The organism is Pseudooceanicola batsensis HTCC2597 (genome assembly GCF_000152725.1).
Lineage (GTDB): Bacteria > Pseudomonadota > Alphaproteobacteria > Rhodobacterales > Rhodobacteraceae > Pseudooceanicola > Pseudooceanicola batsensis.
In genome coordinates this window covers 613,333-668,651 of the sequence record NZ_CH724131.1, presented here as the reverse complement: position 1 = coordinate 668,651, position 55,319 = coordinate 613,333, and the positions used below count along the sequence as shown (strand labels likewise).

The 55,319-nt window shown below is 67.6% G+C and carries 54 protein-coding genes and 2 tRNA genes (2 of these 56 only partly in view); 21 read left to right on the top strand and 35 right to left on the bottom strand.

The features are described from left to right. The 8 genes from pstB to OB2597_RS07320 form a co-directional block, all read right to left on the bottom strand. Window positions 1-685, bottom strand: the 5' portion of a protein-coding gene (gene pstB, locus OB2597_RS07355; protein ID WP_009804909.1) for a phosphate ABC transporter ATP-binding protein PstB. It extends 113 nt beyond the left edge of the window; the window shows 685 of its 798 coding nt (coding positions 1-685); its start codon is at window positions 683-685; the stop codon falls past the left edge of the window. Between the two features lie 16 nt (window positions 686-701). Next, window positions 702-2,042 (bottom strand): phosphate ABC transporter permease PstA, encoded by a 1,341-nt coding sequence (gene pstA, locus OB2597_RS07350; protein ID WP_009804908.1) that lies wholly within the window; start codon window positions 2,040-2,042, stop codon window positions 702-704. After that, a complete protein-coding gene (gene pstC / locus OB2597_RS07345) occupies window positions 2,039-3,511 on the bottom strand; it encodes a phosphate ABC transporter permease subunit PstC (protein ID WP_009804907.1) in 1,473 nt (490 codons plus the stop codon). The genes pstA and pstC overlap by 4 nt, the downstream gene beginning before the upstream one ends. 83 nt (window positions 3,512-3,594) lie before the next feature. Continuing rightward, a complete protein-coding gene (locus OB2597_RS07340; RefSeq protein ID WP_009804906.1) occupies window positions 3,595-4,635 on the bottom strand; it encodes a substrate-binding domain-containing protein in 1,041 nt (346 codons plus the stop codon). Window positions 4,636-4,870: 235 nt separating this feature from the next. Then, window positions 4,871-5,911 carry a sensor histidine kinase gene (locus tag OB2597_RS07335; RefSeq protein ID WP_009804905.1) on the bottom strand — a complete coding sequence of 347 codons (1,041 nt, stop codon included), beginning with the start codon at window positions 5,909-5,911 and terminating at the stop codon, window positions 4,871-4,873. A 303-nt stretch (window positions 5,912-6,214) separates the two neighbouring features. Beyond that, window positions 6,215-6,745 (bottom strand): gamma carbonic anhydrase family protein, encoded by a 531-nt coding sequence (locus OB2597_RS07330; RefSeq protein ID WP_009804904.1) that lies wholly within the window; start codon window positions 6,743-6,745, stop codon window positions 6,215-6,217. Beyond that, window positions 6,742-7,395 carry a guanylate kinase gene (gene gmk, locus OB2597_RS07325; protein WP_040609588.1) on the bottom strand — a complete coding sequence of 218 codons (654 nt, stop codon included), beginning with the start codon at window positions 7,393-7,395 and terminating at the stop codon, window positions 6,742-6,744. Before gmk ends, OB2597_RS07330 begins: the two co-directional genes overlap by 4 nt. 85 nt (window positions 7,396-7,480) lie before the next feature. Then, window positions 7,481-8,371, bottom strand: coding sequence for a YicC/YloC family endoribonuclease (locus tag OB2597_RS07320; protein ID WP_009804902.1), 891 nt, complete (start codon window positions 8,369-8,371; stop codon window positions 7,481-7,483). A gap of 244 nt (window positions 8,372-8,615) precedes the next feature. Between OB2597_RS07320 and OB2597_RS07315 the strand changes: the two genes are divergently transcribed. Next, the gene (locus OB2597_RS07315; protein ID WP_009804901.1) at window positions 8,616-9,311 is read left to right on the top strand and encodes a PAS domain-containing protein; all 696 of its coding nucleotides are present in this window, start codon (window positions 8,616-8,618) and stop codon (window positions 9,309-9,311) included. A 47-nt stretch (window positions 9,312-9,358) separates the two neighbouring features. Here the strand turns inward: OB2597_RS07315 and OB2597_RS07310 are convergent, their stop codons facing one another. Beyond that, entirely contained in the window at window positions 9,359-10,726 is a 1,368-nt protein-coding gene (locus OB2597_RS07310) for a class II 3-deoxy-7-phosphoheptulonate synthase (protein ID WP_009804900.1), read from the bottom strand. Window positions 10,727-10,894: 168 nt separating this feature from the next. Here OB2597_RS07310 and OB2597_RS07305 point away from each other — a divergent pair, with 168 nt between their 5' ends. Further along, on the top strand, window positions 10,895-11,869 hold the full coding sequence (locus tag OB2597_RS07305; protein WP_009804899.1) for a GlxA family transcriptional regulator: 975 nt from the start codon (window positions 10,895-10,897) through the stop codon (window positions 11,867-11,869). Between the two features lie 34 nt (window positions 11,870-11,903). Here the strand turns inward: OB2597_RS07305 and OB2597_RS07300 are convergent, their stop codons facing one another. Then, the gene (locus tag OB2597_RS07300; RefSeq protein ID WP_009804898.1) at window positions 11,904-13,007 is read right to left on the bottom strand and encodes a PA0069 family radical SAM protein; all 1,104 of its coding nucleotides are present in this window, start codon (window positions 13,005-13,007) and stop codon (window positions 11,904-11,906) included. A gap of 213 nt (window positions 13,008-13,220) precedes the next feature. Between OB2597_RS07300 and OB2597_RS07295 the strand changes: the two genes are divergently transcribed. The 3 genes from OB2597_RS07295 to OB2597_RS07285 are packed head-to-tail and all read left to right on the top strand — an operon-like array spanning window position 13,221 to window position 15,082. Further along, entirely contained in the window at window positions 13,221-13,925 is a 705-nt protein-coding gene (locus tag OB2597_RS07295; protein ID WP_009804897.1) for a corrinoid protein, read from the top strand. Between the two features lie 24 nt (window positions 13,926-13,949). Next, complete coding sequence (locus OB2597_RS07290) at window positions 13,950-14,582, top strand: DUF1638 domain-containing protein (protein WP_009804896.1); 633 nt, start codon at window positions 13,950-13,952, stop codon at window positions 14,580-14,582. Then, on the top strand, window positions 14,579-15,082 hold the full coding sequence (locus OB2597_RS07285) for a hypothetical protein (protein WP_009804895.1): 504 nt from the start codon (window positions 14,579-14,581) through the stop codon (window positions 15,080-15,082). Before OB2597_RS07290 ends, OB2597_RS07285 begins: the two co-directional genes overlap by 4 nt. A gap of 43 nt (window positions 15,083-15,125) precedes the next feature. Here the strand turns inward: OB2597_RS07285 and OB2597_RS07280 are convergent, their stop codons facing one another. After that, window positions 15,126-15,533 (bottom strand): SufE family protein, encoded by a 408-nt coding sequence (locus tag OB2597_RS07280; RefSeq protein ID WP_009804894.1) that lies wholly within the window; start codon window positions 15,531-15,533, stop codon window positions 15,126-15,128. Window positions 15,534-15,655: 122 nt separating this feature from the next. On the opposite strand from OB2597_RS07280, the gene OB2597_RS07275 reads away from it, so the two are divergent. Beyond that, window positions 15,656-16,150 (top strand): lipoprotein, encoded by a 495-nt coding sequence (locus OB2597_RS07275; RefSeq protein ID WP_009804893.1) that lies wholly within the window; start codon window positions 15,656-15,658, stop codon window positions 16,148-16,150. On the opposite strand, the gene rnd is transcribed toward OB2597_RS07275, so the two are convergent. The 4 genes from rnd to OB2597_RS07255 form a co-directional block, all read right to left on the bottom strand. Further along, window positions 16,147-17,304 carry a ribonuclease D gene (gene rnd, locus OB2597_RS07270; protein WP_009804892.1) on the bottom strand — a complete coding sequence of 386 codons (1,158 nt, stop codon included), beginning with the start codon at window positions 17,302-17,304 and terminating at the stop codon, window positions 16,147-16,149. The genes OB2597_RS07275 and rnd overlap by 4 nt on opposite strands. Before the next feature lie 85 nt (window positions 17,305-17,389). Then, entirely contained in the window at window positions 17,390-17,986 is a 597-nt protein-coding gene (gene purN / locus OB2597_RS07265; protein WP_009804891.1) for a phosphoribosylglycinamide formyltransferase, read from the bottom strand. After that, on the bottom strand, window positions 17,983-19,050 hold the full coding sequence (gene purM / locus OB2597_RS07260) for a phosphoribosylformylglycinamidine cyclo-ligase (RefSeq protein ID WP_009804890.1): 1,068 nt from the start codon (window positions 19,048-19,050) through the stop codon (window positions 17,983-17,985). The genes purN and purM overlap by 4 nt, the downstream gene beginning before the upstream one ends. A gap of 62 nt (window positions 19,051-19,112) precedes the next feature. After that, complete coding sequence (locus OB2597_RS07255) at window positions 19,113-19,955, bottom strand: MBL fold metallo-hydrolase (RefSeq protein WP_009804889.1); 843 nt, start codon at window positions 19,953-19,955, stop codon at window positions 19,113-19,115. A 171-nt stretch (window positions 19,956-20,126) separates the two neighbouring features. Here OB2597_RS07255 and OB2597_RS07250 point away from each other — a divergent pair. The 3 genes from OB2597_RS07250 (at window position 20,127) to OB2597_RS07240 (ending at window position 22,804) form a co-directional block, all read left to right on the top strand. Next, window positions 20,127-20,202 (top strand) — tRNA-Ile (locus tag OB2597_RS07250). 29 nt (window positions 20,203-20,231) lie between these two features. After that, window positions 20,232-21,242, top strand: coding sequence for a ligase-associated DNA damage response exonuclease (locus tag OB2597_RS07245; protein WP_009804888.1), 1,011 nt, complete (start codon window positions 20,232-20,234; stop codon window positions 21,240-21,242). Further along, the gene (locus OB2597_RS07240) at window positions 21,239-22,804 is read left to right on the top strand and encodes a cisplatin damage response ATP-dependent DNA ligase (protein WP_009804887.1); all 1,566 of its coding nucleotides are present in this window, start codon (window positions 21,239-21,241) and stop codon (window positions 22,802-22,804) included. Before OB2597_RS07245 ends, OB2597_RS07240 begins: the two co-directional genes overlap by 4 nt. On the opposite strand, the gene OB2597_RS07235 is transcribed toward OB2597_RS07240, so the two are convergent. Next, on the bottom strand, window positions 22,801-24,093 hold the full coding sequence (locus OB2597_RS07235) for an ATP-binding protein (RefSeq protein WP_009804886.1): 1,293 nt from the start codon (window positions 24,091-24,093) through the stop codon (window positions 22,801-22,803). The genes OB2597_RS07240 and OB2597_RS07235 overlap by 4 nt on opposite strands. 51 nt (window positions 24,094-24,144) lie before the next feature. On the opposite strand from OB2597_RS07235, the gene OB2597_RS07230 reads away from it, so the two are divergent. Then, window positions 24,145-25,095 (top strand): MBL fold metallo-hydrolase, encoded by a 951-nt coding sequence (locus OB2597_RS07230; RefSeq protein WP_009804885.1) that lies wholly within the window; start codon window positions 24,145-24,147, stop codon window positions 25,093-25,095. 62 nt (window positions 25,096-25,157) lie between these two features. After that, window positions 25,158-25,232: transfer RNA gene (locus tag OB2597_RS07225), tRNA-Asn, on the top strand. 236 nt (window positions 25,233-25,468) lie between these two features. Here OB2597_RS07225 and OB2597_RS07220 read toward each other — a convergent pair. Next, a complete protein-coding gene (locus OB2597_RS07220) occupies window positions 25,469-26,341 on the bottom strand; it encodes an NAD(P)-dependent oxidoreductase (RefSeq protein ID WP_009804884.1) in 873 nt (290 codons plus the stop codon). 74 nt (window positions 26,342-26,415) lie between these two features. Between OB2597_RS07220 and OB2597_RS07215 the strand changes: the two genes are divergently transcribed. Then, window positions 26,416-28,881 carry a penicillin acylase family protein gene (locus OB2597_RS07215; protein WP_086000843.1) on the top strand — a complete coding sequence of 822 codons (2,466 nt, stop codon included), beginning with the start codon at window positions 26,416-26,418 and terminating at the stop codon, window positions 28,879-28,881. A gap of 21 nt (window positions 28,882-28,902) precedes the next feature. Then, on the top strand, window positions 28,903-29,838 hold the full coding sequence (locus OB2597_RS07210) for an aldo/keto reductase (protein WP_009804882.1): 936 nt from the start codon (window positions 28,903-28,905) through the stop codon (window positions 29,836-29,838). Here the strand turns inward: OB2597_RS07210 and hflX are convergent. The 4 genes from hflX to trkA form a co-directional block, all read right to left on the bottom strand. Next, the gene (hflX, locus tag OB2597_RS07205; RefSeq protein WP_009804881.1) at window positions 29,835-31,109 is read right to left on the bottom strand and encodes a GTPase HflX; all 1,275 of its coding nucleotides are present in this window, start codon (window positions 31,107-31,109) and stop codon (window positions 29,835-29,837) included. The two genes, OB2597_RS07210 and hflX, sit on opposite strands and share 4 nt — an antisense overlap. Further along, window positions 31,106-31,345: an RNA chaperone Hfq gene (hfq, locus tag OB2597_RS07200; RefSeq protein ID WP_005611588.1), complete on the bottom strand. Its 240-nt coding sequence runs from the start codon at window positions 31,343-31,345 to the stop codon at window positions 31,106-31,108. Before hfq ends, hflX begins: the two co-directional genes overlap by 4 nt. Before the next feature lie 139 nt (window positions 31,346-31,484). Further along, window positions 31,485-33,002 (bottom strand): potassium transporter TrkG, encoded by a 1,518-nt coding sequence (locus tag OB2597_RS07195; RefSeq protein WP_009804880.1) that lies wholly within the window; start codon window positions 33,000-33,002, stop codon window positions 31,485-31,487. A gap of 4 nt (window positions 33,003-33,006) precedes the next feature. After that, a complete protein-coding gene (gene trkA / locus OB2597_RS07190) occupies window positions 33,007-34,383 on the bottom strand; it encodes a Trk system potassium transporter TrkA (protein WP_009804879.1) in 1,377 nt (458 codons plus the stop codon). Window positions 34,384-34,420: 37 nt separating this feature from the next. On the opposite strand from trkA, the gene OB2597_RS07185 reads away from it, so the two are divergent. Then, a complete protein-coding gene (locus OB2597_RS07185; protein ID WP_148234691.1) occupies window positions 34,421-34,966 on the top strand; it encodes a hypothetical protein in 546 nt (181 codons plus the stop codon). Window positions 34,967-34,993: 27 nt separating this feature from the next. Here the strand turns inward: OB2597_RS07185 and ntrX are convergent, their stop codons facing one another. The 5 genes from ntrX to dusB form a co-directional block, all read right to left on the bottom strand. Then, window positions 34,994-36,391: a nitrogen assimilation response regulator NtrX gene (ntrX, locus tag OB2597_RS07180; RefSeq protein WP_009804877.1), complete on the bottom strand. Its 1,398-nt coding sequence runs from the start codon at window positions 36,389-36,391 to the stop codon at window positions 34,994-34,996. Beyond that, a complete protein-coding gene (locus OB2597_RS07175) occupies window positions 36,388-38,643 on the bottom strand; it encodes a sensor histidine kinase NtrY-like (RefSeq protein ID WP_040609182.1) in 2,256 nt (751 codons plus the stop codon). The genes ntrX and OB2597_RS07175 overlap by 4 nt, the downstream gene beginning before the upstream one ends. Before the next feature lie 133 nt (window positions 38,644-38,776). Next, entirely contained in the window at window positions 38,777-40,147 is a 1,371-nt protein-coding gene (locus OB2597_RS07170) for a response regulator (RefSeq protein WP_009804875.1), read from the bottom strand. A gap of 3 nt (window positions 40,148-40,150) precedes the next feature. Then, the gene (locus OB2597_RS07165) at window positions 40,151-41,242 is read right to left on the bottom strand and encodes a two-component system sensor histidine kinase NtrB (protein WP_009804874.1); all 1,092 of its coding nucleotides are present in this window, start codon (window positions 41,240-41,242) and stop codon (window positions 40,151-40,153) included. Then, window positions 41,239-42,219: a tRNA dihydrouridine synthase DusB gene (gene dusB, locus OB2597_RS07160; protein WP_009804873.1), complete on the bottom strand. Its 981-nt coding sequence runs from the start codon at window positions 42,217-42,219 to the stop codon at window positions 41,239-41,241. The genes OB2597_RS07165 and dusB overlap by 4 nt, the downstream gene beginning before the upstream one ends. Before the next feature lie 166 nt (window positions 42,220-42,385). On the opposite strand from dusB, the gene ispF reads away from it, so the two are divergent. The 3 genes from ispF to OB2597_RS07145 are packed head-to-tail and all read left to right on the top strand — an operon-like array spanning window position 42,386 to window position 44,518. Beyond that, window positions 42,386-43,534, top strand: a complete 1,149-nt coding sequence (ispF, locus tag OB2597_RS07155) for a 2-C-methyl-D-erythritol 2,4-cyclodiphosphate synthase (protein ID WP_009804872.1) — start codon at window positions 42,386-42,388, stop codon at window positions 43,532-43,534. Further along, window positions 43,531-44,025, top strand: coding sequence for a phosphatidylglycerophosphatase A family protein (locus OB2597_RS07150; RefSeq protein ID WP_009804871.1), 495 nt, complete (start codon window positions 43,531-43,533; stop codon window positions 44,023-44,025). The genes ispF and OB2597_RS07150 overlap by 4 nt, the downstream gene beginning before the upstream one ends. Before the next feature lie 19 nt (window positions 44,026-44,044). Continuing rightward, window positions 44,045-44,518 (top strand): CinA family protein, encoded by a 474-nt coding sequence (locus OB2597_RS07145; RefSeq protein WP_009804870.1) that lies wholly within the window; start codon window positions 44,045-44,047, stop codon window positions 44,516-44,518. A gap of 43 nt (window positions 44,519-44,561) precedes the next feature. Here the strand turns inward: OB2597_RS07145 and OB2597_RS07140 are convergent, their stop codons facing one another. From OB2597_RS07140 to OB2597_RS07130, 3 genes are all read right to left on the bottom strand, one after another. Further along, complete coding sequence (locus tag OB2597_RS07140) at window positions 44,562-45,851, bottom strand: MmgE/PrpD family protein (RefSeq protein WP_009804869.1); 1,290 nt, start codon at window positions 45,849-45,851, stop codon at window positions 44,562-44,564. A 66-nt stretch (window positions 45,852-45,917) separates the two neighbouring features. Next, complete coding sequence (locus OB2597_RS07135; protein WP_009804868.1) at window positions 45,918-46,457, bottom strand: hypothetical protein; 540 nt, start codon at window positions 46,455-46,457, stop codon at window positions 45,918-45,920. A gap of 123 nt (window positions 46,458-46,580) precedes the next feature. Next, window positions 46,581-47,036 (bottom strand): type II toxin-antitoxin system RatA family toxin, encoded by a 456-nt coding sequence (locus OB2597_RS07130; protein WP_009804867.1) that lies wholly within the window; start codon window positions 47,034-47,036, stop codon window positions 46,581-46,583. A gap of 71 nt (window positions 47,037-47,107) precedes the next feature. Here OB2597_RS07130 and hpt point away from each other — a divergent pair, with 71 nt between their 5' ends. The 3 genes from hpt (at window position 47,108) to OB2597_RS07115 (ending at window position 49,129) form a co-directional block, all read left to right on the top strand. Further along, entirely contained in the window at window positions 47,108-47,650 is a 543-nt protein-coding gene (hpt, locus tag OB2597_RS07125; RefSeq protein WP_009804866.1) for a hypoxanthine phosphoribosyltransferase, read from the top strand. Between the two features lie 96 nt (window positions 47,651-47,746). Further along, window positions 47,747-48,220, top strand: a complete 474-nt coding sequence (locus tag OB2597_RS07120) for a c-type cytochrome (RefSeq protein ID WP_009804865.1) — start codon at window positions 47,747-47,749, stop codon at window positions 48,218-48,220. A 15-nt stretch (window positions 48,221-48,235) separates the two neighbouring features. Next, window positions 48,236-49,129: a c-type cytochrome gene (locus OB2597_RS07115; protein ID WP_009804864.1), complete on the top strand. Its 894-nt coding sequence runs from the start codon at window positions 48,236-48,238 to the stop codon at window positions 49,127-49,129. 54 nt (window positions 49,130-49,183) lie between these two features. Here OB2597_RS07115 and lipA read toward each other — a convergent pair whose 3' ends face one another. From lipA to OB2597_RS07090, 5 genes are all read right to left on the bottom strand, one after another. Beyond that, complete coding sequence (gene lipA, locus OB2597_RS07110) at window positions 49,184-50,140, bottom strand: lipoyl synthase (RefSeq protein ID WP_009804863.1); 957 nt, start codon at window positions 50,138-50,140, stop codon at window positions 49,184-49,186. A 206-nt stretch (window positions 50,141-50,346) separates the two neighbouring features. After that, the gene (locus tag OB2597_RS07105) at window positions 50,347-50,439 is read right to left on the bottom strand and encodes a hypothetical protein (RefSeq protein ID WP_009804862.1); all 93 of its coding nucleotides are present in this window, start codon (window positions 50,437-50,439) and stop codon (window positions 50,347-50,349) included. Next, window positions 50,439-51,446, bottom strand: coding sequence for a cytochrome d ubiquinol oxidase subunit II (gene cydB / locus OB2597_RS07100; protein ID WP_009804861.1), 1,008 nt, complete (start codon window positions 51,444-51,446; stop codon window positions 50,439-50,441). Before cydB ends, OB2597_RS07105 begins: the two co-directional genes overlap by 1 nt. Continuing rightward, complete coding sequence (locus tag OB2597_RS07095) at window positions 51,443-52,858, bottom strand: cytochrome ubiquinol oxidase subunit I (RefSeq protein ID WP_009804860.1); 1,416 nt, start codon at window positions 52,856-52,858, stop codon at window positions 51,443-51,445. The genes cydB and OB2597_RS07095 overlap by 4 nt, the downstream gene beginning before the upstream one ends. 51 nt (window positions 52,859-52,909) lie before the next feature. Beyond that, window positions 52,910-53,857 (bottom strand): hydrogen peroxide-inducible genes activator, encoded by a 948-nt coding sequence (locus OB2597_RS07090; protein WP_009804859.1) that lies wholly within the window; start codon window positions 53,855-53,857, stop codon window positions 52,910-52,912. Window positions 53,858-53,945: 88 nt separating this feature from the next. Between OB2597_RS07090 and OB2597_RS07085 the strand changes: the two genes are divergently transcribed. Continuing rightward, window positions 53,946-54,677, top strand: a complete 732-nt coding sequence (locus OB2597_RS07085; protein WP_040609583.1) for a VIT1/CCC1 transporter family protein — start codon at window positions 53,946-53,948, stop codon at window positions 54,675-54,677. Here OB2597_RS07085 and OB2597_RS07080 read toward each other — a convergent pair. Then, window positions 54,674-55,319 carry the 3' portion of a DUF6456 domain-containing protein gene (locus OB2597_RS07080; protein ID WP_009804857.1) on the bottom strand. Its footprint extends 443 nt past the window's final position, so only the last 646 of its 1,089 coding nucleotides appear in the window; its start codon lies beyond the right edge, outside the window; it ends in the stop codon at window positions 54,674-54,676. The two genes, OB2597_RS07085 and OB2597_RS07080, sit on opposite strands and share 4 nt — an antisense overlap.

Below are 55,319 nucleotides of genomic sequence, written 5' to 3'. Positions count from 1 at the left end.
TCTGGCTGACCCGTGCGGCCTGCTGCATGGAGTGCGTGACGATGACGACCGAATAGCTTTCGCGCAGCTCGTCGATCAGTTCCTCCACCTGCCCCGTGGCGATCGGGTCGAGCGCGGAGCAGGGTTCGTCCATCAGCAGCACCTCGGGCTCCGTCGCGATGGCGCGGGCGATGCAGAGCCGCTGCTGCTGCCCGCCGGAGAGGCCGGTGCCGGGCGCGTGGAGCCGGTCCTTGACCTCGTTCCAGATCGCGCCGCGGCGGAGCGATTTCTCGACGATCTCGTCCAGATCCGCCTTGTTCTTGGCAAGCCCGTGGATGCGCGGCCCGTAGGCGATGTTGTCGTAGATCGACTTGGGAAAGGGGTTGGGCTTCTGGAACACCATGCCCACCTTGGCGCGCAGCTGCACGGGATCGACCTTCTTGTCGTAGATATCCTCGCCGTCCAGAAGGATGTCGCCCTCGATGCGCGCGACGTCGATGGTGTCGTTCATCCGGTTCAGACAGCGCAGGAAGGTCGACTTGCCGCAACCCGAGGGGCCGATGAAGGCGGTGACCGTGCGATCCTCGATATCGACATCCACGTCCTTGATGGCATGGGTGTCGCCGTAATAGACCTGCACCTTGCGCGCCGAGATCTTGGTGGTCTGCTGGTTCACTTTCTGCTCCGAAGCGGGGGCGTCATACATTGTCGTGTCTCCCATATTACCAGCGGCGTTCAAAGCGGCGACGCAGCACGATGGCGATGAAGTTCATGGTCATGAGGAAGAGCAGCAGGATGATGATACCGCCCCAGGCCTTCTCGTAAAAGGCGGCGTCCGCGCGCGCTGCCCAGGTGTAGATCTGCGCCGGCATGGCGGAATTCGGATCGACGAAGCCGCTGACGATCCCGTCCGGATAGCCGCGGGCGACGAAGCCGACCATCCCGATCAGCAGCAGAGGCGCGGTTTCGCCAAGCGCCTGCGCGAGGCCGATGATCGTGCCGGTCAGAATCCCCGGCATGGCCAGCGGCAGGACGTGGTGGAAGACCGCCTGCATCTTCGAGGCCCCCACCCCGAGCGCCGCGTCGCGGATCGACGGCGGCACGGCCTTCAGCGAGGCCCGGGTCGAGATGATGATCGTCGGCAGGGTCATCAGCGTCAGCACCAGCCCGCCGACCAGCGGGGCCGATTGCGGCAGGTGCATGAACTGGATGAAGACGGCGAGGCCGAGGATGCCGAAGACGATCGACGGCACGGCCGCGAGGTTCGAGATGTTCACCTCGATCATGTCGGTCCAGCGGTTCTGCGGCGCGAATTCCTCGAGGTAGATCGAGGCCGCGACACCGATCGGCAGCGACAGGAAGAGCACCACCAGCATCATGAAGAACGACCCCACGACCGAGGCCCCGATCCCTGCCCCGCCCGGGTTGTCCACGCCGGAATCCGCGCCCTGGATGAAGGTCCAGTTGAAGGACTGGCGAATGATCCCCGCCTCTTCCAGCGCATCGACCAGGTCGAGATCGCTCAGCTGGAGGAAGCGGCTGTCCTGGAGGGCCTCGCGGGTCACGCGCCCCTTGAAATATCCATCGACACGCGACGAGGCGGACAGCTGGAAGCTGACCGGTTCGCCCAGTTGCGCGGGATTGGCGCGGTAGAATTCGCGAATGTCGCCACCGACCTTGCCCATGATCCGCTCGATCGCGGCGGCGTCGAACTCGACCTGCATCCCGTTTTCGCTCAGCTGCCGCTGAAGCTTGCCGATGAAGAGCTGTTCATAGGCCTTGGTCTTGAAGAGCTCGCCCTCGGCCGCGTCGAACTCCTCCTGGGTGATGGTGATCTCGACGTCGGCGACGGTGGCCGTGAAGGCCGGCAGGCCCGAACGCAGGATCGCCACGACGAGCACCACGAGGAAGAACAGCGCGATGGCGATGGCAACGATGCCGTAGGTCTTGAACCGGCCTTCCGAGGCGTTGCGCCGCCGGGTGCGCTCGTCCACGGTCAGCAGCGAGGTCGCCTTGTGGGCGCGCGGCGTCGCACTTCCGGGGGTGGAGGTTGCGTCGGTCATTCGTACTGCTCCCGGTATTTGCGCACGATGTAGAGCGCGAAGATGTTGAGCCCGAGCGTGATGACGAACAGCGTCATGCCCAGGGCGAAGGCGACGAGCGCCTCGGGCGAGGCGAAGTCGGCGTCGCCTGTCAGCTGCGAGACGATCTTGGCGGTCACGGTGGTCATCGCCTCGAACGGGTTGAGCGAGAGCCGGGCCGCGGCCCCTGCCCCGAGCACCACGATCATCGTCTCGCCGATGGCGCGGGATGCGGCCAGCAGGATGGCGCCCACGATGCCGGGCAGCGCGGCCGGCAGGACGACCTGCTTGATCGTCTCGGACTTGGTCGCGCCCAGCCCGTAAGAGCCGTCCCGCATCGCCTGCGGCACGGCGTTGATGATGTCGTCCGACAGCGAGCTGACGAAGGGGATCAGCATGATCCCCAAAACGAGGCCCGCGGTCATCACCGCCGTGCCCGCCTGCATGATGCCCAGGCCCTCGTCCCCGAAGACCCCGAGCAGCAGCGGCCCGACCGTCAGCAGCGCGAAGAGCCCGTAGACGATGGTGGGAATGCCGGCCAGCACCTCAAGCAACGGCTTGGCGAAAGACCGGATCCGGGGGCTGGCGTATTCCGAGAGGTAGATCGCGGCGAAAAGCCCGATCGGCACCGCCACGACTAGCGCGACGAGCGAGATGTAGAAGGTGCCCCAGAGCAGCGGGAGAATGCCGAGATCGGAACTGCCGCCGCGGCCGGAAAAGCTGGGCGCCCAGTTGAGGCCGAAGAAGAAGTCGGTGGCGGGATAGAGGCGGAAGAACTCGACCGTGTTGAAGACCAGCGACAGCACGATGCCGAGCGTCGTCAGCACCGCGATCGAGGCCGCGCCGACGAGCAGCGCCCGGATGCTCCGCTCCACGATGTTGCGCGCGCGGTACTCGGCCTGGGACTCCCGCAGCCCCCAGAGGGAGCCCAGCACCGAAAGGACCAGCACGGCGATGGTCATCATCTGCCCGCCGGTGGAATTCATCACCCGGTAGCGCTGCGCCGCCCGCAGGATCGGCTGCGTCACCTGCGAGGTCACGATCTGGCCGGCATCCTTCAGGCGCTGCGTGACATCTGCCACATCTGCCCGGGCGTTGCCGGCGAATTCCTCGGACATGAGGCCCTGTGCCACGGCGTTGTTCATGCCCTCCGCGGCACGACGCACCTCGGCCATGACCAGCCCGCGCGAGGAATTGTCGGGAATGGCGGACTGCGGCAGCATCCCCGAGACGGTGTTGGATACATAGAGCGGCTGCACCAGCAGCCAGACGATCATCAGCAGGAACGCCGGCACGACCGCCTTGATGGCCACGTTCGAGCCGTAATAGGACGGCAGGGAATGCAGATGGCGGCTGTCTCCGCCGGCGCTGGCCAGCGCGCGTCGCCGGCCTGCGACGTATCCGGCCGCGCCGATGGCGAGCACGATCAGAACGAGCCAGAAAATCGGCATGTGTCCGCGTCCTTCTTAGCAGGGGTGTTCTCAAAGGGTCGGGGGCGGCACGTCCGGCCGCCCCCGGTGTCGATCGGGCCGGATTACATGCCCGAGGTCATGGTGTCTTCGTTCGCGACCATGTTCTGGGTCTCGGCCAGCTCGGGGTCGGCGACGAGGCCGTAGTTGGAGAGCGGGCCGCCCGGGCCTGCGATCTCGTCGGCCACGAAGAACTGGGCGTATTCCTTGAGGCCCGGGATCACGCCGATATGCGCCTTCTTGACGTAGAAGAACAGCGGGCGCGAGACCGGATACTCGCCCGAGGCGATGGTTTCCGTCGAGGGCGAGACACCGGACATGGTCGCCACTTTCAGCTTGTCGGTGTTGTTCTCGTAGAACGCCAGGCCGAAGACGCCGATGCCGTTGGTGTTGGCGTCGATACGGGCCAGGGTCTCGGTATAGTCGCCGTCGATGTCGACCGACTTGCCGTCCTGGCGCACGTCGAGGCAGGCATCCTCGGCGTCGTCTTCCGACATGCCGCCGTCGATCATGGCCTGCATCGCGCCGGTCTCTTCGCAACCGATCAGCAGGACCTTTTCCTCGAACACTTCGCGGGTGCCGTGCTTGGTGCCGGGGATGAACATCGCGATCTCGGTGTCCGGCAGCTCCGAGTTGAACTCGGCCCAGGTGTTGTAGGGGTTGTCGACAATCTCGCCGTCGACGAGGACCTGTGCGCCGATGGCGTTGAAGATGTCGGTCGGCTCGAAGGCGGTGAAGGCCGGGCCGGACTGCTGCGAGGCGAAGACGATGCCGTCATAGCCGATGCGGACCTCGATGATGTCGGTCACGCCGTTGTCGGCACAGGCCGCGACCTCTTTCTCGCGGATGGCGCGCGAGGCGTTGGCGACGTCGATCGTGTTCTCGCCCACGCCCTCGCAGAAGCGCTTGAGACCGGCGGAGGAGCCGCCCGATTCGACCACCGGGGTGGGATAATCGGTGTTCTCGCCGAAAAGCTCCGCCACGATCGAGGCGTAGGGCAGAACGGTCGAGGATCCGGCAACCTGCACCTGGTCGCGGGCGGCGGCGGCAGTTGCGGAAACGGCAGCGATCGCCACGGCAGAGGCGGTCAGTTTCATGATGGACATGGATTGCTCCTGATTGTGTCTGTGATCACCATCCCCGGTGACCTCAGGGAGCCTCCTATTGATGGGGCATTATCCTTTTGCGACAGATTTGTAACGGTTTTACGACAGAGCGCATGACGTTTGGTCAGCTGGACAACACGGCCAAGTTGTATAGCGACGGGGTCGGGCAAGACGCCATATCACCGGGCCGGGCCGCGGCCCCTTGCTGACAGGGCTTGCCGCGCCCCGCAGCGGTTCATTCGTGGGGAAGCGTCACGATGAACCTGCACCCCTGCCCCGGTTCGCTCTCGATCCGCAGCCTGCCGCGGTGGCGGTTCACGATATGCTTCACGATGGCCAGTCCGAGGCCGGTGCCGCCCATTTCCCGCGATCTGTGCGAATCGACTCGGTAGAAGCGTTCGGTGAGTCGCGGGATGTGGATCTCCTCGATTCCCGGCCCGAAATCCCGGACGGTCACCTCAACCCCCGGCCCCCTGAGCGACGGCACCGCCTCGGAGAGGTGGACCGTCACCTCGACCCTCTCGCCCCTGGCACCGTACTTGACCGCGTTCTCGATCAGGTTGGTGAAGACCTGGCGCAACTGGTCCTCGTCGCCCGGCACGTGGATCGGGGTTCCGTCGTCGATCCGCGAAAAGGCGACGCCGGCCTCGGCGGCGAGGGGTTCCAGTGACTTCTGCACCGATTCGAGGATGGCGACGATGTCGACCCGTGTGACCGGCCGCACCCGCTCCTCGGCCTCGACCCGGCTGAGCGAGAGCAGATCGCGCACCAGCCGCTCCATCCGGTGCGCCTCGCGGTCCATGATCCCGAGGAAGCGCTGCTGGGCTGCGGGGTCCTTGCTGGCCGGGCCGCGCAGCGTCTCGATGAAGCCCAGTAGCGCGGTCAGCGGCGTTCGCAGTTCATGGCTGACATTGGCCACGAAATCGCGCCGCATCTGCCCGGCCTGCTCGACCGGCGTGATGTCGTCGAAACAGACCAGCACCCCTTCGCCCGCGCTGAAATCGATGTAGGAGGCGGTGACGCTGTAGGTCAGGTCACGCCCGCTCTGACTGGTGAGGTGCCGGGCGCGGTGCGTCTTGCGGTCGCCGAGGCAGTGCTCGACCGCGTCGAGCACCGCGGGATGCCGGATCGCGGTGATGAAGTGGCGTCCGACGATTCCCGACCCCAGCAGGGTCTTGGCCTCGGAATTCGCCGCGAGGATCCGCTCCCCCCGGCCGATCAGGACCGAAGCGAGAGGAATGGCCTGAAGGAGCTGGGTCAGAAAGGCTTCGGTCATCTTCGTCCCGTGAAATGCCGCCAAGCCTTAGCCGCACAGCGCGGGCCGTGTAAAGCGACGGCCCCGCCTGCCGACGCGCGACGGCGGGCCGGACCCGGGCGACCCCCTGCAAACCTGCGCCGCGAAAACCGACAAGGGACGTGCGTCGCAATCCGCCGGTGCCGTGACGCGCCCAACCACCGCCCTCCTCGGGCTCGACCCCGGGGATCTCCGACCTGCTGTCGAACGGAGAGGCACAGGACCCTCGGGTCGCGCCCGAGGATGGACGCACGGCGGCTGACGGCCGCCGGCCCCGCCGCTGCCTCAGCCCATCGGCGTCAGGCCGTCGCGAAAGCGGCGCATGTTCTCCTGGTAGTGCAGGGCCGAAGTCTCCAGCCGCTGCGCCCATTCCGGACCGAGTTCCCGCACCACCTTGCCCGGGCTGCCCAACACCATCGAGTTGTCGGGGATTTCCTTGCCTTCGGTGATCAGGGCTCCGGCGCCGATCAGGCAGTTCCTGCCGATGACGGCATTGTTGAGGATCGTCGCCCCCATTCCGATCAGCGTGTTGTCACCGATGGTACAGCCGTGCAGCATCGCCTTGTGCCCGATGGTGCAGTTGCGTCCGACGGTCAGCGGACACCCGATGTCGGTATGCATCACGGTGTTTTCCTGCACGTTGGAGCCCTGCCCGATGCGGATAGGTTCGTTGTCGCCGCGCAGGGTCGATCCGAACCAGACGGATGTGGCGCTTTCCAGGATCACCCGGCCGATCACGTTGGCATCCGGAGCGACCCAGAAGTCGCCGTCCTCGGGCAGTTCGGGGCTCAGACCGTCGAGCGAATAGAGCGTCATTGCGTCTCCTCGAATTCCATCTGCAGCTTGCGGACGTGGTCCGTCAGCCGCGGTTGCTGCGTCCGGCGCAGGCGCGACGCGGTCAGGATGGCGCGGAGCCTGGCCTCGGTGTCGTCCAGGTTGTCGTTCACAAGGACGAAATCGTAGGCATCCCAGTGGCTGATCTCGTCCCAGCTCTTGCGCATCCGGCCGGCGATGACCTCGGGGCTGTCCTGCCCGCGCTCTTTCAGGCGCCTGTGCAACTCGGTGATCGAGGGCGGCAGCAGGAAGATCGACAGCGTATGCTGCCCGAGCGACGAGTTGCGGATCTGCTGTGCCCCCTGCCAGTCGATATCGAAGAGCACGTCCTGCCCGGCCTGCGTCGCTTCCTCGACCGCCGCCTTGGGCGAGCCGTAGAAATTGCCGAAGACATGGGCGTGTTCCAGCATTCCGCCGTCGGCCACCAGGGCCTTGAACGCGGATTCCGACAGGAAGTGGTAATCCTGCCCGTCGACCTCTCCGGGGCGCGGCGGACGCGTGGTGGCCGAGACCGAAAAGCAGATCGTTTCGTCCCAGTCGCGCAATCGCCGGGCCAGGGTCGATTTGCCCGCGCCCGAGGGCGAGGAGAGGATGATCAGCAGCCCGCGCCGCTCGTTCGATGGTCCTGCCATGTCCTCTCCCTGGTCGCAGCGGAGCCCCTTGCCCATGCCGGTCAAGCAACTGGCAAATTTCACGCCCGCTTGCAAGCCGGGCGGGTCATTCGAGGTTCTGAACCTGCTCGCGCATCTGCTCGATCACCGCCTTGAGATCGAGGCCGACGGCGGTCAGATCCGCGTTCTGCGACTTGGAACACAGGGTATTGGCTTCGCGGTTGAATTCCTGCGCGAGGAAGTCGAGCTTGCGGCCCGCGGGTCCGCCGCTCTCCAGGATGCCGCGCGCGGCGGCGACATGGGCCGTCAGCCGGTCGAGTTCCTCGGTCACGTCCGCCTTGACGGCGATCAGCGCCAGCTCCTGTTCCAGCCGCTGCTGGTCCACCGCGACATCCGCCTCCAGCACGCGACGCAGCTGCGCCTGCAGCGCCTCCTGCATGGCTTCGCGGCGCGTCCCGAGGACGGCGCCGGCCTGCGCCACCAGGTCCTCGATCCGGGCGAGCTGATCGGTGAGAAGCCGCGCCAGCGCCGCCCCCTCGCCCTCGCGCATCGCGACGAAGGCGCGGGCGAGCGTGTCGAAATCGGCCAGAAGGGCCTCGGTCAGCGCTTCGGCGTCCTCCTCGACGGCCGCGGTCTCGAGCACGCCGCGCTGCGACAGGATATCCGCCGCGCGGGAGGGGGCGAGGCTCAGCCCCTGCTGCATCGCCCGGTCCTCGACCTGCGCCATGGCGATCAGCACCTGATCGAGGGCGGCGGGGTTCACGGCCAGCGCCGCCGTCTCCTCGCTCCGCGTGACGCGCAGGCCGAGGGTCACGTTCCCGCGCGCGATCCTCTTTCCGAGACGCGCCTTGAGCGCGGCATCCAGCCCCGGCAGCCAATCGGGCAGCCGGACGCGGACATCCAGCCCCCGTGCGTTCACCGACCTCAGGTCCCAGACCCAGGAATAGGCGCCGTGATGCCCCTGCGCCGAGGCGAATCCCGTCATGGATTGATGCATCTGCCCTGCCCTTGCCCTGTCTCTGCCCTGCCTGCGCCAGACCTAGCGGCGGCGCCCCGCGAAATCCAGTCCGTTACGCTCCGTCACTCGGCTCCTGCGCGGTGCGTTAACTAATCGTTCAGAAATTTGACCGATTACGGCGGGAGTATCGCATCTTCACAGATGAGTAAGCACGATCACGCCTTCTGATACGTCCGCGGGGGCAGGACGAGAGGGCAATCCGCAGATTCACGGGACTGCCTCTATGCCGATTGAAAGAAACAAGGACCGCAAGGTCGTCGATTTGACCGGATTCGCCTGCGCCGCGCGGCTTCAGCCGCTGCGCGAGGTCGAAGCCTACTGGCAGGCGGCCCGGGCCGGCCGTCTGGTGCCCCGCCGGTCCGACATGGACCCGCACGGGCTCCGCGCCGCGCTGGAGCACACCTTCGTCCTGGAACGCATCGCGACGGGGTTGGGACGGGTGCGCATCGCCGGGTCGCAGCTGACCGCCCTGATGGGAATGGAGATCCGCGGGATGCCGCTGAGCGCCATCATCACCGCCGAGACGCGCGCCCAGATGGCCGCGACACTGGAAGAGGTGTTTTCGGCCCCCGCCACGGCCGAGCTCGACCTGCGCGCCCAGAGCGGGATCGGCAAGCCGCACCTGAGCGCCCGGATGATCCTTCTGCCGCTGAAGAGCGATCTGGGCGACATCTCGCGCGTGCTCGGCTGCCTTGTCACGCATGGCGCGGTCGGACGGGCGCCGCGGCGGTTCGAGATCGCCGGCCGGCATGTCGTGCCGCTTCTCGGGGGCACGCGTCCGCCTGCGGAACGATCGGTCCGCGAACGACCCGTGGCCGCGCCGGCCCCGGCGGCCGGGGGCATGGCGGAAGAGACCGCCGCCTTCGATCCCGGACCGCGCCCCTACCTCAGGATCGTCCGGACCCGAGTGCCAGACTGATCGTTTCGGACGCGGCCGCCCGCCGGCGCGCGGCTGCGTTGCGCGACCTATCCGGCCTTGGCCAGACGCTCGCGGTGCAGGTTGGTCAGCTGTTCGGCCACGAGAAACGCCAGTTCCAGCGACTGCGACGCGTTCAGGCGCGGGTCACAGGCGGTGTGATAGCGGTCCTTGAGATCCTCGTAGGAAACCTCTTTCAGACCGCCGACGCATTCCGTCACGTCCAGACCGGTCATCTCGAAGTGCACGCCGCCGGGGATCGTGCCCTCGTCGCGATGGGTGGCGAAGAATTCCTGCACCTCGCTGAGCACGGCGTCGAAGGGCCGGGTCTTGTAGCCGGTGTTCGACTTGATCGTGTTGCCGTGCATCGGGTCGCAGACCCAGACGACATTGGCGCCCTCCTTGCGGACGGTGTCGATCAGGCGCGGCAGGTGCTCGCCGACCTTGCCCGCTCCGAACCGCGAAATCAGCGTCAGGCGGCCCATCTCGTTCCCGGGGTTGAGCTTGGCCATGAGCGTCCTGAGATCGTCGGGCGTCATCGAGGGGCCGCATTTCAGGCCGATCGGGTTCTGCACGCCCCGTGCGAATTCGACATGCGCGCCGTCGGGCTGGCGGGTCCTGTCGCCGATCCAGATCATGTGACCCGAGCCGGCAAGCCATTGGCCGGTGGTCGAATCCACGCGGGTCAGCGCCTCTTCGTATTCCAGCAGCAGCGCCTCGTGCGAGGTGTAGAAATCCACCTGCCGCAGCGCGTGCTGCCGTTCCGAGTTCACACCGGCGGCGCGGATGAAGTCGAGCGTGTCCGAGATCCGGTTCGCCATGTCGCGGAAGCGTTCGGCCTCGTCCGACTCGGTGAAGCCCAGGGTCCAGCGGTGCACCTCGTTCACGTCGGCATAGCCGCCGGTCGAGAAGGCGCGCAGCAGGTTCAGCGTCGCGGCGGCCTGGGTATAGGCCTGCAGCATCTTGGCCGGATCGGGGATCCGCGCCTCGGGCGTGAAGTCGAGCTCGTTGATGATGTCGCCGCGGTAGGACGGCAGTTCCACGCCCTCAACGGTTTCCGTCGGGGCCGAGCGCGGCTTGGCGAACTGGCCCGCCATGCGGCCGATCTTGACCACCGGGACCTTGGCCCCGAAGGTCAGCACCATCGCCATCTGCAACATGACCTTGAAGGTGTCGCGGATCGCATCTGCCGAGAACTGGTCGAAGGCCTCGGCGCAGTCGCCGCCCTGCAGCACGAAAGCCTCGCCCCGCCCGGCCTGTCCGAGCGCCTCTTTCAGGCGCCGCGCCTCGCCGGCAAAGACGAGCGGAGGATAGTTGGACAGCTTGCCCTCGACCGTTTCCAGCGCCGTCGCATCGGGATAGTCGGGCATCTGGATCCGGGGTTTGTTGCGCCAGTCGCGTTTGGTCCAGCCGGTCATCTGTCGGTCCTCCACCGGTAATCAGGTTCGCTGGGTTATAAACAGACAGGGCCGGTTCCGCCACCGCCAATCGGGCCGGCGCGGCAGGGAATGCGGCATTGGGCACTTGTGCGGCGCAAAGGCCCGTGACAGGGTTTTCGCCAAGCCCACGGGCCGGCCCTGTCAGGAATGCGCATGACCGAAAAACCGAGCCACTTCGTCTTTGTTCTGCTTCACAATTTCTCCCTGCTGTCGTTCTCGTCGGCGCTGGAATGCCTGCGCATCGCCAACCGCATGGCGGGACGGCAGATCTTCACCTGGGAAGTGCAGTCGGAAACCGGCGATACCGTCACGTGTTCCGCCGGAACGATCTTCGCCTCGGAGACCCGCCTGGGCGAGCTGAGCCGCGATGACACGGTCGTCATCTGCGCCGGTCTCAACGTACAGGAGGCCACGACCAAGCCGGTGCTCAACTGGCTGCGGCGCGAGGCGCGCAAGGGGCTGCGGATCGGCGGGCTCTGCACCGGGGCCTATACCCTCGCCTGTGCCGGCCTTCTCGACGGCAAGCGGGCCACCATCCACTGGGAGAACCACGACAGTTTCGCCGAGGAGTTCGAGGATGTGAAGCTGACCAAGTCGGTCTTCACCGTCGACGGGCTGCGGATGACCACTGCGGGCGGAACCTCGTCAATCGACCTGATGCTGAAACTGATCGCGGACCAGCACGGCGAGGAACTGGCCAATTCCGTTGCCGATCAGCTGATCTATTCCTCGATCCGGACCGATCAGGACACGCAGCGCCTTTCGGTGCCGACCCGGATCGGGGTGCGGCATCCCAAGCTGAGCCAGGTGATCCAGATGATGGAGCGGCATATCGAAGAGCCGATTTCGCCGGCGGTCCTGGCGCGGGACGTGGGCATGTCGACCCGGCAGCTGGAACGGCTGTTCCGCCGCTACCTCAACCGGTCGCCCAAGCGGTATTACATGGAGTTGCGGCTGCAAAAGGCACGCAACCTGCTGATGCAGACCGACATGAGCGTGATCAACGTGGCGCTGGCCTGCGGCTTCTCTTCGCCGTCGCATTTCTCGAAATGCTACCGGGCGCAGTACGAAACCACGCCGTATCGCGAACGCGGCTCGCACGCGGCGCGGCTGTCCGTGTAGCGCAACTCCGCCCGCCCGGGACGGTGCGGCGGGGTCAGTCGAACAGGCCGAGTTGATCGCCGACGCGCGGCGGGTGGCGGAAGAGATCGGTGCGCAGAGGCGGCATCCTCTCGTCCAGGCCGACCCGCCGGCGCGCCGCCTCGAACCGGGCGGCGATCATTCGGGCATAGACGCCTTCGCCGCGCATCCGCCTGCCCCACTGGGCCTCGTACAGCTTGCCGCCATGCATCTCGCGCAGGCGGTTCAGGATCTTGTCGGCGCGGTCGGGCCAGGCCTCGCGCAGCCAGGTCTCGACCAGCGGCGCGACCTCTTGCGGCAGGCGCAGCATGATCCAGCTCGCGCCGCGCGCGCCCGCGTCGCGCCCCGCCTCGAGGATCGCCTCGACCTCGGTGTCGGTCAGGCCGGGCACGATCGGCGAGGCCATCAGCCGGACCGGCACCCCTGCCTCGGCCAGCGCGCGGATCACGGCAAGCCGCTTGGCGGGCGGCGGCACCCGCGGCTCCATCCGGCGGGCGATATCGGGCGACAGGGTGGTGACGGACACGCCGACCGAGGCCAGCCCCTGCGCCGCCATGTCCGAGAGGATGTCCAGATCCCTCAGGATGCCCGTGCCCTTGGTGACGATGGCCACTGGATGGCGATAGTCGCGCAGCACCTCGAGGCAGGCGCGCGTCAGTTCGAGCTTGTGTTCGGCCGGCTGGTAGGGATCGGTGTTGGTGCCGATGGCGATGGTGGCGGGCGCGTATCTGCGGGACCGCAATTCGCGTTCGAGAACCTCGGCCGCGTTCACCCGCGCGGTCAGGCGGGTCTCGAAGTCCAGCCCCGGCGAAAGGCCGAGGTAGGCGTGGGTCGGGCGGGCGAAGCAGTAGACGCAGCCGTGTTCGCAGCCCCTGTAGACGTTGATCGAACGATCGAAGGGCAAATCCGGCGACCGGTTGTAGGTGATCAGGCTGCGGGCTGTCTCGGGGCGGACTTCGGTCCGGATCTGCGCGACCTCGTCGGGGAGATCCCAGCCGTCGTCGACAGCCACCCGGTCCGCCGTCTCGTACCGGCCGGGCTGGTTGGTGGACGCCCCGCGCCCGCGCCGCGCATCGGCGTCGATCGCATGTCCATCTGTCAGGGGGCGCAGCTCTGCCATGCCTCCTACATGGAACATTAAGAGAACATTGGCAAGATACGGGGGGCGAAGATCAGCCTAACCAATGATCAAGATGAAGATTTTTCGCATTCGCCTTGGGGCCAAAACGCCCTAAGGTCGGAACATCGCGATCTGGTGTCGCAATCGGACCCGCCGAGCCGCGGCAAAACGGCCATGGGTTCGGTAGATCACCGCCCGTACCGAGGTAGGCACATGTCGGAAGAAGAAGACGAAATCATCCTGTCGGAGCTGAACGACGACGAACTGGTCGAACAGATGTTCGACGACCTCTACGACGGTCTGAAGGACGAGATCGAGGAAGGCGTGAACATCCTGCTCGAACGCGGATGGCAGCCCTATGACATCCTGACCAAGGCGCTGGTGGGTGGGATGACCATCGTCGGCAACGACTTCCGCGACGGGATCCTCTTCGTCCCCGAGGTGCTGCTGGCCGCCAACGCGATGAAGGGTGGCATGGGCATTCTCAAGCCGCTGCTGATCGAGACCGACGCCCCCCGCATGGGCAAGATGGTCATCGGCACCGTCAAGGGCGACATCCACGACATCGGCAAGAACCTGGTGGCGATGATGATGGAAGGCGCCGGATTCGAGGTGGTGGATCTGGGCATCAACAACGCGGTCGAGGCCTACATGGAGGCGATCGAGACCGAGGGGCCGGACATCCTGGGCATGTCGGCGCTGCTGACGACGACGATGCCCTACATGAAGGTTGTCATCGACACGCTGAAGGAACAGGGGATCCGCGACGACTATATCGTCCTGGTGGGCGGCGCGCCCCTGAACGAGGAATTCGGCCGCGCGATCGGCGCCGACGCCTACTGCCGCGATGCCGCCGTCGCGGTCGAGACGGCCAAGCTGATGGTGGCCCGCAAGCACAACCAGGGCGTAGCAAGCTGACGCCCCTGGCCCGTCGGAGGCCGGATGGAGACGCCAAGCGACCAGCAACTCACCGATGACGGCCTCGTCGCGACCGGACGGGGCCGTATCCTCGTGCTCGCCTGCGGCGCGCTGGCGCGCGAGATCCTGGCGCTGATCGAGGCGAACGGCTGGTCGCACGTCGATCTGCACTGCCTGCCGGCCATCCTGCACAACTACCCCGCGAAGATCACCGGCGCCGTGCAAGAGGCCGTCGCCCGGCGCAGGACAGCGTACGAAAAGGTCTTCGTCGCCTATGCCGACTGCGGCACCGGGGGCGATCTGGCGCAAGCCTGCGCCGACATGGGGGTCGAGATGATCCAGGGCCCGCATTGCTACGCCTTCTTCGACGGGCTGGCGCGCTTCGCGGCACGGGACGAGATCTTTGCCTTCTATCTCACCGACTTCCTGACCCGACAGTTCGATACCTTCGTCTGGCGCGGGCTCGGGATCGACCGGCATCCCGAACTGCTGCCGATGTATTTCGGCCACTACCGCAAGCTCGTCTATCTGGCCCAGACCGACGATCCCGATCTGACCGCCAAGGCACAGGCCGCGGCGGACCGGCTGGGGCTGGCGTTCGAACGGCGCTACACGGGCTACGGGGATCTGGCCACGGCGCTCGAGGCGGCGATTTGATCCCCTCGCTGGAAGAGGACTGCAGCAGATGCGCGGCGCTCTGTTGCCTGTCGCTGGCCTTCGACAGGGGCGAGGATTTCGCCTTCGACAAACCGGCGGGCACCCCCTGCCCCAACCTGCGCGGTCACGCCTGCGGCATCCATGACCGGTTGCGGCCGGAGGGGTTCGCGGGCTGCGTCCGCTATTCCTGCGGCGGAGCCGGCCAGCGTGTCGTGCAGGAGATCTTCGCCGGTCAGAGCTGGCGCGACGATCCGGCGCTGGTGGCGCCGATGATGGAGGCCTTTCGCGGCATGCGGGCGGTTCAGGACTGTCTCGCCCTGCTGAGCGCGGCCGCCGGGCTGCCGCTGGAGCACCGCGACCGCGAGACGCTGGACCAGCTCACCGCAACCCTGATGCCCGAGGCGCTGGATTTCGACGCGGTGCGGTTCTTTCCGGGCTCGGACCGGGAGGCCGAGATCGGGTCCTTCGTCAAGAGCCTGCGGCGTTACGTGCGGAGATAGCGGGCCCGGGCGGTCAGAGGGGCCGCGCGGGCGGTCCGACCGGTCATTCTGCCGCCGAAACCTCGCGGATACGCCCGATCATCGCGCGCAGTCCATTCGATCGCTGGGCCGACAGGTGATCCTGAAGCCCGAGCCGTCCAAGCTCGGCCTGCGCATCGACCGACCGCACCTGACCGGCGGGAAGATCGTTGTAGAGCGATTTCAGCACCGCGATCAGGCCGCGCACGATCATCGCGTCGCTGTCACCGTCGAACCGGAACCTGCCGTCCTGCGTGGTCGGATAGAGCCAGACCTGGCTCGCGCATCCCTCGACCTTGTTGGCCGGGACCTTGAGCGCGTCGTCCAGCGGCGCCATCGCCTTGCCCAGGTCGATGACATGCCGGTACCGGTCTTCCCAGTCCTCGAGAAACTCGAAATCCTCGACGATTTCTTCGAATGCGGGTTGTGCCATGGGCGCTCTCCTCGGCTTTGAAGGGGAGGTAAGGGGTCATCCCGGTCATGTCCAGACGCGGGAACGGCTTTTCAACCGCGCGCCAATGCGTTACCCAAACCCAAGTCGAACGAGGTCAGGACATGCGCAAGACACTTCCCCTATTGCTGATTGCGGCTTTGGTTCTGACCAGCTGCGGACGCATCCGCGACAGCCGCATCAACCCCTTCAACTGGTTCGGCCGGGCCGAAGCGACCGAGATCGAAGGCACGGCCCGCAATCCGCTGATTCCGCGGCGGAGGGGTTTCAGCATCCGCGACACGGAAGACAACCGGACACCGATCGCACAGATCACCGGCCTCACGGTCGAACGCCTGCCGGGCGGGGCCATCGTGCAGGTCACGGGCGTTTCGGCGCGTCAGGGCGCCTACAACGTGGCGCTCGAGCCGGTCGAAGGGGTCGAGGTTCCCCCCGACACGCGGCGCTATGTGCTGGTGGCGGATCAGCGGGTCAATCCGGTCGGAACGACCCTGTCCCGGACGGTCACCGCCGCCACGAAGCTTACCGATCAGGAGCTGGAGGAGCTGCGGCAGATCGAGGTCGTCGGCGGCCAGAACGTTCTGACCACCCGGCGCTAAAGCTCCACGATCTCGACGCGGCCCTTGCGCGCGGCAAGCCCGACCTCGCCCTCGCACAACCGCAACGCATCCTCGCCGAAGACCTCGTGACGCCAGCCGTGCAGCGCGGGCAGGTCGCGTTTGCCGGCCGAAAGCGCGTCGAGCTCGGAGGTGGCCGCGATCAGGCGCGGCGCGACGCCGGCCCCGTCCGCCTTGGCCTTGAGAAGCACGCGCAGCAGATCGGCGAGCGCCGGGTCCACCTGCAGCTTGTCGTTGCTGCGGTCGGGCTTGGGCATCTCGTCCTGCGGCATCTCGAGCCCTGCCTTGACGGCCGCGAGTATGCCCTCGGCGATCTCGCCCTTGCGGGCCTCGCGCAGCAGCAGACGCGACCGGGACAGATCCTTGATGTCCGTCGGCTTGGTCGAGGCCAGTTCCGTCAACGCATCGTCCTTGAAGACGCGGTTCCGGGGCACGTTGTTGCGCTGCGCATAGGATTCGCGGAATTCGGCCAGCGTCTTGACCAGCGCGAGGAAACGGGGCGAGCTGGTGCGCGTGCGGACCCGCTGCCAGGCTTCCTCGGGGCGGACGATGTAGGTTTCGGGCGAGGTGAGGATGCCCAGTTCCTCTTCGACCCAGGCCTCGCGTTTCTGGCGGCGCAGCTTGTCGGCGAGGTATTCGTAGATCTTGCGCAGATGCGTCACGTCCGCCAGGGCGTATTTCTTCTGCGCCTCGGTCAGCGGACGCCGCGACCAGTCGGTGAAGCGGCTGGACTTGTCCAGCTGCTGCTTCGCGATCCGCTTGACCAGCGTCTCGTATCCCACCTGTTCGCCGAAGCCGCAGACCATGGCGGCGATCTGGGTGTCGAACAGGGGCTGCGGGATGACGCCGGCGTCGACGTAGAAGATCTCGAGATCCTGGCGCGCGGCGTGAAAGACCTTCACGACCGCCTGGTTCCGGAACAGCTCGTACAGCGGGGCGAGGTCGAGGTTTCCCGAGAGAGGGTCGATCAGGACCGCGTTCTCGTCATCCTCGCCGGGCATGGCCATCTGGATCAGGCAGAGCTGGGAATAATAGGTGCGTTCCCGGAGGAATTCGGTATCGACGGTGACGTAATCGCAGCTGGCCGCCTCGTTGCAGAATGCGGCGAGATCTTCGGTCGTGGTGATGGTTCGCATAAGGTCAGGTTCGTCCTGAAAGGTGGCGCGGTCGGCGCGGGATTGGGCCGGTATAGGGCATTCACGGAGGCTTGAAAAGCGGCGCTCAGGCGGTCGTAAGGTCAAGTCGGGACCGGTCTCCCTCCGCAAAGCGGCGGAGCACCATCGGATAGAGCCGGTGCTCCTGTTCCAGGACCCGGGCGGCCAGCGTCGCGGGCGTGTCATCGGCGCGCAGCGGCACCCGCGCCTGCCCCAGGATCGGCCCGCCGTCGAGTTCTGCCGTGACCTCGTGAACCGTGCAGCCGGCCTCGGTATCGGCCGCCGCGATGGCGCGGGCATGGGTGTCGAGGCCGCGGTATTTCGGCAAGAGCGACGGATGGATGTTCAGCATCCGGCCCGCATAGCGGGCGGTGAAGCCCTCGGTCAGCACCCGCATGAAACCGGCGAGGCAGAGGATGTCGGGCGCGGCGGCGTCGATCACTCGGATCAGTTCGGCCTCGAAGGCCGGTCGGTCGCCCTTGTGGGGGCGGTGATCCACGACGGCGGTCGGCACGCCCAGATCGGCGGCCCGTGCCAGCCCCCCGGCACCGGCCGAATTGGCGATGACCAGAACGGGGCGCGCCGGGTGGTCGCCGGTCATGCTTTCCACCAGCCGGACCATGTTCGATCCGCCGCCCGAGATCAGGATGACGACCCGTTTCAAGCCCCGCCGTCTCCCAGGGCGTTGGCATAGCGGATATCCGCGCCCTCGACGACCGTTCCGATGACGCGCGCGGCCGCGGCCTGTTGCTCGTCCAGCGCCGCGCGCACCGCCTCCCAGCGGTCGGCCGCGACGACCAGCACCATGCCGACGCCGCAATTGAAGGTGCGCAGCATCTCGGCATCCTCGATCCCGCCGGTCTCGGCCAGCCAGGAGAAGACGGAGGGATAGGCGAAGGCGGCGAGGTCGATCTCGGCGCCCAACCCCTCGGGGAGGACGCGCGGCAGGTTCTCGGTCAGGCCGCCGCCGGTGATATGGGCCAGCGCACGGACGCCGCCGGCGCGGATGGCACAGAGCGCGTCGGCCACGTAGATCCGGGTCGGGGTCAGCAGATCCTCGGCCACGGTGGTTTCACGCTCGCACCAAGGTGCGCGGTCGGTCCATGACAGCGCGCCGTGATCGACGATCCGGCGCACCAGCGAATAGCCGTTGGAATGCACGCCCGCCGAGGGCAGACCGACGAGGAGATCGCCCGCCTGCACGCCTTCGGGCAGCGCCCGGCCCCGTTCCATCGCCCCGACAGCAAAGCCGGCCAGGTCGAAATCGCCCTCGGGATACATGCCCGGCATCTCGGCCGTCTCGCCGCCGATCAGCGCGCAATTCGCGATCTCGCAGCCCCAGGCGATTCCCTCGATCACCTGCGCGGCGTGATCGACCGAGAGCTTGCCGGTGGCGAAATAATCCAGGAAGAACAGCGGCTCGGCGCCCTGGCAGACCAGATCGTTGACGCACATCGCGACAAGATCCTGCCCGACCGTGCCGACCAGGCCGGTGTCGATGGCGATCCGCAGCTTGGTGCCCACACCGTCCGTCGCGGCGACGAGAATCGGGTCGTCATACCCCGCGGCCTTCAGGTCGAAGAGCGCGCCGAAGCCGCCCAGACCCGCCATCGAACCCTGGCGCGCGGTCCGCTTGGCGGCGGGTTTGATCCGTTCGACAAGGTCGTTTCCGGCGTCGATATCCACGCCGGCATCGGCATAGGTCATCCCGTTGGTCTTGTCGCTCATCTGGGCCTCCGGCTGGTTTGGCTTCCGATAGACCAGACGGGCCGCGCTGTCCACGGGCGCCGCTACAGCGGGGCGAGGCGATAGCCGATCGGCGCCCGTTCCACGCGCCAGGGGCCCGGACGCGGCACATGCGGACCGAGGATCGGTGTGCCGTCATTAGCCAACTGCTCGAACAGCCTTTTGCGCGTGGCGCGCGCGGCCGCACGATCGACATCGAAGAGCACCCCCCAGTCGGGTTCGGCCATCTGAAAGGCCGCGGCATGGATGGTGTCGCCCCAGATCAGCAGCGTCTCTCCCCCGTCGCTCAGCCGGATCCCGCTGTGCCCCGGCGTATGACCGGGCAAGGGGAGCATGGTGATGCCCGGCGCGATCTCGGTCTCGCCCGCGACGTCGTGCCGGCGGTCCGCATAGGGCCGGCAGGCATGGCGCGTCAGATCGAACGAGGCACGCTCGCGCCCGCCCGTTCGGGTGGCGGCATAGGGCGCATCGCCAAAGAAATGGTCCCAGTCCCCGGCACCGGAAAATAGTTCGGCGTTCGGAAAGCGCGCTTTGCCCGCGGCATCCGCCATCTGCCCCACGTGATCCACGTGCAGATGGGTCATCGCCAGCCGCGTGACCCCGGCCGGGTCGATGCCGGCCGCGGCGAGACTGTCGAGATAGGCGCCGGTGGTGTCGGCATAGCCGTCGGGCGCCCCCGCATCCACCAGGGTGATCTCGCCGCCGTGGCGCAGGGCAAAGCCGTGGATGGGAACCTCGACCGTCTCGCCGTCATAGTCTTCGCCCGCCTGGCGCGCCGCCGCCGCCGCGCGGTCGGCCTCGTAATCGGGAAACAGCGCATTCGGCGCCCGGCCGTGACCATCGACCAGCGTGATCACCTCGATATCTCCGACCCGGTAATGCATCATTCCTCCGTCCTGTCGGCGGTCAGGATAGCGGGAGGACCGGTGAGGGTCCAGAAACCAGCCCCGCCCCGCATCCGCCCCGCCCTGGCGGAAAGATCACACTGCCGGGCCGCGCCGGGGCGCGTGGCGGCCGTGCTTGACCGGTTCCCCGCGATTGCCTAATCACGAGGCGGCGGGCCTGTAGCTCAACGGTTAGAGCAGAGCGCTCATAACGCTTTGGTTGCAGGTTCGAATCCTGCCGGGCCTACCAATCGCGCCGGTCCCCGCTAATTTCCCGGAATGCGGTTCGAAGATCTTCTCCACCCCACGGAGCAGGGGCTCTATTGCCCGCCCGGGGATTTCCATATCGACCCGGTCGCACCCGTGCCACGCGCACTGATCACCCATGGCCATGCCGATCACGCCCGTCCCGGACACGGCGCCGTCATGGCCACCCCCGAGACGCTGGACATCATGGCGCTGCGGTATGGCGAGGAATTCACCCGCGCACGCCAGCCCGCCGGACCCGAGCGGACCGAAGTGGGTGGCGTGGGCGTGACCTTCCGGCCGGCGGGTCATGTCCTGGGGTCGGCTCAGATCGGGCTGGAGTACCGGGGCGTCCGGATCACCGTCTCGGGCGACTACTGCCGCCATTCCAATCCGGTCTGCCCCCCGTGGGAGCCCCTGCCCTGCGATGTCTTCGTGACCGAGGCCACCTTCGGCCTGCCGGTCTTCACCCATCCCGATCCGATGGAGGAGATCGGCAAGCTCCTGGCCTCGCTCGAGACCTTTCCCGACCGGGCGCACATGGTCGGGGCCTATGCGCTCGGCAAGGCGCAGCGGGTGATTGCGCTGATCCGCGCCGCCGGATGGGACAGGCCGATCTATCTCCACGGCGCCCTGACCGCGCTCTGCGATTACCACGTCGCGCAGGGGATCGACCTTGGCGCGTTGCGGCCGGCGACGGACAGCGGGGTGCAAAAGGCGGACTATGCGGGCGAGATCGTGCTCGCCCCGCCCTCGGCCTTCAACGCCCCATGGATCCGGCGGTTTCCCGATCCGCTGATCGGCTTCGCCTCGGGCTGGATGCAGATCCGCAACCGGGCCAAGGCGCGCGGGGTGGAACTGCCGCTCGTCGTGTCGGACCATGTCGACTGGCCCGATCTGACCCGCACGGTGGAAGAGCTGAACCCCCAGGAAACCTGGATCACCCACGGGCGCGAGGACGCGCTGATGCGCTGGTGCGAGATGACCCAGCGGCGCGGGCGCCCGCTGCGGCTGGTGGGCTACGAGGACGAGGCGCCGGAATGAGGGCCTTTGCGGACCTGCTCGAACGGCTGGCCTTCACGCCGGCGCGAAACGGCAAGCTGACCCTCCTGACCGACTTCTTCGCGGCCCGGCCCGATCCGGAACGCGGCTACGGGCTGGCAGCGCTGACCGGGGACCTCGGGTTGCGGCAGGTGACGCCTTCGCTGCTGCGCGGACTGGTGGCGGAACGCGTGGACGAGACGCTTTTCGCCCTGTCCTACGATTTCGTCGGGGACCTGGCCGAGACCATCGCGCTGATCTGGCCCGAACCCGAGACCCCGGCTTCGCCGTCCCTGCCCGGCCTGGTCGAGGAACTGCAATCCACCGGGCGCGCGGCCCTGCCCGGCGTGGTTGCCGGACGGCTGGACGAGATGACGGCCAGCGAACGCTATGCCTATCTCAAGCTGGCCACCGGCGGGATGCGCGTGGGCGTCTCAGCGCGTCTGGCGCGGCTCGCCGTGGCGCAGTTCGGCGATCTTCCCGTCACCGAGATCGAAGAGCTCTGGCACGGGCTCGCGCCGCCCTACGCCTCGCTCTTCGCCTGGGCCGAGGGGGGCGAGAAGCAGGTCGCGGCCGCGCTCGCCCCGTTCCGGCCGGTGATGCTGTCGACGCCGACCGATCTAGAGGCGCTGCGCGATCTGTCGCCCTCGGACTACGTGGCGGAATGGAAATGGGATGGCATCCGCGTGCAGGCGGTGTCCGACGGCGGTGTCCGCAGGCTCTATTCCCGCACGGGCGAGGACATCTCACCGGCCTTCCCCGACGTGATCGAGGCCTTGGATTTCGAGGGCACACTGGACGGGGAACTGCTGGTCCGCCGGGGCGACGCCGTCGCGCCCTTCGGCGATCTTCAGAAGCGGCTGAATCGCAAGACCGCTCCGAAAACCCTGCTCGCGAGCCACCCGGCTGCCTTGCGCATATACGATATTCTGATCGATGCAGGGCAAGATATCCGCTCCCTGCCTTTCACAGACCGGCGAAACCGGTTGGAACATCTGTCTGCCGGGTTCGACCCGTCCCGCCTCGATCTCTCCCCCCTCCTCGCCTTCGAAAGCTGGGACGACATCGCGGCGCTGCGGGCAGATCCGCCCGACCCGGTGATCGAGGGGGTGATGATCAAGCATCGCGACAGCCCCTATCTGGCCGGACGAATCCGCGGCCACTGGTTCAAGTGGAAGCGCGACCCGATGCTGATCGACGCGGTGCTGATGACCGCGCAACGGGGGCACGGCAAGCGATCGGGATATTACTCGGACTACGGGTTCGGCGTGTGGGACGGAGACCAGCTCGTCCCCGTCGGCAAGGCCTATTTCGGCTTCACCGACGAAGAACTGAAGGAGCTGGACCGCTTCGTCCGTCAGAACACCACCGATCGTTTCGGACCGGTCCGCGCGGTGGCGCCGAAACTGGTGCTTGAGATCGCCTTCGAGGGGCTGAACCGGTCGAAGCGGCACAAGTCCGGCGTCGCCATGCGGTTTCCCCGGATCGCCCGCATACGGCGCGACAAGCCCGCCGCCGAGGCGGACCGGCTGGAGACGCTTCGCGAGATGCTGCCGCCGGACTAGCGGGCCAGCACGATATCGGCCTGCAACCCGCCGAGCCGTCCGGATTCGCCCAGCCGCAGCACACCGCCATGGGTGCGGGCGATGTCTGTTGCGATGGCAAGGCCCAGCCCGACGCCCGACACCCGGTTCTGGTTCCGCCCCGGCTCCAGCCGCGCGAAGGGGCGCGTGGCGTCCTCGCGCTGCTCGGGCGGAATGCCGGGTCCGTCGTCCTCGACCCGGATACGCAGCGCCTTTTCCGACAACTGCACCGAGACCTCGGCGCGCGAGCCATATCGCACGGCGTTCGAGATCAGGTTCTCCAGCGCCCGCCGCATCGCGCCGGGTCGCAGCAGGATCCGGCCCTCTCCCGTCGCCTCGACCAGCCGGACAACCGCGCCCCCCCGCGCGGCATCCTCGACAATGCCCCGCACCATGGCAACGGGGTCGCATTTCTCGACCTTCTCGGCGGCCGCACCACGGGCGAAGTCCAGGAATTCGTCGATCATGCGCTGCATTTCCTGCACGTCGCGCTCCAGCGGTTCCCTCTCTTCGTCCTCGAGCATCGAGAGGCCGAGTTTCAGCCGTGTCAGCGGCGTCCGAAGATCGTGGCTCACCCCCGAAAGCATCAGGGTCCGCTGTTCGATCTGCCGCTCGATCCGGTTCCGCATGGCCAGGAAGGCGGCTCCGGCCGCCCTCACCTCGGCCGCGCCGGCCGGTCTGTAGGGGACGGCATGACCCTTGCCGAACGCCTCGGCCGCGGTGGCGAGGCGGGTGATCGGCCGCAGCTGGTTGCGCAGGTAGACATAGGCGACAAGGGTCATAAGCGCGCCGAAGAACATCATGTTCACCAAGAGCTGATGCGGGTTCGAGGCCGAAACCTGCGCCCGCGGAAAGGTCATGCGCACCGCCTCGTCCCCGTCGATCATGTAGACCCGCACGACATAGTCATCCGGCAATTCGACGGCCCGGATCTGCGGCACCCTTTCGCGCAGTACCGAAATCACCGTCACGCCGGAGAGATCGTACCAGCGCCGCTGATTCCGGACGGGAACGCCGCTGAGCGGAACCTCCCGAACCGCGATCTGCAGGCTTTGGGCCAGTTCGGCCCGACGCTCCGGCTCGGCCGCCGCGACTAGGGTCAGTTCGTCGCTGATGGTCGCGGTCATCTGGGTGGTCACACCTTCGAAATGGCGCTGGATGAAGACCACCGAGACGACAAGCTGAATGCAGACCACGGGAAGGATCAGGATCAGGGCCGCCCGGCCATAGATCCCGCGCGGCACATAGCGTTTGAGCCAGGCGAAACTCATGGATAGGGTACCTCTCGTCGTCCTTTGGCGACAGAAACACAGGACACGCCCATGCGCCACCCCGATGACTTCGCCCCCTTGCCCGGCCAGCCCGAGGAGATCGCACCGGGGATTCGACGCATCCTCTGCGACAATCCCTCGGCCTTCACCTTCAGGGGGACGAACACCTACCTCGTCGGCAAGGGCTCGGGCATCGCGGTGATCGACCCCGGCCCTCTCGACGTGCATCACCAGGCGGCGATCGAGGCTGCCCTCGCACCGGGAGAGCGGATCACCCATATCTTCGTCACCCATGCCCATGCGGATCACGCGCCCCTGGCGCGCTACCTCGCCCGCTCGACCGGCGCCCCGGTCCTGGCCCATGGCGACGCCGAGACCGGTCGGTCCGAGGTCATGCGCCGGCTCGCCGCGCAGGGCGGTCTCGGCGGCGGCGAAGGCGTGGATGCCGATTTCGCCCCGGACCGGCGCCTGGCGCATGACGAGATCGTCGAGGGCGACGGCTGGCGCATCCGGGCGCTCTGGACGCCGGGCCACCAGTGCAATCACATGAGCTTTGACCTGGCCTTCGAGGGCGAATCCTTCGGCACCGTGTTCTGCGGCGACCACGTGATGGCCTGGTCGACCTCGATCGTCTCGCCCCCCGACGGCGACCTGACGCAGTTCATGGAGAGCTGCGCCCTGCTGCGCGAGCGTCCGGCGCGCGTGTACTATCCCGGCCACGGGCCGGAGCTGACCGCCCCCCACGACCGTCTCGACTGGCTCGTCGCGCACCGTCGCACGCGGGAGGAGGGGATTCTTCGCGCCCTGGCCGAAGGCCCGGCCGACGCGCAGCTGATCGCGCGGCGTGTCTACACCGACATCGCGGCACATCTGCTGCCGGCCGCGGAACGCAACGTCCTGGCGCATCTCATTGACCTTGCGTCAAAAAAGCTCGTCATCCCCGAGGGCGATCTGGCCGCGGACGCCGTCTTCCGGCCGGTCGGGGGCCAGACGGGAAAATAACGGAGTTATGTCGACTTCCCTCTGGACGCGTGGAATCGGTGTTGCTATACGCCGCTTCGTGTTCCGGCGTAGCTCAGCGGTAGAGCAGTTGACTGTTAATCAATTGGTCGTAGGTTCGATCCCTACCGCCGGAGCCAAAATTCCAGCAAGCTACTGAATGACCACGGAGATCACGCCGTTGCACGCGCTGTCCCCGGGGAGGCGCCTGCCAAACGGGAAGGTAGGCGAGCGCCAGGTGCGGCCATCTTCGACGAGATGCGTGCCGGCGAGGTCCTCTGGCGCGGAACCTTGGTCGAAACCGCATACTCCGAGCCGCCGCTTTCCCGAGAGACACCGCCGGCCCGTGACCCTGCACCTGCCGCGCAGGGGCGCCTCATTGGTCCCGTGTCAGGCGTTTCAGCAGAGACGACGTGTCCCATCGGCCGCCGCCCATGCGCTGAACGTCCTTGTAGAACTGATCGACCAGCGCTGTGACGGGGAGCGAGGCGCCGATCTCGTCGGCGGTGTCGAGGCAGATGCCAAGGTCCTTGCGCATCCAGTCCACCGCGAAGCCGTGGTCGTACTCGTCCGCCAGCATGGTCTTGTGGCGGTTGACCATCTGCCACGAGCCGGCGGCCCCCTGCGAGATCACCTCGACCACCTTCTCGCCGTCCATGCCGCTCTTCTGGGCGAAATGCAGCGCCTCGGAGAGGCCCTGGACCAGGCCGGCGATGGCGATCTGGTTGCACATCTTGGTGATCTGGCCCGCGCCCGTCTCTCCCAGGCGGCGGCAGATCTTGGAATAGGCGCCGATGATCGGCTCGGCGCGGGCGAATGCGCCCTCCTCGCCGCCGCACATGACCGAGAGCTGCCCGTTCTCGGCCCCCGCCTGCCCGCCCGAGATCGGGGCGTCGACAAAGCCGAGGCCGCGTTCGGCGGCGATGGCGGCAAGATCGCGGGTGACCATGGCCGAGACGGTGGTGTGATCGACCAGGACCGCGCCCTCCTCCATGCCGGCGAAGGCACCGTCGGCGCCGGTGCAGACCGCGCGCAGGTCGTCGTCGTTGCCGACGCAGGTCATCACGAATTCGGCACCTTTCGCCGCCTCGCGCGGGGTCGCGGCCGAAGTGCCGCCATGCTCTTCGACCCAGGCCTCGGCCTTGGCGGCCGTGCGGTTGTAGACCCGCACCGAATGGCCGGCCGCCCGGAGGTGTCCGGCCATCGGATAGCCCATCACGCCCAGGCCCAGAAATGCAACGTCTGCCATGGTCTTTTCCCCTCTTCCGGCTTGCCCTATAGGTTGTGGCGGGCAGCCGTATCAAAGACAAGAGGTCAGGCATGTTGGGCAAGGTGTTTCTGTGGCTGTTCCGGATCGCCACGGGTCTTGTCGTTCTGATCGTGGCGGTCACCGTCCTGGTCTACTGGTTCGCCTCGCGATCCCTGCCCGATTACGACAAGACGCTGATCGTGCAAGGCATTTCCGCCCCGGTCGAGATCGTGCGCGACAGCGCCAACGTGCCGCACATCTTCGGCGACCGGGACGAGGACGTGCTGTACGGGCTGGGCTATGCCCATGCGCAGGACCGCCTGTGGCAGATGCTGACCATGCGGTGGACGGTGCAGGGCCGCCTGTCCGAGGTCTTCGGGGCACGGACGCTCGACATCGACAAGCTGCTGCGCCGGTTCGACCTCTACGGCGTGGCGCGCGAGGCGGTCGAGGTGCAGGATGCCGAGACGATGTCGAAGCTGCGGGCCTATGCGGCCGGGGTGAACGCGCGGCTGGACGAAATCAACACCTCGGCACTCGGCCGCGGGGCGCCCGAGCTATTCATCTTCAACGCGCCGGTCGCGCCCTGGACGCCGGCCGACAGCGTGGCGATGGTCAAGCTGATGGCGCTGCAACTGTCCGGACACCTGCCGAACGAGGTGATGCGCGCCCGGACCTCGCTCGCCCTGCCCGACCCGGACCGACTGTCGGACATCATGCCCGATGCGCCCGGCCAGGGGATCGCCGCCCTGCCCGAATACTCGGCCCTCTTTCCCGGCCTGCCGCGCTATGCGAAAGGGCGCGGCCTGCCGGACCATCCGCTCTCGCCCGTCCGCGCCACGGCCCTGGCCGGGGCCTCCAACGCCTATGCCGCGGCGCCCTCGCGCTCGGCCGCCGGGGGCACGCTGCTGGCCAACGATCCGCATCTGGGCTTTTCCGCGCCGGCGATCTGGTATCTCGCCCGGCTCGAGCTGACCTCGGGCGGCGTGATCGGCGGCACGATCCCGGGGATCCCCTCGGTGCTGACCGGACGCTCGGAACGGCTGGGCTGGGGGCTGACCTCGTCCTACCTGGACGATCAGGACGTGCATATCGAACAGCTCAATCCCGAGAACACGCAGGAATACCGCACGCCCGACGGGTTCAAGGAATTCGAGAAGCGCGGATCGATCATCCGGGTGAAGGATGCCGAGCCGGTGACCATCACGCTGCGCTGGACGGACAACGGGCCGGTGCTATCGGGCCAGAACTACGATCTCGAAACGGTGACGCCGCCGAACCACGTCGCCACCCTGTCCTGGACCGCGCTCGAGGCCGACGACCGGACCATCGGCGCCGGCATCCGCCTGATGTCGGCGGGCAGCGTGGACGAAGCGATCGCGATCCTCGAGGACTTCTCGGCCCCCAGCCAGAACATCACCCTTGCCGACCGCGAGACGATCGCGATGAAGACCGTCGGCCGGATGCCCGCCCGCGACCCGGAGCACCGGTCGCAAGGGCGTCTGCCGACGCAGGGTTGGCTGCAGGAAAACCGCTGGCAGGGCTATCTGCCCTATGCCGACAACCCTGAATTCCGCGCCCCGCAGGGCGGCATCCTGGGCAACACCAACAACAAGGTGGTGGATCGCCCGTTTCCGCAGCACGTCAGCTATCTCTGGGGCGACACGCAGCGGGTGCATCGCTGGCGGCGGCTGATGCAGTCGCGGCAGGTCCACACGCGCGACAGTTTCATCGAGGCGCAGCTCGACACCGTCAGCTTCACCGCGCGCTCGCTGCTGCCGCTCATCGGGCGCGACCTGTGGTTCACCGGCGAGGCCGCGCCGGACGGCACGCCCCAGCGGCTGCGGCAACGCGCGCTGGAGCTGCTGGCCGAGTGGAACGGGGAGATGAACGAACACCTCCCCGAGCCGCTGATCTACTCGGCCTGGCTGCGGGCGCTGCAGATGCGGCTGATCCAGGACGACCTCGGACCGCTCGCGGCCGAGTTCGAGCATGTGGAGCCGGTCTTCATAGAACGGGTGTTCCGTGACATCGACGGCGCCGGCGCCTGGTGCGACATCCGCCAGTCGAGCCCGGTGGAAACCTGTTCCGACATCGCCCGCATGGCACTGGACGACGCGCTGATCTGGATCGGCGAGACATACGGAACCGCCCTGGAAAGCCTCAGATGGGGCGATGCGCACCAGGCCACCCACGATCACCAGATCCTGGGCGAGGTTCCGCTGCTGCGGCATTTCGTGAACATCCGGCAGTCGACCAGCGGCGGCGACAACACGCTGCTGCGGGGGCGGACCAAGGGCAGCCTGCCCGACCCGTTCCTGAACGTGCATGGCGCCGGCTATCGCGGGGTCTACGATTTCGCCGATCCGAACTCCTCGGTCTTCGTGACCTCGACCGGGCAGTCGGGACATTTCCTGTCGCAGCACTACGATGATCTGGCACAGCTCTGGCGGCGGGGCGAATACGTTCCGATGTCGCTGGATGCGGAACTGGCGCGCGCCGCGAACGAAGGGATCACCGTGCTGCGCCCGGCGCAGTGAACCGTTTCGAGGGAGGATACCATGCAATCCGTCAGACTGGGCCGTTCGGGCCTGATGATCTCGCCCGTCGTCTTCGGCGGCAACGTCTTTGGCTGGACGCTGGACGAGGCCGCATCGCACCGGATGCTGGACCGTATGGTCGATCTGGGGATCGACACGATCGACACGGCGGATGTCTACAACAGGTGGGTCGAAGGCCATTCCGGCGGCGAGAGCGAGACGATCATCGGCAACTGGCTGGCCGCGAATCCCGCCAACCGCGACCGGATCATACTCATTACCAAGGTCGGCGGCCCCATGCCCGAGGGCGGCGGCCTGTCGGCGAGGTGGATCGAACAGGAGGTCGAGGCCTCGCTCAAGCGTCTGCGGACCGACCGGATCGACCTCTACTTCTCGCACCGGCCGGACCCAGACACGCCGCAGGACGAGACGCTGGCCGCCTATGACAAGCTGATCAGCGCCGGCAAGGTGCGCGCCATCGGCGCCTCGAACTTCGACGCCGGGCTGATGCAGGCCGCCGAGACCGCGGGGCCGGTGAAATACGGCGCGCAGCAGCCGGAATACAACCTCTATGCCCGCGATCGGTTCGAAGGCCCGCTGGCGCGGTTCTGCATCGAGAACGACATCGGCGTGATTCCCTATTTCTCGCTCGCGGCCGGGTTCCTGACGGGCAAGTACCGGACCGAGGCCGACCTCACCGGCCCGCGCGGCGAACGCAGCATCGGCAAGTACATGAACGACAGGGGCAAGGCGATCCTCGCGGCCATGGACGAGGTCGCCGAGGAGACCGGCGCCGCCCATGCCGAGATCGCGCTGGCCTGGCTGATGGCCAAGCCGGGCGTGACCGCGCCGATCGCCTCGGCCACCTCGGACCGGCAACTCGACAGTCTGGTGGCGGCGACCACGGTCGAGCTCAATGCCGATCAGATGCGGCGGCTGGACGCGGCGGGCAGCTAGAGCGAACGGAAGCGGGCCGACTGGCGGGGCGACCAGCGGACGGTGATGCGATGCCCCTCCTCGCCCTGGGTCTCCTCGACCACGAGGCCCTGTTCATAGAGCCAGGCGCGGCGGCGGCCCTCGTCGAAGCCGAGGGTCAGCTCTTCGGTCACGCTCCCCTGGTCGAGCGTGCGTTCCACCGCGTCGAGCAGCGGATCGAGGCCCGCCCCCGTCACCGCCGAGATCACGAAGGTCCCGTCGCGTTCGGCACGGCGCGCCAGGGCGCCGGCGTCCTCGGGCGGCAGGCGATCGACCTTGTTCCAGACCTCCAGCACCGGAACCTCCTCGGGCAGGCCGAGATCGCTCAGGATGTCCTCGACATCGGCCTTCTGCTCTTCGGCCTCGGGGTGGCTTATGTCGCGGATGTGCAGGATCAGATCGGCCTCGAGCACCTCTTCCAGCGTGGCGCGGAAGGCGGCGACGAGTTGCGTCGGCAGATCCGAGATGAAACCCACGGTGTCCGACAGGATCACCTCGGGGCCGTTGTTGGGCAGGCGGACGCGGCGCATGGTCGGGTCCAGCGTCGCGAACAGCATGTCCTTGGCCAGCACCTCGGCACCGGTCAGCCGGTTGAAAAGGGTGGATTTTCCGGCGTTGGTATAGCCCACGAGCGCGACGATCGGGAACGGTACGCGCGCCCGCGCGGCGCGGTGAAGCTCGCGCGTCCTCACCACCTTCTCCAGCTGGCGGCGCAGCCGGGTGAGCTGTTCGTCGATGGCGCGGCGGTCCGCCTCGATCTGCGTCTCGCCGGGGCCGCCCACAAAGCCCAATCCGCCCCGCTGCCGTTCCAGGTGCGTCCAGGCCCGGACCAGCCGGGTGCGCTGATAGGCCAGCGCGGCCATCTCGACCTGCAGGACACCTTCCCGCGTGCGCGCCCGGTCCGAGAAGATCTCGAGGATCAGCCCCGTCCGGTCGAGCAGCTTGCCCCCCCATGCCTTTTCCAGATTGCGCTGCTGCACCGGCGTGACCGGGCCATCGACCAGCACGAGCTCGACCTTGTTGTCGGCGAAGAAGGCACTCAGCTCGGCGACCTTGCCCGAACCGAAGAGCGTCGCCGGCGTCGGATTGGCGAGGCGCACGATGGACGAGCCCACGACCTCGAGCCCCGGCAGCGCACGCGCCAGGGAAACAGCCTCTTCCAGGGCGAATTCCGCCGCGTGGCGGCGATCCTCGCCCAGAAGGTCCGGGTGCAGGACCCAGGCCCGGGTATCGGGCCTGTCACGGGGTATCAATTGCTGTCTTCGCCTTCGTAGAGGCTGATCGGCTGTGCCGGCATGATGGTCGAGATCGCATGCTTGTAGACCAGCTGCGACTGCCCGTCGCGTCGCAGCAATACGCAGAAATTATCGAACCAGGTTATAACGCCCTGGAGTTTGACACCGTTAATCAGGAAGATGGTGACGGGAACCTTTGTCTTGCGCACATGATTGAGAAATGCGTCCTGCAGGTTCTGTCTGTCAGAAGCCATTTTTGAGCCTTATGTTCTTGTTTTTCTCTGTTCACTTTACCGCACCGCGGCATACCCTCTAGCGGTTGCGAGTATGTCGGCTGGGGACCCCCTTTTCCAGTGCAATTTTTCCAATACGGAAATCTGACCGATATTTTTATCAGTCGCGCCACAGATCCGGGTTGAGCAGGGCGATGAACGCCAGAAGTTCCAGCCGCCCGAGGACCATTCCACCCGCGAAGACCAGCTTGCCCCCCAGCCCCAGCCCAGCCAGGTCGATGGGGGTTTCCGAGGCCAGCGTCAGGAGCGGCCCGGTGGTGGTCAGCGCCGAGACCGCCAGGACCGTGGAGTCTTCGAAGTTCTGCCCGGACAGCGCCAGCAGCATCATCAGAGCGGCCAGCGACATGGCGAAGAGCATGAAGAAGACCCAGGCATGATAGGCGCCCTGCCGTCCGATCCGACGGGCGACGACACCGATGCCCGAGACGGCGCTCGGGTGGACCAGCCTCTGCATCTCCTGCAGACCGTTGAGATAGAGCGCGAAGACGCGCATCAGCTTGACCCCGCCGGCCGTGGTCGCGACGCCGCCGCCCATGATCGCCAGCCCCATCAGGATCATGCCGGGCGTGCCCAGACCGGACCAGCTCCGGGCGGTGTCCCATTCCGCGCTTTCGAACCCTGTGGTGGTGAGAAAGCTCATCACGGTGAAGAGCGCGCCCCAGAGCGCACGCAGGCCCAGCCACAGGTTCTCGCCCTCGTCCACCTCGAAGGCCGCGATCCAGTGGCGCAGGAACAGCAGGACCGGCACGCCGACGACGATCAGCGCGCCCATGCGCAGCTCGGGATCGAGGTGGAGGCCGAAGCGCGACACCGAGGTATCCGAGGAAAAGCTGACCCGGCTGAGCGCGAAGATCAGGAACAGGAAGATCACCATCTCGCCGGGGATCCCGCTGGCGCCGTCGGGAAGCCCCCCGACCGGCGAGATGCCGCTGGTGGCCATTGTCGACATGGCATGGCAGAGGGCGACGAAGGCATCGTCGCCGTTGACCAGCAGAAGCACCCAGAGCACGGCGGTCAGGAAAATGTAGGTGGGCCCCAGCTGCGCGGTGCCCCGCAGGACGCGCCGCAGGATGTCTGCGCGGCGAAAGCGGTCGGTCTCGCCCTCGAAGGATCCGGGGGCGGCGGCCAGCGTCACCTCGAACCCGCCCAGGTTCAGCGGCGCGAGCACGGCGGCGGCGGCGACCCAGATCATCAGGCCACCCATCCAGCCGACCTGCGCGCGCCACAACTCCAGCGCGGGGTTCAGCCGTCCCGGTTCGAACAGCGGCGCGCCGGTGGTCGTCAGCGCCGAGATCATCTCGACATAGGCGTTCAGGAACGAGGTCGAGCGCAGGCTCTCGTGGAACGGAATGGCGAGATAGGCGGGGATCAGGATATAGGCCGCCAGCAGCGACAGGATGCCCACCAGATCGGCGTTGCGGCCGGTCCAGCTGCGATTGCCCCGCGCCAGGGCGATCATCCAGGTCGCGACGATGCCGATGATGCCGGCATAGAAGAAACTGCGCGCGGTCAGGAACTCCTCGATCGATAGCGCCATGAGCGCCGGCGCGAACATCGAGGCGGCGGCCGCGGCCACCAGGACGAGAAACAGGGGCTGGTCTGACAGGCGCAGGCGCATCGGCTCAGAAATAGTCGATCGAGACCTGAAGCAGCCTCTCGACCTCGGGGACGTCCTTGGACAGGGCGAAGATCAGGATCACGTCGCCCGCGTCGATCTTGATCTTGCCCTCGGGCTTCACGACCTTCCCGTTCTGTTCGATGGCGCCGATCAGCACGCCCTCGGGGAAGTCGATGTCGCGGATCGACCGGCCGGCGATCGGACTGGTCGAAAGGACCTCGGCCTCGATCACCTCGGCCTCGGCGTCGCCGATGGAATAGACGCCGCGCACCCGGCCGTGCCGGATGTGCCGCAGGATCGACGAGACGGTGGTCTGCCGCGGGTTGATATGCGCGTCGATCCCCAGCGGCGCCATCAGCGGCACGAGCGAGGGGTCGTTGATCAGCACGATGGCCATCTCGCAGCCCGAGGCCTTGGCGCGCACGGCCGCCAGCATGTTGGTCTTGTCGTCGTCGGTGACGCAGAGGATCGCGTCGGCGCGGCTCACCCCGGCCTCTGAAAGCAGGACCTTGTCCAGGCCGTCTCCGTTCAGAACGATAGTTCTTTCCAGCGCATCCGCGGCCTTCTCGGCTATGCTCCGCGTCTTCTCGATGACCTTCGAGCGGATCGAGCGGCCCTTCTTCTCCAGCCGCTGCGCCACGGCGAGCCCGACATTGCCGCCGCCCACGATGATCACCCTCTCCTGCGTGCGGGTGGACTTGCCGAAGACCTCCATCGTGCGCGCCACGTCCTCGTTGTGGACACAGACATAGCAGGCATCCCCCGAGAACAGCTGGTCCTTGGATTCCGGCGCAAAGAGCCGTCCGTCGCGGCGGACGGCGACGACGATGGCGCGCAGCGTCGAGAAGAGGTCCGTCAACTGGCGCAGCGGCGTGTTCACCACCGGACAGTCCTCGTCGATGGTGATCCCCAGAAGCTGCGCCTTGCCGTCCAGGAAGGTCTCGGTGTCGAAGGCGGCCGGGGCCGAGAGACGCTGGAGCGCGGCTTCGGCGACTTCCCGCTCGGGGCTGATGACCACGTCGATGGGCATGTGATCGCGCCGGTAGAGGTCGGAATAGATCGCGTCGAGATAGCTCTGCGCCCGCAGGCGGGCGATCTTGCGCGGCACGGCGAAGACCGAATGCGCCACCTGGCAGGTCACCATGTTGACCTCGTCGGAATAGGTCGCGGCGATGATCATGTCGGCGTCGCGCGCGCCCGCGCGTTCGAGAATGTTCGGATACGAGGCGAAACCGGCGATGCCCTGCACATCGAGCGTCTCGGTGGCGCGGCGCACCAGTTCGGGGTTGTTGTCGACGACGGTGACGTCGTTGTTCTCGCCCGAGAGGTGCCGTGCGATCTGCCAGCCAACCTGCCCGGCGCCGCAGATGATGACCTTCATCCCCTATCCCCCGGGTTCTGCCTGCCGAACCTATCGCATGACAGAACGGCATGAGGCGGTCAAACGAATTGTCCTCGCCCCGGATTCCATGCAATCTGCCCGCATGTTCCGATCCCGCCGCACCTTGCTGACCGCTCTGGCCGCTGTCGTCACGCTCTCGGGCTGTGCCCAGGACATCTATTTCCGCGAGGGCGCGACAGTCTCCGAGGTGCGCCGGGCCGAAGATGCCTGCGCCCTGTCGGCCCGGCAGGCGGCGCCGTTCCGGCCGCGGACGATCCTCGTGCCCGGACCGATCGTTCCGGCACGGAAGGTCTGCGACGGCCAGGGCAACTGCCAGACCCGCCCGGCCTATCAGGCGCCGCCGGAATTCGAGACCATGGACGCCAATGCCGAGCGGCGGGTCCTGATCGCCCGCACCTGCATGGCCGAGCGCGGGTTCGACCGGGTCAGCCTGCCCTATTGCAGCGGGGCCGTGCGCAACGCGGCGCCCGCCGCTGTGACCCGCCGGCTGCCGCGACTGACAGGGCAGAGCTGCATCATCCCGCGCGGCCAGGCGGGCTATCAGATCGTCACGCCGGGATAGACGCGGGCGGTTCCGGAGCGGGCCGCGCTACTCGGCCTCGATCCGGGCGATCCGTCCGCCGGACTTGGTCGAGGTCACGACGCCCAGGGACTTGAGCTTGCGGTGCAGGGCCGAACGTTCCATGCCCACGAACTGCGCCGTCTTCGAGATATTGCCGCCGAAGCGGTTGATCTGCGTCAGCAGGTACTCGCGCTCGAACGCCTCGCGCGCCTCGCGCAGCGGCAGGGTGGCCAGGGCGCCGGACAGGACGACGCGACCGTCCTCGGCCGGCTTCTCGTCGTCCGAGGGCACCTCGCGTGTCTCGATTTCGCCCGTGCCGTCGCCGAGGATCAGGATGCGTTCGATGACGTTGCGCAGTTGCCGAACGTTGCCCGGCCAGATCATCGTCTGCATCAGCGCCGCCGCCTCTTCAGAGAGGCGCCGCTGCGGCAGGCCCTGCGTCCGGTGCAGCGTCTCGATGAAATAATCGGCCAGGACCGGGATGTCCTCGCGCCGGTCCGCCAGGCTGGGCACGGCGATCGGCACCACGTTGAGCCGGTGATATAGCTCTTGGCGGAAGGTCCCGGCGGCGATCTCGGCCTCGAGATCGCGCGAGGTCGACGAGATCACCCGAAGGTCCACCCGCACCTTGTCGGAGCCGCCGACCCGCAGGAACTGCTGTTCCACGAGCACCCGCAGGATCTTGGACTGGGTGCCGATCGGCATGTCGGCGACCTCGTCGAAATAGATCACCCCGCCGTGCGCCTGTTCCAGCAGCCCCGGCTCGACCCCGCGCTCCGAATTCTCGCGACCGAAGAGCACCTCCTCCATCCGGTCGGCCTCGATCGTCGCGCAATTGACCGAAACGAAGGGGCCGCCGGCGCGGTTGGACTGGGCGTGGATATGGCGCGCGGCGACCTCCTTGCCGGATCCCGAGGGGCCGGTCAGCATGACGCGGCCGTTGGATTTCGTCACCTTCTCGAGCTGGCCGAGCAGCGCGCGGAAGGCGGCGGATTCGCCCACCATCTCGGCCGACTGATTGTCCTTGCGGCGCAGCTGCTGGTTCTCGCGCCGCAGGCGCGAGGTCTCCATCGCGCGGCGGATCACCACCAGAAGCTGGTCGATGTTGAAGGGCTTTTCGATGAAATCATAGGCGCCCTGCTTGATCGCCGCCACCGCGATCTCGATATTGCCGTGGCCCGAGATGATGACCACCGGCACGTCCGGATTGTCGCGCTTGACGTGCTTGAGGATGTCGATCCCGTCCATCCGGCTGTCCTTGAGCCAGATGTCGAGGATCATCAGACCGGGCGGCTCGGTGTTCAGATGCGCCATGCATTCGTCGGAATTGCCCGCCAGGCGCGTCGCGTACCCCTCGTCCTCGAGGATGTCCGAGATAAGTTCGCGGATGTCGCGCTCGTCGTCGACGATCAGTATGTCACTCATGTTCCCTCACTCACTTTCTGTCCGGCTCCCGGCCTCTCGATCGCGCCGGCGATCAGCGGCAGGCGGATGACGGCGCAGGCGCCGGAATGGCCCAGCCCCTCGAAGGGCTCGGCGTCGTCCAGGCGGAGCGTGCCGCCATGTTCCTCGATGATCTTCTTGACGATCGGCAGGCCCAGGCCCGTCCCCTTGTCGCGGGTCGTCACGTAGGGCTCGAACAGCCGCGCCCGGTCGGCGGGCAGACCGATGCCGTTGTCGGCGATGCGGATCTCGGCCCAGGGTGCGGATCCCAGGTCGGTTTCCTGCAGGACCGTCTCGGCCGAGACGCGGATGGCCGGGCGGTAGCCTTCGGGGGCGCCCGTGTCGCGCAGGGACTCCGTCGCCTCGCCCGCGTTCTTGATCAGATTGGTCAGCGCCTGGCCGATCATGGTGGCGTCGAGATCGGCCGGCATGGCGGCGGCGGGCAGATCCGACGTGATGCGCACCTCGGGCTGGCCCGCCTCCTGCAGCAGGACGACGCCCTGCAGCAGGTCGCGCAGATCCTCCTGCCGCTTCTCGGGTTCGGGCATCCGCGCGAATTTCGAGAATTCGTCGACGATGCGGCGCAGGTCGTTGGTCTGGCGCACGATCACCTCGGTCAGCGCTTCGAGATCCTCGACCTGGGTCTGTTCCAGATGGCGCGAGAACTTGCGCTTGATCCGCTCGGCCGAGAGCTGGATCGGCGTCAACGGGTTCTTGATCTCGTGCGCGATGCGCCGCGCCACGTCGCCCCAGGCCGCCATGCGCTGCGCGGTGACAAGATCGGTCACATCGTCGAAGGCCACCACGTAGCCCTCGCGCCGGCCCTCGGTGTTGCGCCGTGTCGCCATGCGGACCAGAAGCGCCTCCTGCCGGCCGCCGCGCACGACCTTGATCTCGGCTTGCAGGGTCTGGCCGCCGCTGTCGCGCAGCTGATCGAAAAGCGGGCCGAACTCGGGCACGGCGACCGAGATGGCCACGTTCTCCTGATCGTCGTGCCAGTCGAGCAGCCGCTCGGCCGAGCGGTTCACGAAGGTGACCCGCCCCTCGCGGTCGAGGCCGACAACACCCGACGTGACCGAACTGAGAACGGAATCGAACAGGCGCCGGCGCTGTTCGATCTGGTTGGTGTTCTCCAGCAGCGCCTCGCGCTGGCCCTTCAGCTGTGTCGTCATCTGGTTGAAATAGCGCGACAGCATCGCGATCTCGTCGTCGCCGTCATCCTCGGTCACGCGCACGTCCAGATCGCCCGACCCGACCCGTTGCGCCGCGCCTGTCAGGCGACCGACCGGGCCCGACAACCGCTCGGCGAACCACAGGCCCAGCCAGACGGCCGCCAGGATCAGGATGACCGCGAAGCCGATATAGAGCAGGCCGAATTCGAACAGCACGCGGCCCCGTTCGTTCTCGAGCTGCTGATAGAGGCGCACCGTCTCCTGCGTGTCGTCCAGCAGGCTGAGGATCTCTCCGTCGACGTCGCGACTGACATAGAGGTAGCGGTCGACATAGGCCTGCAGCGGCAGAAGCGCGCGGAATTCGTTGTTGTCCCAGTCCTCGATCAGCAGATAGCCCTCGGTCGCGGCCGTCTCGATCTGTTCGGCGGTCGGTTCCTCGTAATCGAAGAGATAGCTGCGTTCGCCCCGCGACCGGATCCCGCCGGCGCTGTCGATGACGTAGGCCTCGCGCAGGCCGCGCTGGATCTGGCTCTGACCCGAGGCGAGCAGCTGGCGGATCACCGCATCCGTGATCAGGAAATCCCGCCGCCGGGCGTTGTCGAGGAACCGGGCCAGCGCGCGCGCGTCCTCTTCGAGATCCTCGCGGTGCTCCTGTTCGTAGGCGCGGGCCGCGGCCAGCGACGACCCCACGACCTGCCGCACACGTTCCGAGAACCAGCCCTCGAGACCGATGTTGATCGTCAGCACGGCGAAAATCGCGACCGAGACCGTGGGGATCAGCGCCATGATCGCGAAGACGCCCGTCAGGCGCAGGTGCAGCCGGCTGCCGGCCGACTTGGCCCGGCGGGCGGCCACCATCCGCGCGACCCGCTGCAGGACCAGCGCGGCGACGACCAGCACGTAGACGAGATCGACCAGCAGCACCAGCCGCAGCGGAAGCGAGGAGGCGCCCTGCTCGAACGGACCGAGGACAAGGAAGGTGGCAAGCACCAGCAGAGGCCCGAGGATCACCAGCCCCAAGGTCGCCGCGTTCTGCAAACGCCTCTTGCGCCTGAGCCGCATCAAAACGGTCCAGGCTGTGTTCCGTGCCCGGGTCGCCACAGGCCGCCTCGCAAATTGGCCGCGATCTGCAGCCGTGTAATATCCGGTGTGGCCGTGCCGGGTGAAACTCCGGCGCCACTGCTCTGTTGCCGTTTTACATCAATTTGCGGCGGCGAGTCACGCGAATATCCAGATCGGTGATCTTTTTGCGCAAGGTATTGCGGTTGATCCCGAGAAGATCGGCACATTTGGCCTGATTTCCGCCCGTAGCCTCAAGCGCGATCTCGATCAGCGGCAGCTCCATTTCCTTGAGAATGCGAGAATAAAGCCCCGGCGGCGGCAGCATGTTGCCGTGCAGGTCGAAATAACGGCGCAGATGGCGCCCGATCGAGGCCGAGAGCTTTTCCGCGTCCTCGACCCCCGCAGCCGGTTCGGTTTCCGGCTGACTGCCCAGCACGGCGGCGACCTCGGCCTTGGCGATCTCGTCGGTGCGCGCGGTCAGGACAAGCCGGCGAATCGCGTTCTCCAGCTGCCGGACGTTTCCGGGCCAGGAATGGCTGCGCACCAGTTCCATCGCCTCGGGCGTCAGCTTGCGCAGCGGCGCGCCCTCGCGTTCCGAGCGGGCGAGGAAATGTTCGACCAGAAGCGGGATGTCGTCGACCCGTTCCCGCAGGGCCGGAACATGGATCGATGCGCCGGAGAGACGGTAGTAGAGATCCTGCCGCAGCCGGTCCTCCTCCATCGCGCGGTTGGCATCGCTCTGGCTGGTGGCCATGAAGCGCGGCAGCGTGTCGGCGGGTCCGTCCATCATGCGCACGATGCGGGCCTGGACCTCGGGCGGGATGTCGGTGATCTCGTCCAGCAGGATCGTGCCGCCCCGGGACCGGGCGAGAACCTGGGCCGGGCCCTCGATGTCCTGCAGGTCCGAGGCCGAGGCCACCACGAAGGGCAGCGACCGCCGGTCCGAGAAATCGTGGATGGCGCGCGCGATCAGCGACTTGCCGGTGCCGCTCTCGCCCGTGATCAGCACCGAGAGATCGGTGTTCAGAACCCGCGCGATCAGCCGATAGAGCGCCTGCATGCCCTGGGTGCGCCCGACAAGGGGAAGCTCGTCGGGGCGGTCGGTGTCCTCGATAGCGGCGGCCGGCGCGGCGGTGCGGCGGCGCACCTCGAGCGCCCGCGCCGTGCGTTTCATCAGGTCCGGCAGGTCGAAGGGCTTGGGCAGATAGTCGTAGGCTTCGGCCTCGGCGGCCTGGATCGCCGTCATGATCGTGTTCTGCGCCGAGATCACGATGACCGGCAGACCGGGCCGGTCCTGGGCGATCTTGGGCAGCATCTCGAGCCCGTTCCCATCGGGCATGACCACGTCCGAGATCACCACGTCGCCCTTGCCCTCGCCCACCCATCTCATCAGCGTCGTGAGCGACGAGGTCGCGTGCACCTTGCAACCGGCACGGGTCAGCGCCTGTGTCAGGACCGTCCGGATGGTCCGGTCATCGTCGGCGACAAGAATGGTGCCATCCATGGGTCAGCTCTCCTTGCTGGGCTTCTTTTTCCGGTTGCGGGCCCTGTCCATCGGCAGCGACAGGCGAAAGACCGTGCGGCCCGGCACCGACGTGACCGAGATCCAGCCCTCGTGATCCGAGATGATCTTGCTCACCAGCGCGAGGCCCAGGCCCGTGCCGTTCTCCTTGCCCGAGACGAAAGGATCGAAGATGTCCTCGGCGATATCGGGGGGCAGGCCCGGCCCGTCGTCGATGATCTCGATCTGCAGGGGCAGGGTCTTGCCCTCCCCGTCCGAGCGCCGGAGGCGGAACGAATGTTCGAAATAGGTTCGCAGACGGATCGTTCCGCCTTCTTTATCAGCAGCTTCCGCGGCGTTCTTGAGAAGGTTCAGCACGACCTGGAGCAGTTGGTCCGGGTCTCCGACCGCCATCGGCAGCGAGGGGTCGTAATCCTCGACGATCTTCATCTGCGCACCGAAGCCCAGCAGGGCGGATCGCCGGGCGCGGTCGAGCACGTCATGCACGTTGACGGGGCGCAGATCGGGCAATGTGAGGTTGCCGAACTGCTCGACCTGTTCCAGCAGCTTCACGATGCGGCGGCTTTCGGCGACGATCAGGTCGGTCAGCTCGCGATCCGGCGCCTTGAGGTTCATCGACAGAAGCTGCGCGGCGCCGGTGATGCCCGCCAGCGGGTTCTTGATCTCGTGCGCCAGCATCTCGGCCATGCCGATCGCGGACTTGGCGGCAGACTTGACCGTGTGGTCCTGAGTCAGCCGCCCGGCAAGTTCGCGCGGCGAGATCAGGAAAAGCATGTGCCCCGGCTGATCCGCCATCGGCGCGATCTGGAGGTTGCAATGCAGCGGCGCCCGTTCGCCCGTGCCCACGTCGACGTCGTTCACGAAGAGCGGCGAGGCGGTGGCGCGGGCGCGCTCGAAGGCCGCCTCGAGCGGACTGTCGATCATCACCTTTTCCCAGACGCGGGAGCCGCGGATCGTCTTGGACGAGGTGTTCAGAAAGCCCTCGGCCGAAGGGTTGATGGCGACGATGCAATCCTCGGGATCCAGCAGCAACGCCGGCACCGGGAGGGAGTTCCAGACCGTATCGTCCTCGATCATGCGGCGGTCCTCGCGGGGGCGACCGGGGCCAGCGCCTCGGGCAGCAGGCGCAGCACTTCGGCGCTGTCGCGCGATCGCAAGATACGGCCGCGCAGGTCCGGCGGGGTTCCGGCGCGGTCCATGTACCAGCCCAGGTGCTTGCGGGCGACGCGAAGGCCCAGATCGGCGCCGTAGAAGCCCAGAACGGCCTCGTAGTGGCGCGCGATCAGGCCGGGCACGTCGTGCGGCGGAGCGAAGGCGCCGCCCGTCAGCGAGGCGATCAGCCCGGCCAGAAGCCAGGGTTGCCCCTGGATGCCGCGCCCGACCATGACGCCCGCCGCGCCCGAGGCGCTCAGCGCCGCGGCGGCCGTCGCGCCGTCGACAATGTCGCCGTTGACGAGGACGGGGATCGAAACCGCCTCGACGACCTCGCGCACGGCCGCCCAGTCGGCGCGGCCCTTGTAGAACTGGCAGCGCGTCCGCCCGTGCACCACGACCATGCGCACGCCCGCCGCTTCGGCCCGGCGGGCCAGGTCGGGGGCATTGCGCGTGTCGTCGTCCCAGCCGAGACGCATCTTGACCGTGACGGGCAGGTCCACCGCCCCGGCCACGGCCGCGATCAGCGACAGGGCGAGATCGGGGTCGCGCATCAGCGCCGAGCCCGAGAGCCCGCCCGTCACCTTCTTGGCCGGGCAGCCCATGTTGATGTCGATCACCCGGGCGCCCAGATCCGCGACCTGCCGGGCCGCCTCGGCCATCACGGCCGGATCGCGCCCGGCCAGCTGGACCGACGTCGCCGCGCGTCCGAGCCCCAGTTCGGCGCGTTCGCGCGTCCCGGGGCGGTCGGTCAGCAACTCGCCGCTGGCGACCATCTCGCTCACCACGAGGTCCGCGCCGAAGCCCGAGACGAGATCGCGCATCGGCAGGTCGGTGATCCCGGCCATGGGGGCCAGGGCGACGACGGGACGCGAGGGGGTGGTGTCGAATGGAAAAGACATGCCTAAACCTTGTGCAACAGGGTTTGATTAGACCGAATACGGGGTAAGCTCAACGAAGACAAAACGGTAATTCGCCCGACATGTCAGCGTTTGCCTAAATTTTGAACACACGGTGCGACGGTGGAGGCAATTGCCGAACGGATCAAATCCTCCTAATCAGGGCGGCATGACCGAGGACACGCCGAAATTCGTCACCATTCTGGTCGCTGCCGGGCGCGGGCTGCGGGCCGGCGGCGACCTGCCCAAGCAGTGGCAGCCGCTGGCCGGACGCCGCGTGGCGGACTGGACGCTCGCCGCCTTCGCCGGGGCGGGGCCGGTGGTCGTGGTGCTGCATGCCGACGACATGGGCATGGACCTGCCCGCGGATGTCCATCGTGTGCCCGGCGGGGCGACCCGCAGCCTCTCGGTCAAGGCCGGGATCACCCGGGCCTGGGCGCTCGGCGCCGATTACGTGCTGATCCACGACATTGCCCGCCCCTGCGTCACGCCCGAGGTGATCGCGGGCGTGCGCGGGGCGCTGCTTGCCGGGGCGACGGGGGCCGCGCCGGGTCTGACGGTGACCGATGCGCTGTGGACGAGCGAAGGCGACAGGATCGCCGGCACGCGCGACCGGACGGGCCTGCACCGCGCGCAGACACCCCAGGGATTCGAGATCGGTCCCATCGCCGCCGCGCATGACGGGTTCGAAGGCGAGGCCGCCGACGATGTCGAGGTCGCGCTCTCGGCCGGGCTGGAGGTGGTCGTCACGCCCGGCGCGGACGAGAACATCAAGATCACCCACCCTCAGGATTTTTCCCGCGCGGCGGCGATCCTGACCGGCAGGAAAGGCACGGCGATGGATGTGCGCCTCGGCAACGGCTACGATGTACACGCCTTCTGCGAGGGGGACGGCGTGACGCTTTGCGGTGTGACCGTGCCGCATGACCGGGGGCTGCTGGGCCACTCGGATGCGGATGTGGGCATGCATGCGGTGACGGATGCGATCTACGGCGCGCTCGCCGCGGGCGACATCGGCCGCCATTTCCCGCCCTCCGATCCGCAGTGGAAGGGCGCCGACAGCCGGATTTTTCTGAAACACGCGGTGAAACTTGCCGCCGAGAGGGGATATGCCGTGTCGAACATCGACTGCACGCTGGTCTGCGAGAAACCCAAGGTCGGCCCCCATGCCGCCGCCATGCAGGCGAGGCTTGCCGAGATCACGGGCCTCGGGGCCGACCGGATCTCGGTCAAGGCCACCACGTCCGAGAGGCTGGGTTTCACCGGCCGGGAAGAGGGGATCGCGGCCATGGCCACCGCGTGTCTGGTGGCGCGATGAAAGCGGAAGAGATCATCGGCACCTTCGGAGGCGTCGGCCTGCTGCGTCCGGCCCCCGGCACCTGGGGCAGTCTCGTCGCCCTGCCCTTCGCCTGGGGGCTGTACCACATGGGCGGCCTGCTCCTGTTCCTGGGTGCGATCCTGGTGGTGTTCGCCGCCGGTTTCTGGGCGACGATCCAGATCACCACCGGCAACGGCGATCCCGACCCCTCGCGCGTGGTGGTGGACGAGGTGGCGGGCCAGTGGATCGCGCTCTTCCCCGTGCTCTACGGCGCGAGCTTTGCGGGGGCCGACCTGCTGCGGCTGTGGCCCGGCTGGGTGGTGGCCTTCTTCGCCTTCCGCCTCTTCGATATCTGGAAACCCTGGATCATCGGCTGGGCCGACCGGCGGCACGATCCGCTCGGCGTGATGCTGGACGACGCGCTGGCCGGCGTCTTCGCCGCGCTGGTCGTCATCCTGCTGGGCGCGCTCTACCATGTGTTCCTGACCTGACCGCCGGAGAAAGATCGCCATGTCCGTCACACCCGAAGCCCTGCTCGAGGCCTGCCGCACCGCGGGGGTCACGCTCGTCACCGCCGAGAGTTGCACCGGCGGCATGGTCTCGTCGGCGCTGATCGACATCGCGGGATCGTCCGACGTGGTGCTGGGCGGTGTCGTGGCCTATTCCAACGGCATCAAGCGCGACGTGCTGGGCGTGCGCGAAGAGACGTTGAAGGCCCACGGCGCGGTCAGCGAGGAAACCGCCATCGAGATGGCCACCGGCGCGCTCGCCCGGCTGGGCGCCGAGGTGGCCGTCGGGATCACCGGCGTGGCCGGCCCCGGCGGCAGCGGATCGAAGCCCGAGGGCATGGTCTGTTTCGCGGTGACCCGGCGCGGCGGCGAGACGCGGGCCGAGACCTGCCAGTTCGGCGCGCTCGGCCGGAACGCCGTGCGCGCGGCCTCGCGCGATCAGGCGTTCGAGATGATCAGGGGCCTGCTGGACTAGGCACCGCGCGCCGCCCGGCCGAGGGGCCGGTCCGGCCGGGCGATCAACCGCGCAGGAAGGCCCCGACCTCGCGCGCCGGTGCGCCCCCCTCGACCAGGTCCCGCGCTTCGGCGGCGCGGGGACCGAGCAGGCTTTCGGCCTTGGCGCCGACCTTCGCCGCCTTCTCGTCCGGCGGCAGCGGGGCGTCGAGATCGTGAAAGGCCTCTCTGTCGCCCGCATCCGTGACGACCCGCACGCGCGCCTGCATCTCGGTCAGCCCATCGTCGGGGATCACCCGCACCCTGTCGCGCAGGGCGGCGAGGTCGTCGCGCGCGCAAAGCGCGGCGGTATAGCTCTCCAGCTTTGCCGTATCGACGCCCAGAACGGCCATCGGCAGGACAGTGGCATAGGAGAATTTTGCGCCGAGGCCGGTGGTCGGCGCAGGCTGGTTGCAGACGGTCATCCAGCGGGGATGGGTCGCGACCTCGATCCGGTCGATCCGGTCCGGGGCGATCGGCAGCAGCCCCGCCACCGCCTCGAGGGCGGCGTGCAATCCGTGGCAGCAGGCGTGGAACTTGTGAGCGACCGAGGCGAAATGCCAGCGCTCGCCCAGCCCGTCCAGCGCCGTCTCGTCCCCCGCGCCGTGGTGCGTCTCGCCAAAACCCTGCGGGCCGTCCAGGCCCTGCGGCGCCGGTTCGAACCCCTTGGCCACCAGCAGCGCGGCCTCGACCCCCGTCGCCGCGGCGAGGCCCGCGTTGTAGGGCTTGCCCATGGTGCCGAACTGGCTCTTGAGGCCCGCCGCGCGGGTCCCCGCGAGGCCGAGCACCGCCTGCAACGCCGTGGCCTCCAGCCCCAGCAGCCGGCCGGCGGCCAGCGCCGCGCCGAAGGCCCCGGCGGTGGCCGTCTGGTGAAACCCGACCTGGTAATGGCCGCGCCCCAGCCAGATGCCGACGCGGATCGAGGCCTCCATGCCGATCAGCGCGGCGGTCCGAAGCTGCCCGCCGTCCAGCCCCTCGCCCTCGGCGATGGCGAGGGCGGCGGGAAAGACGGCGACCGAGGGGTGGCCGATATGCGCGAAATGCGTGTCGTCGTAGTCCAGCGCATGGGACGTCGCGCCATTGACCAGCGCGGCGGCCCGCGCCGGAACGCGCCCCCCGCCGAAAAGCGAGGCCTGGGCCGCGCCGCCCTCTTCCATCACCATGTCGCGGGTGATCCGGGCGACCGGTTCGTCGGTGCCGGCGCAGCCGCAGGCGATCCAGTCGAGCATCGACAGGCGCAGGATCCGCGCCGTCGCGTCGGGAATGCGCGGATCGGGGGCGGCGGCGAAGGCCGCCAGGGCTTGGGACAATGTCATGGGATCCTCCTCCGGTCGGAGAAGGACCCTAGTCGTGTTTTCCGCTGCCCGAAAGTGGGCCCCGCATCAGGCGCGCTTGTCCATCGTCGCGCCGAACCGCGACTGCTCGGTCTGGCCATAGGCGCTCAGGCTGTCGGACCGATGCACCGAAAGCGGCGCGAAGGGATCCTCGGCCAGCCCGTCGAGAAGCGATTCCGACTTGGCCCTGGCCTGCGCCGCAATCGCGGCCCGGCGCACGAAGTCGACGGCGATGACCTCGTCCTCGCGCTCTTCCGGCTCGGCCAGAACCGCGGCGATGACCTTCTCGTCGTCGGATGCCGCCTCGGTCCGGTGACGATGCGTCGCGGCCGCGCTGTTTCCGGCCTGCGCCTGTTCCGCCTTCACGACCTTCTCGGACGCCGGCGGCGCCACTTCGACCGACGCGGCGACCGGCGGGGCCGTCACCGTGACCGCCGGTTCCTCGGCCTTCTTCGCTTGGCCGGGCGCCTTGGCGGAATTGCCGTTCTCGGCACCGTCGGCCTTGCCGTTTCCGTTGCCGTTGCCGTTGTTGCCCGGGTTCGTGATGTTCGTGACGACTGGCGTCAGTATGTTGCTGAATAGGGACATATCGTTCTCCGTGGCGTTTCTACCCGCGCAGAACTTCGTCCGAAATTGAGGTGGTTTTGTGTTGCGCACCCGGCACATCCGCCACGTTCAGGTGAAAAACCGCATGGCGGGAGTGCAGAAATGTCAGGCGGTCCTGTCGCCGTACAGTTCGTGCGCGCGATCTTCGAAGGCCCGGACGATTCGTTGCATCGCCTCATTAAATACAACGCCGACAATACCTTGCAGGACGGCGTTACGGAATTCAAAGTCCACGTGGAAGGACACGTCGCAGCCGTTTTCGGCATCTTCGAAGGCCCAGTCCGACTTCATGTAGCGAAACGGTCCGTCCACGTATTCGGTATCAATCCGTTTTTCCGAATGCCACAGAACCACGCGCGATCCGAACTTTTCCCGGAAAACCTTGAACGAGATGACAAGGTCGGCCTCCATCACCTCGTGATCCCCCCGATCCTCGCGCGAGGTGATGCGCGCCGCGGCGCACCACGGCAAGAACTGCGGATACGAGCCGACATCGGCGACGAGGTCGAACATCTGCTGTGCGGAATACGGCAGGCGGCGGGTCTCGGAATGGGTCGGCATAGGGGCCTTTTGTCTCGTTTACTTAAGGGGTTCATGTCGTATGGTGGCGCGGGAAGATCAAGGGTGGAACCATGACGACGCGTCCATATGTCATCGACCAGATGATCTCGGCCAAGGCCATCGCCGCCCGGATCGAGGAACTCACCGACGAGATCAAGCGACTGTTCCCCGCCGACGAACGGCTCGTCGTGGTGGGGCTCCTGCGCGGCTCGTTCGTCTTCATCGCCGATCTGGTGCGTGAATTGCGCGACCGCGAGGTGGAGGTCGATTTCATCGAGGCCTCCTCCTACGGCAACGCGATGGAATCCTCGCGCGAGGTGCGGATTCTCAAGGATCTGCGCGGCGAGGTCGAAGGGCGCAACGTGCTTGTGGTCGAGGATATCGTGGATACGGGCCATACGCTGAATCACGTGATCCACATCCTCAGGGCGCGCAATCCCAAGCAGCTCAGGACCATCGCGCTGCTCGACAAGCCGACGCGCCGCGAGGTCGATTTCAAGGCCGACTGGACCGGTTTCGAGATTCCGGACGAATTCGTCGTGGGCTACGGGATCGACTATGCGCAGTGCAACCGCAACCTGCCGTTCATCGGCAAGGTCCGTTTCACCGAGTGACCCGGCCGCGTCGCTCTTCACGCATTCGTCAGCACCCGACACGGAACTCTGCGTTACGCTGGCCGCGTGAGTGTACCTGACAGGGAGTCATCGAACATGAAAAAATTCTTTTACGGCCTTATCCTGGCAACCGCCGGACTGGGCGGGACCGCCATGGCCGAAAGTCATATGTCGAACGAAGGGCTGATGAAGGCCGCCAAGGCCCGGCAGGCGACGATGCAGCTTTACGCCTTCAACCTCGGCGTCCTCGGCAACATGGCCAAGGGCACGACGGATTACGATGCCGAGGCCGCTTCGGCCGCGGCCGGCAACCTGGTGAAACTCTCGACGCAGGACCAGACCGCCTATTGGCTGCCCGGCACCGCGCAGGGCGAGATCGAGGGCTCGCGCGCGCTGCCTGCGATCTGGGACGACATGGCCGGTGTCTCCGAGGCGGCACAGGCGCTGGTGGATGCCGCCATGACCTTGGAAGAGGCCGCGGGCACCGATCTCGACGCGCTTCGGGCGGCCATGGGCGGCCTCGGCGGCGCATGCGGCGGCTGCCACAAAGCGTATCGCGCCTCGCAGTAGGACCGGAGAGGGGCCATGTACAGGTTTCTCGCAGTGCTGGCCTGTCTCGTCGTGCTGGGGCTGGCCGGTTTCTGGATCGCCACCATGCCGCGGCCCCTGCCCGACGACACCTTCGCCGGCCTGACCGGCGATGCCGCACGGGGCGAGGTCATCTTCTGGGCCGGCGGCTGCGCCTCGTGCCACGCCGCGCCCGGGGCCAAGGGAGAGGGCGAGGACCGGCTCGTCCTTGCCGGCGGGCGCCCCTTCCCGTCCGATTTCGGCACCTTCCACGCCCCCAACATCTCGCCCGGCGCGGCCGGGATCGGCGGCTGGTCGGTCCGCGATCTCGGCAACGCCATGCGCCGGGGCCTGTCGCCCGGAGGCGCGCATTACTATCCCGCCTTCCCCTACACCTCCTATATCCGGGCCGCGCCGCAGGACATCGCGGATCTCCATGCCTTCCTGCAGACGCTGCCCGCCTCCGACACTCCGAACATCCCCCACGAGGTGGGGTTTCCCTTTTCGGTCCGGCGCCTGCTGGGCGGCTGGAAACTGCTGTTCCTGTCCGAGGACTGGGTCCTGGCCGAGCCCGAGACGGACGAGATCGCCCGCGGGCGCTATCTCGTCGAGGCCCTGGGCCACTGCGCCGAATGCCACACGCCGCGCAATGCCTTGGGCGCGCCGGACCGGGATCGGTGGCTCGCCGGGGCACCCTCGCCCGACGGGCCCGGTACGATCCCCAACATCACCCCCGCGCGGCTCGACTGGTCCGCGGTCGATATCGCGGCCTATCTCAAGACGGGGTTCACCCCGGATTTCGACAGCGCCGGGGGCGACATGGCCGAGGTCGTGCAGAACCTGTCGCACCTGTCGGATGCCGATCTCGCCGCGATCGCGGCCTATCTCAAGGCCGTGCCGCCGGTCGAATGATCCCCCGCGGCGCCATCGGCTGCATGCCGCTCGGCGCGCGCTGCCGCCCGGCCGTCAGGCGCTCTGACCCAGCTTCTTCAGCCGATTCTCGCGCAGCCGCGCGAAATCGTCGCCCGCATGGTAGGACGACCGGGTCAGCGGCGTGGCCGACACCATCAGGAAGCCCTTGTTGTAGGCCGTCTTCTCGTAGCTGGCGAATTCCTCGGGCGGGACGAACCGGTCGACCGCGTGATGCTTGGGCGTGGGCTGGAGGTACTGGCCGATGGTCAGGAAATCGATGTCGGCAGCGCGCATGTCCTCCATCACCTGCACGACCTGCTGCCGGGCCTCGCCCAGCCCGACCATGATGCCCGACTTGGTGAACATCGCCGGGTCCAGTTCCTTGACGCGCTGCAGCAGGCGCAGCGAATGGAAATAGCGCGCGCCGGGCCGCACCTCGGGATAGAGGCCGGGCACGGTTTCCAGGTTGTGGTTGAAGACATCGGGCTTCGCCGCCACCACGACCTCCAGCGCCTCGGGACCGCAGCGGATGAAGTCCGGCGTGAGGATCTCGATGGTGGTGCCGGGGGCCCGGTGGCGGATGGCGCGGATGGTCTGGGCGAAATGCTCGGCCCCGCCGTCCTCGATATCGTCCCGGTCCACGCTGGTGATGACCACGTGGTTCAGCCCCAGCTTGGCCACAGCATCGGCGACCCGGCCCGGCTCGAACACGTCGAGCGCCTCGGGCGGCTTGCCGGTGGCGATGTTGCAGAAGGTGCAGGCGCGGGTGCAGACCTCGCCCATGATCATCATCGTGGCGTGGCCCTGGCTCCAGCATTCGCCGGCGTTCGGGCAACCCGCCTCCTCGCAGACGGTGGTCAGCCGATGCTCGCGCATGATGCTGCGGGTCTCGAAATACCCCTTGGACGTCGGCGCCTTGACGCGGATCCAGTCCGGCTTTCTCGGCTGGGGGTTGTCCGGCTTGCGCGCCTTTTCGGGATGGCGCTGTTCGGGGATCTTGAGATCGCGCATGTCTGGCCCTGAAGTCTTTTGTCCAACATAGGCCGCCCGGCCGCCGATGACCAGCCCGGCCCGCGCCCCGCAGACCCGCCCTGCCCCCTGTGCAACGCCCTGCTTCTTTGGTCCGGGAAATATCCCGGGAGGTCCGGAGGGCAGCGCCCTCCGGGGCCCTTGCGGCCCGAGCAAAAATGGATCGTGCGCGCCGCAGGCGCACCGCGTCACGTCAGGACGGACCGGATCGCCAGGGCCACCAGCCCGACCGCCGCGACGCCCGCGCACCAGAAGGCCAGGAACCACAGCGCCCGGCGCATCAGTGATAGCCCTCGTCGGGGTCGGTCTTGCCGCGGAAGACCCAGTAGGCATAGGCGGTATAGCCCAGGATCATCGGGATCAGCACCAGCGCGCCGGCCAGCAGGAACCACAGCGAGGCATCCGGCGCGGCGGCCTCGGCGATGGTGATGGAATGCGGCACCATGTAGGGGTAGAGGCTGATGCCCAGGCCGATGAAGCTCAGCACGAAGACCGCCAGCGCCGACAGAAACGGCCAGGCGTCGCGGTCCCTGCGCAGCCCCTGCACGAAAAGCAGCGCGGCCAGGCCGATGGCCAGCGGCACCCAGATCGTGAAGAAGACGTTCGGACGGGCGAACCAACGGTCGAGATAGGCGGGATCGAGAAACGGCGTCGCCAGCGACACCGCCCCGACCAGCACCAGCGTCGCCGCCCCGGTGATCCAGGACAGGCGCCGCGCCCGGTCGCGCAGGTAGCCGGTGGTCTTCATCACCAGCCAGGTCGCGCCCAGCAGGGCATAGCCCGCCACCAGCGCGACGGCGGTCAGCAGCGAAAAGGTGGTCAGCCAGTCCCAGTCGCCGCCCGAATAGGCGCGGTTCTCGACCTCGATCCCCTGCACCAGCGCGCCCAGGATCAGCCCCTGGCTTAGCGTCGCGATCAGGCTGCCGCCGAAAAAACTGATGTCCCACAATATCTTGTGGCGGGGATTGCGGTGGCGGAACTCGAAGGCCACGCCACGGAAGATCAGCGCCAGCAGCATGGCGATGACCGGCGGGTAAAGCGCCGGCATGATCACCGCATAGGCCAGCGGAAACACCGCGAAGAGCCCGCCTCCGCCCAGGACCAGCCAGGTCTCGTTGCCGTCCCAGACCGGGGCGATGGTGTCCATCGCATGGCCTCGGTCCCGTTCGCCGCCGAGAAAGGGGAACAGGATCCCCGTGCCCAGGTCGAAACCGTCGAGGATGACATAGGCGAGCACGGCAAAGGCGATCAACCCCGCCCAGATGAAGGAAAGCTCCTGCCCGATCATGCCTCCATCTCCCCGTCCGCATCGACATCTTCCGCCGGCCCCGGCGTCACGCCGGCGGCGCGTGTGGGGCCGTGCACCGGCTCGGGATCGCCGCCCTCGGGCGGGTGGCCCATCAGCCGGAACAGATAGTAGGTGCCGATCCCGAAAATCACGAAATAGACCACGATGAAGGCCATGAGCGACGAGGACACCGCCGAGAGTTCCACCGGCGAGACCGAATCCTGCGTCTTGAGCAGCCCGTAGACCGTCCAGGGCTGGCGCCCGACCTCGGTCGTGATCCAGCCGCAGAGCACCGCGACAAAGCCCATCGGCCCCATGGCGATGGCGGCGCGGTGCAGCACGGGACTGTCGAACAGCCGGCCCCGCCACCACGCGACCGCCCCCCAGAGCCCGAGCCCCAGCATCGCGAAGCCCAGGCCCGCCATGACCCGGAAGGTCCAGAAGATCAGCTCGGCGCTCGGCCGTTCGTCGGGCGGAAAATCCCTGAGCCCCGGCAGGGGCGAGGTCAGGTCGTGGGTCAGGATGATGTTCGAGAGATAGGGAATCTCGACGGCATAGCGCACCGTCCCGGTCTCGTCGTCGGGAATGCCGAAGAGGATCAGCGGCGCACCGCCCTCGGGGTGGCCGTCATAATGCCCTTCCATCGCGGCGATCTTGGCAGGCTGATGCTCCAGCGTGTTCAGCCCGTGCAGATCGCCGGCCAGGATCTGCAGCGGCGCGGTCACGACCAGCATCCCCATGGCCATGCCGAACATCACCCGCGCCGCGGCATCCCGGCTGTCCCGCAGCAGGTGCCAGCCGCCGACACCGCCCACCACCAGCGCCGTGGTCAGGTAGGCCGCCAGCACCATGTGCACGAAGCGATAGGGAAAGGAGGGGTTGAAGACGATGGCCCACCAGTCGGTCGGGACGAACTGGCCCTGGTCGTTCATCGCGAACCCCACGGGCGTCTGCATCCACGAATTCACCGACAGGATCCAGAAGGCCGAGCCCAGGGTGCCGATGGCCACCATCAGCGTCGCCAGCAGGTGCAGCCCCGGCCCGACCCGCGACCGGCCGAAGAGCATCACCCCCAGGAAACCGGCCTCGAGAAAGAAGGCCGACAGGACCTCGTAGCCCATCATCGGCCCCAGCACCGGCCCCGTCTTGTCGGAAAAGACCGACCAGTTGGTGCCGAACTGGTAGGACATCACGATGCCCGAGACGACCCCCATGCCGAAGGCCACGGCGAAGATCGTCTTCCAGAAATCGAACAGGCGGATGAACACATCCCGCCCGGTCGCATAGTGCAGCGCGTTCAGGACGGCCAGGAACGAGGCCAGTCCGATCGAGAAGGCGGGAAAGATGATGTGAAAGGCCACCGTGAAGGCGAATTGGAAACGGGCCAGTTCAAGCGCAGTGAAATCGAACATCGGCAGACCTTTGTCACTGTTCCTCACATAGATATGACGATGGCCGCGCGTTCAACCGGCTGCGCCAATCTGCCCCGGTAGCCGCAGATCGGCCGACAGGTCGACGATGATCTGCGCCAGGGCGTCGAACCACTGTGCCTCGGGCGCCGTGGCCCGGCGGACGAGGCCGATGGTGCGAAAGGGCTCGGGCGCGGCGAACCGCAGGAGCGTGAGATCCCGCGCCTCGGTCCTGGCGGCCATCTCGGGCAGCAGCGTCAGCCCGAACCCCGCCGCCACGAGCCGCGAGAGCGTGGACAGCGACGAGGCGCCGGTGTTGATCTGGGCGTGTCCCCTGCCCCGGCCGCAGACGTCCAGCGCCTGGTCGGTCAGGCAATGGCCGTCTTCCAGCAGCATCAGCTGGCTCGCCCCGATCTCGGTCGGGCGGAGGGTTTCGGCCTCGGCGCCGAGCGCCCCGATCCGCGCCGCGCTCCCCGCCAGCAGGAACCGGTCGTCGAAGAGCCGGCGCTCGATCATCTGCCCGCCGCCCGAGGGCAGCGCCATGATCGCCGCGTCGATGCGGCCGGCGGCGAGTTCGTCCAGCAGGCGCGCGGTCTTGCCCTCCTGCACCTGCACGTCCAGCGCGATGTCCTCGGCCCGCAGCCGCGCGAGCAGGCCCGGCAGCAGATAGGGCGCCACGGTCGGGATCACGCCGAGCGCCAGCCGCCCGGCCAGCCCGTCCTTCCAGCGCGCCGCCTCTTCGAGGTCGCGCAGTTCCTCCAGCACCCGCGTCGCATGGACGAGGATCCGCCGGCCGAAGGGCGTCAGAACGACGCGGCGGGCGTTGCGTTCCACCAAAGGCGCGCCCAGCGTCTCCTCCAGCGCCTTGATCTGCATCGACAGGGCGGGCTGCGACACCCGCTCTGCCAGCGCGGCACGGCCGAAATTGCCGTGGTCGGCCAGTGCCTTGAAATAAGCGAGCTGTCGGAGCGTGAGGTTCATGGCGGCATGATAGGCGAACATCGGGGCGGCACAAGCTGCGGCACAGCCCATGCTTGCCCTGCCGGTCCGGTTCCTGCATGTCCTCGTGCAACGGCCGCCGGAGGGACGGATGAGTATCGACTGGACACAGCACCGCCGCAAGGCGCACGGGCTCGGGCGGGTGCAGGAATTCCTCAAGCAGATCGTCTATGGCGGCAATGACGGGATCGTCACCACCTTTGCCATCGTCGCCGGTTTCGCCGGCGCGCAGGCCGAGGGGGTGCAGCAGATCGGCGGGCTGGCGGTGCTGGTCTTCGGGCTTGCCAACCTGTTTGCCGACGGCGTGTCGATGGGGCTGGGCGAATTCCTGTCCGGCCGCGCCGGCAACGATCTGTTCCACACCCGCCGCCGGATGGAGCTGCGCGAGATCGCGGAGAACCCGGACCAAGAGCGGGCCGAGCTGTTCACCATCCTGTGCCAGCGCGGCCTGCCCCCCGGCGAGGCCGACAAGGTCACCGACATCCTGCTGCGCCATCCCGAGATGATGGCCGATCTGATGATGACCTACGAATTCGGGATGCATGATCCGGCCGAGGACGATCCGGCGGTCAACGGGCTGTTCACATTCGGCAGTTTCATCACCTTCGGAGCCATTCCGCTTGTGCCCTATTTCCTTCTCGAGCCCTCGTCCTCGACCTTCCGCCTTTCGGTCATGGCGACCTTCACCGCGCTGATCGCGCTGGGGGTCCTTCGCTGGAGCGCGACGCGCGAGCGGATGGGCCGCGCGGTCGGGGAAACGGTTCTCCTGGGTGCGATCTGCGCCGCCGTGGCCTTTGCCGTCGGCTGGCTCGTGGGCGGCTAGCCGATCAGCCCGCCGCCATCGTTCAGCCCGTCGTAGTGCTGCCGGAGCCGCTGCAGCGCGATACGCAGAACGATCTTTCCGGACCGGGCCGACCAGCCCAGCTTCTTCTCTGCCCTTTCCAGCCCCTGCAGGCGGCAGCAGCATTCCAGGACCACGTCGCCGAGACCGGGGCCGAGCGCGCGCAGCGCCGAGGAGACCCGCGCCCGCGCCGCCGCCGCCCCGGAAACGGCGGTGTCTGTCCCGCCCCCCGGCCCCGAGGTGCCGGCGGTGAGGTAATCGTCCCAGTTGGTCGCCACGCGCGGCTCCATCTGGGCGAGTTCGAAATCGTCCTGGATCCGTTCGGCCGCGCGCACCAGTGGTGCCGGCAGGAAGGGCACGCCATTCCGGTCGCGGCGCCGGGCGAGGGCCAGGACAGGCGTCTCGGGAAGACCGAGCCGGCGGCGCGCCGGAGGCTCGGCCGCAGGTTGGCCGGGAAAGCGGCTGGTCCCCCCGGAAAATCCGCCGGCCCGGTTCTCGGCGCGTGCGATCAGCGATTTCAGGACCGACCGGCCGAGCGCGGATACCCGGTAGCGGCAGAGCGCACCGGACCCGGTACAGATGATCCAGCGGTTCAGCGCCAGCGCCTGCGCCACGCGGCGGTCC

Coding starts and splice junctions, on each gene's coding strand:
- OB2597_RS07185 (WP_148234691.1), top strand. CDS start 34,421: ATGACAGAACGGCATGAGGCGGTCAAACGAATTGTCCTCGCCCCGGAT.
- OB2597_RS07170 (WP_009804875.1), bottom strand. CDS start 40,147: ATGGATGGCACCATTCTTGTCGCCGACGATGACCGGACCATCCGGACG.
- OB2597_RS07300 (WP_009804898.1), bottom strand. CDS start 13,007: ATGGCAGAGCTGCGCCCCCTGACAGATGGACATGCGATCGACGCCGAT.
- OB2597_RS07085 (WP_040609583.1), top strand. CDS start 53,946: ATGAGTATCGACTGGACACAGCACCGCCGCAAGGCGCACGGGCTCGGG.
- OB2597_RS07305 (WP_009804899.1), top strand. CDS start 10,895: ATGCGCATGACCGAAAAACCGAGCCACTTCGTCTTTGTTCTGCTTCAC.
- pstC (WP_009804907.1), bottom strand. CDS start 3,511: ATGCCGATTTTCTGGCTCGTTCTGATCGTGCTCGCCATCGGCGCGGCC.
- OB2597_RS07140 (WP_009804869.1), bottom strand. CDS start 45,851: ATGACATTGTCCCAAGCCCTGGCGGCCTTCGCCGCCGCCCCCGATCCG.
- gmk (WP_040609588.1), bottom strand. CDS start 7,395: ATGGCAGGACCATCGAACGAGCGGCGCGGGCTGCTGATCATCCTCTCC.
- purM (WP_009804890.1), bottom strand. CDS start 19,050: ATGAGCGACAAGACCAACGGGATGACCTATGCCGATGCCGGCGTGGAT.
- OB2597_RS07105 (WP_009804862.1), bottom strand. CDS start 50,439: ATGCGCCGGGCGCTGTGGTTCCTGGCCTTCTGGTGCGCGGGCGTCGCG.
- OB2597_RS07340 (WP_009804906.1), bottom strand. CDS start 4,635: ATGTCCATCATGAAACTGACCGCCTCTGCCGTGGCGATCGCTGCCGTT.
- OB2597_RS07330 (WP_009804904.1), bottom strand. CDS start 6,745: ATGACGCTCTATTCGCTCGACGGTCTGAGCCCCGAACTGCCCGAGGAC.
- OB2597_RS07210 (WP_009804882.1), top strand. CDS start 28,903: ATGCAATCCGTCAGACTGGGCCGTTCGGGCCTGATGATCTCGCCCGTC.
- OB2597_RS07275 (WP_009804893.1), top strand. CDS start 15,656: ATGCGCAAGACACTTCCCCTATTGCTGATTGCGGCTTTGGTTCTGACC.
- OB2597_RS07240 (WP_009804887.1), top strand. CDS start 21,239: ATGAGGGCCTTTGCGGACCTGCTCGAACGGCTGGCCTTCACGCCGGCG.
- ispF (WP_009804872.1), top strand. CDS start 42,386: ATGACCGAGGACACGCCGAAATTCGTCACCATTCTGGTCGCTGCCGGG.
- OB2597_RS07230 (WP_009804885.1), top strand. CDS start 24,145: ATGCGCCACCCCGATGACTTCGCCCCCTTGCCCGGCCAGCCCGAGGAG.
- OB2597_RS07290 (WP_009804896.1), top strand. CDS start 13,950: ATGGAGACGCCAAGCGACCAGCAACTCACCGATGACGGCCTCGTCGCG.
- OB2597_RS07175 (WP_040609182.1), bottom strand. CDS start 38,643: ATGCGGCTCAGGCGCAAGAGGCGTTTGCAGAACGCGGCGACCTTGGGG.
- lipA (WP_009804863.1), bottom strand. CDS start 50,140: ATGCGCGATCTCAAGATCCCCGAACAGCGCCATCCCGAAAAGGCGCGC.
- OB2597_RS07145 (WP_009804870.1), top strand. CDS start 44,045: ATGTCCGTCACACCCGAAGCCCTGCTCGAGGCCTGCCGCACCGCGGGG.
- OB2597_RS07220 (WP_009804884.1), bottom strand. CDS start 26,341: ATGGCAGACGTTGCATTTCTGGGCCTGGGCGTGATGGGCTATCCGATG.
- OB2597_RS07245 (WP_009804888.1), top strand. CDS start 20,232: ATGCGGTTCGAAGATCTTCTCCACCCCACGGAGCAGGGGCTCTATTGC.
- OB2597_RS07090 (WP_009804859.1), bottom strand. CDS start 53,857: ATGTTCGCCTATCATGCCGCCATGAACCTCACGCTCCGACAGCTCGCT.
- hfq (WP_005611588.1), bottom strand. CDS start 31,345: ATGGCTTCTGACAGACAGAACCTGCAGGACGCATTTCTCAATCATGTG.
- OB2597_RS07335 (WP_009804905.1), bottom strand. CDS start 5,911: ATGACCGAAGCCTTTCTGACCCAGCTCCTTCAGGCCATTCCTCTCGCT.
- OB2597_RS07095 (WP_009804860.1), bottom strand. CDS start 52,858: ATGTTCGATTTCACTGCGCTTGAACTGGCCCGTTTCCAATTCGCCTTC.
- hpt (WP_009804866.1), top strand. CDS start 47,108: ATGACGACGCGTCCATATGTCATCGACCAGATGATCTCGGCCAAGGCC.
- OB2597_RS07115 (WP_009804864.1), top strand. CDS start 48,236: ATGTACAGGTTTCTCGCAGTGCTGGCCTGTCTCGTCGTGCTGGGGCTG.
- cydB (WP_009804861.1), bottom strand. CDS start 51,446: ATGATCGGGCAGGAGCTTTCCTTCATCTGGGCGGGGTTGATCGCCTTT.
- trkA (WP_009804879.1), bottom strand. CDS start 34,383: ATGAAGGTCATCATCTGCGGCGCCGGGCAGGTTGGCTGGCAGATCGCA.
- OB2597_RS07320 (WP_009804902.1), bottom strand. CDS start 8,371: ATGCATCAATCCATGACGGGATTCGCCTCGGCGCAGGGGCATCACGGC.
- OB2597_RS07280 (WP_009804894.1), bottom strand. CDS start 15,533: ATGGCACAACCCGCATTCGAAGAAATCGTCGAGGATTTCGAGTTTCTC.
- OB2597_RS07150 (WP_009804871.1), top strand. CDS start 43,531: ATGAAAGCGGAAGAGATCATCGGCACCTTCGGAGGCGTCGGCCTGCTG.
- OB2597_RS07165 (WP_009804874.1), bottom strand. CDS start 41,242: ATGATCGAGGACGATACGGTCTGGAACTCCCTCCCGGTGCCGGCGTTG.
- OB2597_RS07130 (WP_009804867.1), bottom strand. CDS start 47,036: ATGCCGACCCATTCCGAGACCCGCCGCCTGCCGTATTCCGCACAGCAG.
- OB2597_RS07315 (WP_009804901.1), top strand. CDS start 8,616: ATGCCGATTGAAAGAAACAAGGACCGCAAGGTCGTCGATTTGACCGGA.
- OB2597_RS07120 (WP_009804865.1), top strand. CDS start 47,747: ATGAAAAAATTCTTTTACGGCCTTATCCTGGCAACCGCCGGACTGGGC.
- OB2597_RS07235 (WP_009804886.1), bottom strand. CDS start 24,093: ATGAGTTTCGCCTGGCTCAAACGCTATGTGCCGCGCGGGATCTATGGC.
- pstA (WP_009804908.1), bottom strand. CDS start 2,042: ATGACCGACGCAACCTCCACCCCCGGAAGTGCGACGCCGCGCGCCCAC.
- OB2597_RS07255 (WP_009804889.1), bottom strand. CDS start 19,955: ATGATGCATTACCGGGTCGGAGATATCGAGGTGATCACGCTGGTCGAT.
- rnd (WP_009804892.1), bottom strand. CDS start 17,304: ATGCGAACCATCACCACGACCGAAGATCTCGCCGCATTCTGCAACGAG.
- OB2597_RS07310 (WP_009804900.1), bottom strand. CDS start 10,726: ATGACCGGCTGGACCAAACGCGACTGGCGCAACAAACCCCGGATCCAG.
- OB2597_RS07195 (WP_009804880.1), bottom strand. CDS start 33,002: ATGCGCCTGCGCCTGTCAGACCAGCCCCTGTTTCTCGTCCTGGTGGCC.
- ntrX (WP_009804877.1), bottom strand. CDS start 36,391: ATGAGTGACATACTGATCGTCGACGACGAGCGCGACATCCGCGAACTT.
- OB2597_RS07295 (WP_009804897.1), top strand. CDS start 13,221: ATGTCGGAAGAAGAAGACGAAATCATCCTGTCGGAGCTGAACGACGAC.
- dusB (WP_009804873.1), bottom strand. CDS start 42,219: ATGTCTTTTCCATTCGACACCACCCCCTCGCGTCCCGTCGTCGCCCTG.
- OB2597_RS07135 (WP_009804868.1), bottom strand. CDS start 46,457: ATGTCCCTATTCAGCAACATACTGACGCCAGTCGTCACGAACATCACG.